General features: G+C 48.0%; 47 protein-coding genes (1 of these 47 cut by a window edge). 24 read left to right on the top strand and 23 right to left on the bottom strand.

Annotation, left to right across the window (positions count from 1 at the left end; genetic code table 11):
• Positions 1-44: 44 nt before the first annotated feature.
• From J0A67_RS11505 to J0A67_RS11495, 3 genes are read left to right on the top strand one after another with little or no spacing between them, the layout of a single operon-like run.
• A complete protein-coding gene (locus J0A67_RS11505; protein WP_206569476.1) occupies positions 45-842 on the top strand; it encodes an MlaE family ABC transporter permease in 798 nt (265 codons plus the stop codon).
• Positions 843-845: 3 nt separating this feature from the next.
• Positions 846-1,604, top strand: coding sequence for an ABC transporter ATP-binding protein (locus tag J0A67_RS11500; RefSeq protein ID WP_206569475.1), 759 nt, complete (start codon positions 846-848; stop codon positions 1,602-1,604).
• A complete protein-coding gene (locus J0A67_RS11495; RefSeq protein WP_206569474.1) occupies positions 1,601-2,581 on the top strand; it encodes an MlaD family protein in 981 nt (326 codons plus the stop codon). Before J0A67_RS11500 ends, J0A67_RS11495 begins: the two co-directional genes overlap by 4 nt.
• 14 nt (positions 2,582-2,595) lie before the next feature.
• Here the strand turns inward: J0A67_RS11495 and J0A67_RS11490 are convergent, their stop codons facing one another.
• The 4 genes from J0A67_RS11490 to J0A67_RS11480 all read right to left on the bottom strand — a co-directional run bounded on the left by J0A67_RS11490 (position 2,596) and on the right by J0A67_RS11480 (position 5,328).
• Positions 2,596-3,648 carry an endonuclease/exonuclease/phosphatase family protein gene (locus J0A67_RS11490; protein WP_241265148.1) on the bottom strand — a complete coding sequence of 351 codons (1,053 nt, stop codon included), beginning with the start codon at positions 3,646-3,648 and terminating at the stop codon, positions 2,596-2,598.
• An 83-nt stretch (positions 3,649-3,731) separates the two neighbouring features.
• Positions 3,732-4,046 carry a hypothetical protein gene (locus J0A67_RS11485; protein ID WP_206569472.1) on the bottom strand — a complete coding sequence of 105 codons (315 nt, stop codon included), beginning with the start codon at positions 4,044-4,046 and terminating at the stop codon, positions 3,732-3,734.
• A gap of 129 nt (positions 4,047-4,175) precedes the next feature.
• On the bottom strand, positions 4,176-4,304 hold the full coding sequence (locus J0A67_RS23160) for a hypothetical protein (RefSeq protein WP_262897493.1): 129 nt from the start codon (positions 4,302-4,304) through the stop codon (positions 4,176-4,178).
• Positions 4,305-4,581: 277 nt separating this feature from the next.
• The gene (locus J0A67_RS11480) at positions 4,582-5,328 is read right to left on the bottom strand and encodes a hypothetical protein (protein WP_206569471.1); all 747 of its coding nucleotides are present in this window, start codon (positions 5,326-5,328) and stop codon (positions 4,582-4,584) included.
• A gap of 750 nt (positions 5,329-6,078) precedes the next feature.
• On the opposite strand from J0A67_RS11480, the gene J0A67_RS11475 reads away from it, so the two are divergent.
• From J0A67_RS11475 to moeB, 3 genes are read left to right on the top strand one after another with little or no spacing between them, the layout of a single operon-like run.
• The gene (locus tag J0A67_RS11475; protein WP_206569470.1) at positions 6,079-7,479 is read left to right on the top strand and encodes a polysaccharide biosynthesis protein; all 1,401 of its coding nucleotides are present in this window, start codon (positions 6,079-6,081) and stop codon (positions 7,477-7,479) included.
• A gap of 13 nt (positions 7,480-7,492) precedes the next feature.
• Positions 7,493-7,909: a M67 family metallopeptidase gene (locus J0A67_RS11470; protein ID WP_206569469.1), complete on the top strand. Its 417-nt coding sequence runs from the start codon at positions 7,493-7,495 to the stop codon at positions 7,907-7,909.
• A 6-nt stretch (positions 7,910-7,915) separates the two neighbouring features.
• Positions 7,916-9,328 (top strand): molybdopterin-synthase adenylyltransferase MoeB, encoded by a 1,413-nt coding sequence (moeB, locus tag J0A67_RS11465; protein WP_206569468.1) that lies wholly within the window; start codon positions 7,916-7,918, stop codon positions 9,326-9,328.
• Between the two features lie 66 nt (positions 9,329-9,394).
• Here moeB and J0A67_RS11460 read toward each other — a convergent pair whose 3' ends face one another.
• Together J0A67_RS11460 and J0A67_RS11455 are read right to left on the bottom strand one after the other, a co-directional pair.
• Positions 9,395-9,544, bottom strand: a complete 150-nt coding sequence (locus tag J0A67_RS11460; protein ID WP_206569467.1) for a hypothetical protein — start codon at positions 9,542-9,544, stop codon at positions 9,395-9,397.
• A gap of 157 nt (positions 9,545-9,701) precedes the next feature.
• Complete coding sequence (locus tag J0A67_RS11455; RefSeq protein WP_206569466.1) at positions 9,702-10,490, bottom strand: hypothetical protein; 789 nt, start codon at positions 10,488-10,490, stop codon at positions 9,702-9,704.
• A gap of 165 nt (positions 10,491-10,655) precedes the next feature.
• Here J0A67_RS11455 and J0A67_RS11450 point away from each other — a divergent pair, with 165 nt between their 5' ends.
• Positions 10,656-12,347 carry a GMC oxidoreductase gene (locus J0A67_RS11450; protein ID WP_206569465.1) on the top strand — a complete coding sequence of 564 codons (1,692 nt, stop codon included), beginning with the start codon at positions 10,656-10,658 and terminating at the stop codon, positions 12,345-12,347.
• A gap of 40 nt (positions 12,348-12,387) precedes the next feature.
• Here the strand turns inward: J0A67_RS11450 and J0A67_RS11445 are convergent, their stop codons facing one another.
• On the bottom strand, positions 12,388-12,912 hold the full coding sequence (locus J0A67_RS11445) for a hypothetical protein (protein ID WP_206569464.1): 525 nt from the start codon (positions 12,910-12,912) through the stop codon (positions 12,388-12,390).
• A gap of 354 nt (positions 12,913-13,266) precedes the next feature.
• Between J0A67_RS11445 and pgi the strand changes: the two genes are divergently transcribed.
• Positions 13,267-14,916, top strand: a complete 1,650-nt coding sequence (gene pgi / locus J0A67_RS11440; protein WP_206569463.1) for a glucose-6-phosphate isomerase — start codon at positions 13,267-13,269, stop codon at positions 14,914-14,916.
• Here the strand turns inward: pgi and J0A67_RS11435 are convergent.
• Together J0A67_RS11435 and J0A67_RS11430 are read right to left on the bottom strand one after the other, a co-directional pair.
• Positions 14,913-16,460 (bottom strand): hypothetical protein, encoded by a 1,548-nt coding sequence (locus J0A67_RS11435; RefSeq protein ID WP_206569462.1) that lies wholly within the window; start codon positions 16,458-16,460, stop codon positions 14,913-14,915. The genes pgi and J0A67_RS11435 overlap by 4 nt on opposite strands.
• A 77-nt stretch (positions 16,461-16,537) precedes the next feature.
• Positions 16,538-17,746: an S-adenosylmethionine:tRNA ribosyltransferase-isomerase gene (locus tag J0A67_RS11430; protein WP_206569461.1), complete on the bottom strand. Its 1,209-nt coding sequence runs from the start codon at positions 17,744-17,746 to the stop codon at positions 16,538-16,540.
• 63 nt (positions 17,747-17,809) lie between these two features.
• Between J0A67_RS11430 and J0A67_RS11425 the strand changes: the two genes are divergently transcribed.
• Entirely contained in the window at positions 17,810-18,892 is a 1,083-nt protein-coding gene (locus tag J0A67_RS11425) for an o-succinylbenzoate synthase (RefSeq protein WP_206569460.1), read from the top strand.
• Here the strand turns inward: J0A67_RS11425 and J0A67_RS11420 are convergent.
• Positions 18,889-20,034 (bottom strand): lactonase family protein, encoded by a 1,146-nt coding sequence (locus J0A67_RS11420; protein WP_206569459.1) that lies wholly within the window; start codon positions 20,032-20,034, stop codon positions 18,889-18,891. The two genes, J0A67_RS11425 and J0A67_RS11420, sit on opposite strands and share 4 nt — an antisense overlap.
• 82 nt (positions 20,035-20,116) lie before the next feature.
• Positions 20,117-20,509, bottom strand: a complete 393-nt coding sequence (locus J0A67_RS11415) for a DoxX family protein (RefSeq protein WP_206569458.1) — start codon at positions 20,507-20,509, stop codon at positions 20,117-20,119.
• Between the two features lie 144 nt (positions 20,510-20,653).
• On the opposite strand from J0A67_RS11415, the gene J0A67_RS11410 reads away from it, so the two are divergent.
• Positions 20,654-20,962, top strand: coding sequence for a winged helix-turn-helix transcriptional regulator (locus J0A67_RS11410; protein ID WP_317195060.1), 309 nt, complete (start codon positions 20,654-20,656; stop codon positions 20,960-20,962).
• A gap of 59 nt (positions 20,963-21,021) precedes the next feature.
• On the opposite strand, the gene J0A67_RS11405 is transcribed toward J0A67_RS11410, so the two are convergent.
• Genes J0A67_RS11405 through J0A67_RS11380 form a run of 6 tightly spaced genes read right to left on the bottom strand, consistent with a single transcriptional unit; the run spans position 21,022 to position 26,666 of the window.
• Entirely contained in the window at positions 21,022-21,219 is a 198-nt protein-coding gene (locus tag J0A67_RS11405) for a glycosyltransferase family 2 protein (protein ID WP_206569456.1), read from the bottom strand.
• Entirely contained in the window at positions 21,216-21,965 is a 750-nt protein-coding gene (locus tag J0A67_RS11400) for a glycosyltransferase family 2 protein (RefSeq protein WP_206569455.1), read from the bottom strand. Before J0A67_RS11400 ends, J0A67_RS11405 begins: the two co-directional genes overlap by 4 nt.
• Entirely contained in the window at positions 21,910-22,908 is a 999-nt protein-coding gene (locus J0A67_RS11395) for a glycosyltransferase family 2 protein (protein ID WP_206569454.1), read from the bottom strand. Before J0A67_RS11395 ends, J0A67_RS11400 begins: the two co-directional genes overlap by 56 nt.
• Positions 22,905-23,852 (bottom strand): glycosyltransferase, encoded by a 948-nt coding sequence (locus J0A67_RS11390; RefSeq protein ID WP_206569453.1) that lies wholly within the window; start codon positions 23,850-23,852, stop codon positions 22,905-22,907. Before J0A67_RS11390 ends, J0A67_RS11395 begins: the two co-directional genes overlap by 4 nt.
• Positions 23,849-25,669, bottom strand: a complete 1,821-nt coding sequence (locus J0A67_RS11385) for an ABC transporter ATP-binding protein (RefSeq protein WP_206569452.1) — start codon at positions 25,667-25,669, stop codon at positions 23,849-23,851. The genes J0A67_RS11390 and J0A67_RS11385 overlap by 4 nt, the downstream gene beginning before the upstream one ends.
• A gap of 10 nt (positions 25,670-25,679) precedes the next feature.
• On the bottom strand, positions 25,680-26,666 hold the full coding sequence (locus tag J0A67_RS11380; RefSeq protein WP_206569451.1) for a glycosyltransferase family 2 protein: 987 nt from the start codon (positions 26,664-26,666) through the stop codon (positions 25,680-25,682).
• Between the two features lie 581 nt (positions 26,667-27,247).
• Between J0A67_RS11380 and J0A67_RS11375 the strand changes: the two genes are divergently transcribed.
• The 8 genes from J0A67_RS11375 (at position 27,248) to J0A67_RS11340 (ending at position 41,011) form a co-directional block, all read left to right on the top strand.
• The gene (locus tag J0A67_RS11375; protein WP_206569450.1) at positions 27,248-27,853 is read left to right on the top strand and encodes an RNA polymerase sigma factor; all 606 of its coding nucleotides are present in this window, start codon (positions 27,248-27,250) and stop codon (positions 27,851-27,853) included.
• Between the two features lie 260 nt (positions 27,854-28,113).
• Positions 28,114-29,205 carry a FecR family protein gene (locus J0A67_RS23220; protein WP_206569449.1) on the top strand — a complete coding sequence of 364 codons (1,092 nt, stop codon included), beginning with the start codon at positions 28,114-28,116 and terminating at the stop codon, positions 29,203-29,205.
• A 180-nt stretch (positions 29,206-29,385) separates the two neighbouring features.
• Positions 29,386-32,850, top strand: coding sequence for a SusC/RagA family TonB-linked outer membrane protein (locus J0A67_RS11365; protein WP_241265147.1), 3,465 nt, complete (start codon positions 29,386-29,388; stop codon positions 32,848-32,850).
• Positions 32,851-32,910: 60 nt separating this feature from the next.
• The gene (locus J0A67_RS11360) at positions 32,911-34,434 is read left to right on the top strand and encodes a RagB/SusD family nutrient uptake outer membrane protein (protein WP_241265174.1); all 1,524 of its coding nucleotides are present in this window, start codon (positions 32,911-32,913) and stop codon (positions 34,432-34,434) included.
• A 107-nt stretch (positions 34,435-34,541) separates the two neighbouring features.
• Positions 34,542-35,903 (top strand): Gfo/Idh/MocA family protein, encoded by a 1,362-nt coding sequence (locus J0A67_RS11355; protein ID WP_241265146.1) that lies wholly within the window; start codon positions 34,542-34,544, stop codon positions 35,901-35,903.
• A gap of 91 nt (positions 35,904-35,994) precedes the next feature.
• Positions 35,995-37,737 (top strand): GMC family oxidoreductase, encoded by a 1,743-nt coding sequence (locus tag J0A67_RS11350; protein ID WP_206569447.1) that lies wholly within the window; start codon positions 35,995-35,997, stop codon positions 37,735-37,737.
• A 5-nt stretch (positions 37,738-37,742) separates the two neighbouring features.
• A complete protein-coding gene (locus tag J0A67_RS11345) occupies positions 37,743-38,447 on the top strand; it encodes a gluconate 2-dehydrogenase subunit 3 family protein (protein WP_206569446.1) in 705 nt (234 codons plus the stop codon).
• Between the two features lie 203 nt (positions 38,448-38,650).
• Entirely contained in the window at positions 38,651-41,011 is a 2,361-nt protein-coding gene (locus J0A67_RS11340; RefSeq protein WP_206569445.1) for a GAF domain-containing protein, read from the top strand.
• Here J0A67_RS11340 and J0A67_RS11335 read toward each other — a convergent pair.
• Both J0A67_RS11335 and J0A67_RS11330 read right to left on the bottom strand, forming a co-directional pair.
• Positions 40,979-44,617: a BamA/TamA family outer membrane protein gene (locus J0A67_RS11335; protein ID WP_206569444.1), complete on the bottom strand. Its 3,639-nt coding sequence runs from the start codon at positions 44,615-44,617 to the stop codon at positions 40,979-40,981. The two genes, J0A67_RS11340 and J0A67_RS11335, sit on opposite strands and share 33 nt — an antisense overlap.
• Positions 44,614-45,462, bottom strand: coding sequence for a hypothetical protein (locus J0A67_RS11330; RefSeq protein ID WP_206569443.1), 849 nt, complete (start codon positions 45,460-45,462; stop codon positions 44,614-44,616). The genes J0A67_RS11335 and J0A67_RS11330 overlap by 4 nt, the downstream gene beginning before the upstream one ends.
• A gap of 59 nt (positions 45,463-45,521) precedes the next feature.
• Between J0A67_RS11330 and J0A67_RS11325 the strand changes: the two genes are divergently transcribed.
• From J0A67_RS11325 to J0A67_RS11305, 5 genes are all read left to right on the top strand, one after another.
• On the top strand, positions 45,522-46,718 hold the full coding sequence (locus tag J0A67_RS11325) for a Pycsar system effector family protein (protein WP_206569442.1): 1,197 nt from the start codon (positions 45,522-45,524) through the stop codon (positions 46,716-46,718).
• Between the two features lie 109 nt (positions 46,719-46,827).
• The gene (locus J0A67_RS11320) at positions 46,828-47,331 is read left to right on the top strand and encodes a hypothetical protein (protein ID WP_206569441.1); all 504 of its coding nucleotides are present in this window, start codon (positions 46,828-46,830) and stop codon (positions 47,329-47,331) included.
• A gap of 27 nt (positions 47,332-47,358) precedes the next feature.
• Complete coding sequence (locus J0A67_RS11315; RefSeq protein ID WP_241265145.1) at positions 47,359-47,907, top strand: RNA polymerase sigma factor; 549 nt, start codon at positions 47,359-47,361, stop codon at positions 47,905-47,907.
• Positions 47,894-49,258 (top strand): hypothetical protein, encoded by a 1,365-nt coding sequence (locus J0A67_RS11310; protein WP_206569440.1) that lies wholly within the window; start codon positions 47,894-47,896, stop codon positions 49,256-49,258. The genes J0A67_RS11315 and J0A67_RS11310 overlap by 14 nt, the downstream gene beginning before the upstream one ends.
• A 232-nt stretch (positions 49,259-49,490) precedes the next feature.
• Positions 49,491-51,035, top strand: coding sequence for a mechanosensitive ion channel family protein (locus J0A67_RS11305; protein ID WP_206569439.1), 1,545 nt, complete (start codon positions 49,491-49,493; stop codon positions 51,033-51,035).
• Between the two features lie 89 nt (positions 51,036-51,124).
• On the opposite strand, the gene J0A67_RS11300 is transcribed toward J0A67_RS11305, so the two are convergent.
• Positions 51,125-51,853 (bottom strand): DUF4397 domain-containing protein, encoded by a 729-nt coding sequence (locus J0A67_RS11300; protein WP_206569438.1) that lies wholly within the window; start codon positions 51,851-51,853, stop codon positions 51,125-51,127.
• A gap of 220 nt (positions 51,854-52,073) precedes the next feature.
• Here J0A67_RS11300 and J0A67_RS11295 point away from each other — a divergent pair, with 220 nt between their 5' ends.
• Positions 52,074-53,531 carry a pyruvate kinase gene (locus J0A67_RS11295; RefSeq protein ID WP_206569437.1) on the top strand — a complete coding sequence of 486 codons (1,458 nt, stop codon included), beginning with the start codon at positions 52,074-52,076 and terminating at the stop codon, positions 53,529-53,531.
• Positions 53,532-53,538: 7 nt separating this feature from the next.
• On the opposite strand, the gene J0A67_RS11290 is transcribed toward J0A67_RS11295, so the two are convergent.
• From J0A67_RS11290 to J0A67_RS11280, 3 genes are all read right to left on the bottom strand, one after another.
• Positions 53,539-55,143 carry a DUF1593 domain-containing protein gene (locus tag J0A67_RS11290; protein WP_206569436.1) on the bottom strand — a complete coding sequence of 535 codons (1,605 nt, stop codon included), beginning with the start codon at positions 55,141-55,143 and terminating at the stop codon, positions 53,539-53,541.
• Positions 55,144-55,281: 138 nt separating this feature from the next.
• Positions 55,282-57,546 carry a xanthine dehydrogenase family protein molybdopterin-binding subunit gene (locus tag J0A67_RS11285; protein ID WP_206569435.1) on the bottom strand — a complete coding sequence of 755 codons (2,265 nt, stop codon included), beginning with the start codon at positions 57,544-57,546 and terminating at the stop codon, positions 55,282-55,284.
• A gap of 11 nt (positions 57,547-57,557) precedes the next feature.
• On the bottom strand, positions 57,558-57,671 hold the 3' end of the coding sequence (locus tag J0A67_RS11280; protein ID WP_206569434.1) for a (2Fe-2S)-binding protein. It continues 345 nt past the right edge of the window; the window shows 114 of its 459 coding nt (coding positions 346-459); the start codon falls outside the window, past its right edge; it ends in the stop codon at positions 57,558-57,560.

The raw sequence follows: 57,671 nt of genomic DNA, 5'->3' as shown, positions 1-57,671 counted from the left end.
CACTTACTAAGTGCAGCATGCTGATCGAATAGATTGAAAGAATTATGGCCGAAGGATCGGGAGATAGAAAGCCTTTGCTTTCAAAAAAGATTGATAAGTTTTTTACGGGATTGGCGGATGCCTGGAATTTTGTCCGGCGCTTTTTTCAGGAAGTGTTTATGCCGCCTTATGAGTTTAGGGAGGTCATCCACCAATGTTATAGGATAGGCGTCGAGTCCCTGCCATTGATATCTCTCACGGGATTCATCGTGGGGATAGTGTTTACGAACCAGTCCAGGCCGTCTTTGAGTGAATTCGGTGCGGCGTCTTGGTTGCCTTCGCTAATCTCCATCGCCGTGGTAAGGGCAATGGGGCCCTTGGTAACGGCGCTAATCGCGGCGGGCAAGGTCGGCTCCAGCATCGGTGCGGAGATCGGCTCTATGAAGGTGACTGAGCAGATCGATGCGATGGAGGTATCGGCCACCAATCCCTTCAAGTTTCTGGTAGTTTCAAGGGTTTTGGCTACAACGCTGATGATTCCATTGCTGGTGATGTACACGGATTTTGTGGCCTTGATGGGCTCCTTTCTCAGCGTCAACGCAAATGAGATGGTCAGTATGACCACTTTCTTTGTGCAGGTGTTTGAAGCCATCACCTTTTTGGATATCATCTCCTCGGTACTCAAGTCGGTTCTGTTTGGATTTACTATCGGAATCGTGGGCTGCTATAAGGGATATAATTCCTCGAAGGGAACCGAAGGTGTAGGCCGGGCTGCCAACGCCGCCGTGGTCATGGCTATGTTCCTGATTTTTATCGAAGAGCTGCTCGTACTACAAATCGTCAACGCAATCCGGGGGATATAAGCTATGGAATCAAGGGAGAAAGTAGTTGAGATTCGGAACTTGGAGAAGTCTTTCGGGGACCTGGATGTGCTGAAGGGAGTGGATTTGGATCTGTTTCGCGAGGAAAACCTCGTCGTGCTCGGCAAGTCGGGCTCTGGTAAGTCTGTCTTGATCAAAATTATGGTGGGCTTGCTCAAGCAGGATTCCGGCAGCATGAAAGTCTTCGGAAAGGAAGTGTCAAAGCTCAACAAGAAAGACCTGAACGAATTGCGTCTGAAAATTGGCTTTTCCTTTCAAAACTCGGCGCTTTACGACAGCATGACCGTAAAGGAAAACATGGAATTTCCGCTGGTGAGAAATGAAAAAAACCTCACCCGCAAAGAGATCAACCTCCGAATCGAAGAGTTGCTGGACAGTGTAGGACTGCCGCAGACCATCAACCAGATGCCCTCGGAGCTTTCTGGCGGGCAGAAGAAACGTATCGGCGTGGCTCGAACCCTCATTCTAAATCCTGAGATCATGCTCTATGACGAGCCTACCGCGGGCTTGGACCCCATCACCTGCCGGGATATCAACAACCTGATCCTAGAAGTGAGGGAGCGCTACAAGACTTCCTCGATTGTCATTACCCATGATCTGGCCTGCGCCAAGCAGACCGGAGATAGGATGGCCGTTTTGCTCGACGGTCAATTTAAGGCCGTGGGTACCTTTGAGGAGGTGTTCCCAGAGGCAACTGATGAGCGAATCAAATCATTCTACGACTATAATTTTATAAACTCATGAGAGGGGAAAATAAGAGATCCGTCATAGTTGGCATATTTGTTTTTATCGGCATCGCCATCTTGGTGGTTGGCGTATTGACTTTAGGCGGCCAGCAGAAGAAGTTTGTCAAGGCTATACAGCTCAAGACCGTTTTCGATGACATCGGAGGTCTTCAGATTGGCAACAACATCTGGTTTTCCGGGGTGAAAATCGGTACCGTGAAAAAGATCAATTTCTACGGCGACGCCCAAGTAGAGGTGGAAATGAACGTGGAAGAAGCCGTGGTCGAATTTATCCGAAAAGACTCCAAAGCCACCATCAGCTCGGACGGTTTGATAGGCAATAAGATCATCGTGATCTACGGCGGCAGCACAGAAGTGCCTCAAGTCGAAGATGGCGATCGACTGGAAGCTGTCATGCCACTGGATACAGACCAAATGATGGAAACCTTGCAGGTCAACAACGAAAACCTGGTTGAAATCACCGAAAACCTCAAAGTGCTGACCGGCAAGATTGCAGAAGGAAAGGGCATAGTTGGTGCTGCGATGACCGATTCGCTACTGGCTGACAACTTCAAAGCCATCATGGCCAATCTAGATCGCGCTGCGGCAAACTCCAACAAAGTAGTGAGCGACCTGAACGCTTTTACTTCCAAACTGAACCAAAAGGGGTACCTCTTTAATGACCTGGTGACCGATACTACGATCGTGAAGGAACTAAAAACGAGCGTGTCCAGTCTAAACGCTACCGCTGCAAATGCTCAACAACTCACGCAGGAGCTGCAGAAGGTGTCCGAGAAATTCAACTCCACCGACAATTCGGTGGGAATGCTGCTGAATGATCCTGAATTTGCTGAGTCGCTGAAGAGCACCTTGGAAAACGCCGATTCAGCCACTTACAACCTCAACAAAGGGATGGAAGCCCTGGAATATACCTGGCCATTCAACAAGGGTTTTAAGCGAAAAGCCAAAGCGGAAGAGAAAGCCGCGGGGAACTAAAAATCGAAAGCCAATCAGTCTTGATCGGCTTTTTGGTTTTCATGGCCTTTGATGATCTTTGCTCTGGCTTCCACTTCCTCCTCTGGCGTGGCCTCTTCGGTATCGGTAGTGTCGTTAGCGGTTAAGGTGGCTTTCAATTCGATGGGGAAATGGTCCGAGCCGATTCCCGGCAGTACTTTGAGTGAGGATAGCCCGAAGTGTCTGCTCAAAAATACATGGTCCAAAGGCCAGCGGAACAATGGGATTTTTGCATGGAATGTGTTGTAAAATCCACGTCCACGCCTTGGATCTGCCGTTTCTGACACTTTCAGAAAGAGGGATGTGGTATAGCTCCAGGCGACATCGTTTAGATCACCGATGACCAAAGAGGGCTTCGGATTTGCTTTGGATTTTTTGCCCACGATGAGGATTTCCGCGTCGCGGTCCGTACTGGTTGGGTTTTCGTTGGGAACAGGCGGTGTGGGGTGGATCGCGTAAATCGTAATGATTTGGCCACTTCTCAGTCTAACGTCAAGTTCCAAAGAGGGAATGTCCTCGTCGATGAGATGGTTGATGCTTTGCTTGACGATTGTCAGTTTGGAATAGAGCACCAGTCCATAGGTGTTTTCCAGCGGGACCAAAATCCTATTCGGGTAGGTATCATGAAGCGGTTCCATGGCATCTGCCCAAGCTTGATCTGTTTCCACCAAAAAGATAAAATCAGGGTCCCGCTGTCGGATCAGATTCAATGCTTTCTCAAACTTGCGATTATACTGGTAGACATTTCCGATCATTAGGTGGATTCCCTTTTGGGGATCGTAGGGCACTCGGTCGATCATCCTTTTGCCCAAAAAGGTATAGGGCCATACTTGGAAAAAGAGGTAAATCGAACCGATTCCCAAGAGCGACGTCCAGATGAGGTTTTCTGTTCGGTCATCGCCAAAAAGCCACCAGCCACCGATCAGCAGGAGGTGGATGATTAGTTTTTGGAATCGAGGGTAGTCAAAAATCCTAATCCACCAAAAGTCCAGCTTGATCAGGGGGATGTAGGAGGAGAGAAAAAAGAAGGCACTCAGTCCGGTCAGCAAAATTCTTGAAGTTGAATGGTGTTGAAAATTAAGCCATTTCCGGCAAGGATGGTGCTGTTTGTTTACCCATTCCTGCATTTTTTTTAGTGCCGAATGAAACTATTGACGGTGCCTTTGATCATCATGCCTATGCCCCCACCGAACACAAAGGGAATCATCATCCATTTGGAAACAGGCTGTCCAAAGGAATCGAGAGCGGGATGGAAGTTGTTGCCCCAGCGCTGGACTACGCGGACAAACTGAGCCGCCGCCTTGCGATTTTCCTCGCTGGGATTGGCCCATTCCACCTTTTCCACCATTCCATGGGAGTTGACCAAGCGGCTACACAGAATAGGATGGGTTCTTCGGGATAAAGCTTGTTGCTCAAGAGGAAGTTTTTGTTGATGAACTGCTTCCATTCCTCCGGGTCGCCAGAGACTCTGGGTTCGAAGTCGTTGAAGCCTTGCACAATGGGGTCGTCATTGCCATTTCTGGCGATTTGGAAGCTGTAGTCGGAGTCTGCCGGTACTTGCCCCACGGGCTTACCGTCAAAGTAATAGACGGTCAAAAAACTTCCCGTTGTGCAGGTTTTCGGTTTTTCTCCATTCCAGCTCCTGGTATTCATTGTATTGGTCGGTGATCCGCTCGTGATATTCTTCCTTGGGCGGCTGGGTCATCAATACACGGTGAACACCCCCATCTCGAGTGAATATCCGCTCCAGCTTCGTCCCATCCTCCGAGTAGGAGACGAGCTTGTCGTAAAAGTGGCTGGCAGTGTCCCCAGGAGCAATCTCAAAATAGTGTCGGTTGAGGAGGATCTGAACGACTTTTCAGGATTTTCTTGGGAAAAGGCGCTGGGGATAACTAGGGCAAAAAAGAGGAAAAAGAAAGGCCAATAACTAGATGATAATCGAGGGGAATGTTCCAGGTTTACTGAAAAGCTGCTTTTTCTCATTAAATAAAGTCATTATAGACCCGAATGGGTTTGGAAGTGCCTTTCATGGTTCTGTCTATTCGAAAGGGAATCATCAACCATTTGGCGACCGGCTGCTCAAAGGAATCCAAGGCGGGAAGGAAGTTGTTGCCCCAGCGTTCGACCGCCCGCATGTATGCAGCAGCGATTTTGGGATTTCCTTCCAGGAGGTTGGCCCATTCGATTCGATCGACCATTCCATGCTCGTTGACGAGAATGGCGATCCAAAAAGTCTCTACCGTTTCTGTACGGATTTTGGCGCTCAGGTGGAAGTTGTTGAAGATAAACTCGTGCCACTCGACTAAAGGGCCTACGATCTGTGGTTCAAAATCGTTGAAGTTTTGTTGGGTAGGCTCGGTTTCTCCATTTCTTGCCACGTGATACAACGCGCTCGAATCCGACAGTACCTGCCCGACGACCTTATTGTCAAAATAGTATAGGGTCAAAAACTTTTTGTTGTTGAGGTTTTCGGTCTTTCTCCATTCCAGCTCGTTGTATTCATTGTACTGGTCGGTGACTCGTTCGTGGTATTCTTCTTTTGGGGGCTTGGTGATCACCACCCGATGGACTTTCCCATCCCTGGCAAATATCCGCTCAAGCATGGTTGAATCGCTTGAATAGGATACCAGTTTGTCGAAAAAATGATTCGTGGAATCTTCGGCGGCAATCTCAAAATAGTGCTGGTTGAGGCGGATGGGCCCGGTTTGTTGGGCAAAGGCTGAGGTCAATAGGCAGAAAAATAGGGTGCATAGAATCCAGGGCACATCATACTATCTGGGATATTTCCCTTGTAATATAGTTTTCGTTTTGTATTAATGCCATTCCATACGTGGAATTCCTTCGCGGCCTTTCGGGAAAATCGTGTATGTCCGGCTTTCCCTTTCTATTTTTCCACCCATGGAATCAAAGCAGTTTGACGCCATCGAGACGGGCTATGTAGTGACTGTGTAAGCTTCCTTTAATTTCCTGTTCGAAAATTCGGAAAAATACTTGAAGTGTCTTCTCTAACCTAAATCGGTCGGATAGGACTGGAATTTTTTTGTTTGACCATTCCCTAGTCACTGAATTTGCCTAACAAAAAAATATATACACAAATATGTTTTTTGAATTCATAAAAAGGTATCTTTATGGGAATCGAATTGCATTGTATTAGTTAATCCATGATCACGGTAATGAGCGACTTGTTTGTAAGAGGTTGAAATTGCAATCAAACAAGATTTGACGATTACTTCTGGGAATCGTACGAAAGCCGATGGTTGAATGGAGTACGGTATGGGGGCTAAATTGATGTTGGATGAGTTGCTTTGAGGAACAAAATTGTAGAGAACTTATCAATTTTTATTTGAATGAATCGTCAAGGTCACTATTGGTCCACACGATGAGAAATGATGGGAGAATAAGCTTACATTGATGATGGACGATAAATTCAAAAAATCGAGAAAATTAGTTATTTTATTGACCGTATTGTTTAATTGTTTATGAAGGAAAGGGCCTTTAGTGAGATTTGGAAGCTTTCTCCTAATGTTGGAGATGCCAACTGCTACCAAGAATTAGTCAAGTACACTCGGCAGATCATCGAGATTTACAAAGATCAAGGTAGACTGGATGTAGATCCACTGGAGTCTGCAAGGAAGCGAGTACTGCGATTGCCAAAAGAACAACTGGAAAAGGAATTGAAAGGAGCCATTTGTTTGGTTTCCGGCGGCTTGGGTTGTATCGGCTCCTCGCTAATTAAAGAGCTGTTGGAGTTTGACGTCCAAGAAATCGTGGTCATCGACAAAGTAGAGTTCCAAGGCGTTCCGTGGGACGATAGAATACGATATTACCAATGTGATGTTTTGGACAGAGTATTTGTTGCTGAGATTTTTAGCAAGCATCAGCCACATATTGTTTTTCACACCGCTGCGCAAAGAAATCCAGGACTTGCAGAAAAACAGATTTCCGAAAGCGTAACCACCAATGTGTTTGGTACCTTGAGAATGGTAAGAGCTGCAGAGAATACTGCTAGTGTTCGCAAATTTGTTTTTTGTTCCACTGGGAAGGCTAGCAGGTATTTTACAGAAGAAGTATACGCGGCAACAAAAAAAATGTGTGAATACATTCTTGATGTCCAATCCAGGAACAGCAAGATAGTCTACTCTATGGCGCGGTTTACGCATGTGGTGGACAATAGTTTGATGGATCTGGAGCTCCGGGACAGCGTGATGCAAGGAAAACATGTGAGAATCCACAGTCCAGGAAAATTTGTCACAGCGCAAAACGCAAGGGAGGCTTCCTATTTACTGCTGAATTCGCTTTTGTATGGTAGCAAAGGAAGGTGCAACTTTTTGATAGTCAAAAATCTTGAGTGGCCGGTGGAGAGTCTTGAATTGGCCTTATACCATATTTCAATGTCTGATAAGGAGATACCGATTGTTTTCTCGGGAAATCCAATAGGATATACAGAGAAGTTCTTTAGAGGGCAAATGGACTGGAGTAAGCCAGCAGAACTGAATTTGCTTATCAATGTCTATGAAAACCGTATAAGGAGATTAAATGAGGCGGAGGATATTATTGTTTCCAACATTGTGAAGTGTTCAAAATCCGTTTTGAACTGGGCTTTGGACAACCTTCGTTCAGCAACAACCAAGGAGGAGGTCAAGGCCAATTTGATGGCTGGCTTAAAGGGAATTGTTACCGAGACTTTGTCGGAAGCGGACAAAAGGGATACCGTGAATATTTTGAATTGGGGCTTGGACAAAAAAATACTGGCGGCTGAAAAGGCCACAGCTTCAGACTATGGAGCTATTATTCCAATGTTGTTCCAGTCACTCGAAAACACCAGTTATTATCCTCAGGTAGAACATTTGTTGGAGATGTCCCATTACCAGAAGCATTAATCCCTCAATTGTCGTGTTATTTGTTGAAAAATCTGTTTTCGAGCAGCTGATTGCGGCGGTGGAGATGGTTCCGGAGGAATCTTGCGGATTTTTGTTTGGACAATCGGGAGACAGCTCTACCCAAATCTGCAAGTTCATGCCGGTGTCCAATGTTTCTCCAGACTGCAAGGAAGTCAGATTTGAAATTGCCAGTAGGGATTTTTTGGTTGCTGAGAGATTGGCCGAGAAAGACAATCTCGAACTCACCGGAATTTATCATACGCATCTGATTGACTCAGCCTATCCGTCGGAAACTGATAGGATGTCAGCGTTCCCAAATTTTTCATATTTGATTATTTCACTACCAAATCTTAGATTTTCGGAGATGAGGTTTTGGAGACTTAATAGCAACAACCAATTTGAAGAAGAAGTATTTGAAATTTTAAACTAACTCTATATGGCATCAGTTTACATTCCGACCCCTCTGCGGAAGTTCACCAACAATACCGCAAAAGTGGAGATTCAAGCATCAAATGTTGACGAGGTTCTGAGCAATCTTGTTTCGCAGTTTCCAGACATGAAAAAGCATCTCTACACTTCTGATGGGAAGATTCCTTCCTTTATCAATATTTTTGTAGACGATGAGGACATCCGCAACCTTCAAGAAGGTGCGACGGATCTATCCGACAGAAGTGTGGTGAGCATAGTGCCTGCCATTGCTGGAGGGGTTGACTTCAGCAAGGAAGAATTGGCACGATATAATAGGCACATCATCATCCCCGAATTTGGAATGGAGGCTCAAAGAAAGCTGAAAGCGTCCAAGGTATTGGTGATCGGTTCCGGTGGTCTCGGCAGTCCAATGCTCTTATACCTAGCGGCCGCCGGAATCGGTACAATCGGGATCGTGGATTTTGATGTGGTAGACGACAGCAATCTACAGCGGCAAGTCCTCTATGGGGTAAAAGAGGTAGGAACTCCCAAGGTAGAATCGGCCAAGAAAAGGTTGACGGAGCTTAATCCCCATATCACGATCAAGACCTACAACGAGATGTTTACCTCAGCAAATGCTCTGGATATTGTCAAGGAATATGACATCGTAGCTGACGGAACCGATAATTTTCAGACACGATATTTGGTGAACGATGCCTGTGTATTATTGGGTAAGCCAAATGTTTATGCCTCCATTTTTCAGTTTGAAGGGCAAGTGTCAGTTTTTAACTACTTGGATGAAAATGGCGAAAGAGGACCGAATTACCGAGATTTGTATGCGTACCCCCCTCCTCCGGGATTGGTGCCGAGCTGTGCTGAGGGGGGAGTGCTTGGTGTCTTGCCCGGTATCATAGGAAGTATTCAGGCACTTGAGGTAATCAAAGTAGCCTCAGGCGTTGGGGATGTACTCAGCGGGCGTTTTTTCACTTTTGACGCTCTGACCTTTCAGACGCGGACTTTGAATTTTAGGAAAAATCCGAATAATCCAATCAGTGGGGAAAAGCCAACCATTACCGGGCTGATCGACTATGAGGAATTCTGTGGGCTTAAAGCTGAAAAGCAGGTCAAGGAAATTACCGCTGATGAATTACACCAATGGATGATCGAGGGAAGGGATTTCCAACTGATAGACGTAAGGGAGCCGTACGAATACGACATCGTGAATATTGGAGCAGAGTTAATTCCGCTGTCAGATTTGCCCTATGAAACCGATAAAATCTCCAAAGACAAGAAGGTGGTGGTTCATTGCAAGATGGGGGGTAGAAGCAAAAAAGGAATTATGGAATTGGAGGCTAAGTTTGGCTTTGACAACCTCTACAATCTGAAAGGTGGCGTGATAGAGTATGTTTCCAATTACGATCCGGAGGCATCAATCTACTAGGAAGAGAAGATAACTAGACTTTTTCCACCATGCCATGCTCATCGACAAGAATGGCACTTCAGAAAGTCAAGCGATGTTCTTTCCGTCCCGTACAAATGTCCGCTCCAGAAAGATCGGGTCTTTGGAATAGGACACAAATCTGTCGTATGCATCATTTTCTGAAACTTCGGCGGCAATGTCAAAAATAATGCTGGTTGAGGCTGATTCGAATTTCATGATTGGAGAGTAGCTACGCAAAAGCAAGGTAGGCAGTGTAACAGAATAGAAAAGATAGAATCAGTCCCACGGGGGATTTCAAACTAATTTTATAAAAATATACATTTCACGTTCATGAAACTCAAGTTCTAGCAGGGAAAGACTATTGGCTGGGGATTTAATGATAAATGAACTCGGGGTCAAAGACATGGATTGGATATCTGACTTTTGCCTCCACCGTAAACGGAATCAACAACCACTTGGGGACGGGATGGCCATAGGGGTCTAAGGCTGGGGAAAAGTTGTTGTCCCAAAGTTTGACCACGCGCACGTACTCCGCGGCGATCTTTGGATTTCCTTCCAGGGGATTTGCCCACTCGATCTTTTCCACCAAGCCGTGTTCACTGACCAATACCGCAATCCAATAGTCCTCTGGCTTTTCCGGGTAGAGCTTCATGCTTAGCCTGAAGTTTTTGGCTACAAACTCGTACCATTCTTTTCTAAGGCCGTTGAATTGAGGTTCAAAGTCGTTGTAAGGCTTCGGTGCTGCTCCGTTTTCCCCGTTTCTGGTGATATGAAAGATGTACCTGTTTCCAGAAAGTACCTTTCCGACCACTTGGTCATCGAAGAAGTATTGAATGGAGATTTTTGGGATGACGAGGCTTTCGACCCTTCTCCATTGCAAGTGGCCGTATTCATCGAACTGCTCGGTCACCCGGTCTAGGTCTTGGTATCTCGTATGCTTGGTCAGGACGACCCGACTTAGACGTTGGTCGAGTGTGAAAATCCGCTCCACCCTCGCCGAATTGCCTAGAGGCGACACCAGTTTGTTATAGACATGATTGATGGTGTCCTCGGGAGTGATCTCGAAATAGTGGCGGTTGAGACGGATAAGCGTTTCGGATGCTTCCTGGGCGAAGCTTTGGCCTAGTAAAAAGGTGAATATTACGGTCAGAATCCAGCGCATCTAGAAATTTAATCGGATTTGGGGTAAGATAGTTTTGATTCTGGCTTTTCTCCGAGCTGGTTTCCGAGAAATAGGTCTTGGTTCAAAAAAAGCCGCTTATAGAAATTGTCAGGTGATTTGGCTAAAAGCTGTGCAAGTCCGGTTTTCGCTTTCTATTTTCCTCCCATGAAATCAAACCAATTTGACGCCATCGTAGTGGGCTCGGGGATCTCGGGAGGCTGGGCTGCCAAGGAACTTTGTGAAAAAGGCCTCAAAACCTTGGTCTTGGAGCGGGGAAGGCAAGTGGAGCACCTAAAGGACTATCCGACCATGACCAAGCCGGCTTGGGAGATGCCCCACCGTAATCAGCGCACCATGGCCGACCGCCAAGCCAATCCCATCGCAAACCGATGCTATGCCTACCAGGAGGATACTGCCCATTTTTTTGTCAAGGACTCGGAGCATCCCTACATCCAGTCCAAGCCTTTCGACTGGATCAGGGGCTATCAGGTAGGAGGTAAGTCCCTGATCTGGGCTCGGCAGACGCAGCGATGGTCGAAGTATGACTTCGAAGGTCCCGCAAGGGATGGATTTGCGGTGGACTGGCCGATACGCTACGAGGATCTGGCTCCTTGGTACAGCCATGTCGAGCGCTTCGTTGGGATATCCGGCAGCTACGAGGGCTTGGATACTCTGCCCGATGGGGAGTTCTTGCCTGCATGGGAGATGAACTGTGTGGAAAAGGAAATCCAAAAGCGAATCCTCGAGGCCTACGGAGATCGCCGCTTCATCATCGGGCGCTGTGCGCACCTCACCGAGCCCCAAGCCCAGCATCTTGCGCAGGGCCGAGGCAGGTGCATGGCCAGAAACCAGTGCTATCGCGGCTGCCCGTTTGGGGGATACTTCAGCTCCAACTCATCCACGCTGCCCACTGCCGCCCTCACCGGCAATCTCACGCTCCGTCCCAACTCGGTCGTCCATTCCTTGATTTGGGACGAGGAGAAGGGAAAAGCCACAGGCGTTCGCGTGGTAGATCGATTGACGAAAGAAGCTAAAGAATACTTTGCGCCGTTGATTTTCCTCAACGCAGCCTGCTTGAACACCAACCTTGTCTTGCTCAATTCCACCTCGAATCGATTCCCGGAGGGCTTGGGAAACGAGCATGGCATTTTGGGTAAGTACATCGCTTTTCACAACTATCGGGGTTCTCTCAGCGCCGGATTCGAAGGATTCGAGGACAAGACCTATTTCGGGCGTCGCCCAACGGCCGTGATGCTTCCCAACTTTCGGAATGTGAAAAGTCAGGAGACGGATTTTCTCAGAGGATATATGTCCTTTTATACCGCGGGAAGGGCAGGCTGGGGAAGTCAACGTGATATGCCCTTTGGCGCGGACTTCAAGGAAGCCAACAGCGAGCTTGGGCCTTGGTCGGTGTATATGATGATGCAGGGAGAGACCATACCCAAGGAGACAAATCGGGTTTCCTTGAGCCCCGACAGGAAAGACGAGTGGGGGATACCTCTTCTCGATATCGAGGTGGATTATGATGACAATGATGAAAAGCTGCTCCAGGACTTCCTCCAGCAAGGGGAGGAGATGCTTTCGAAGGCAGGCTGCATTCATATACGCAAGTCGGACAGCGGCCAATCCCCTGGGCTAGACATCCATGAGATGGGTGGCGTTCGGATGGGCCGGGATCCAAAGTCTTCCCTGCTCAATGGCTTCAACCAGATGCACTATGCGCCCAATGTCTTTGTGACCGACGGAGCTGCTATGACCTCTACCGGTACACAAAACCCCTCCATTACCTACATGGCCCTAACGGCCCGGGCGGTGGACTATGCGGTAAAGGAGCTGAAGAAGGGGAATATCCGATGAAAACCTTGCGAGCTGTTTGGGAGAAGGGGAAAAAATGCGGTTAGCGACTGAACCGGAGCACCGTGTACATATCGATAAAGCGTTCCGATCCATTTCGGACGATTTCCTGGAGGTTGTCGATCCTGCCCCAGCATTCCGTCTCCTGTTGGGAGAAAAATGCCTGCAACGTGTCCAACTTCCCATCCGGATGCTCCAGATAAAGGCTTCCGTGGAGACCGCGGACATCCGCCCAGATCGCTTGATGTCCGGGGTAGATTTCTTCGGGATAGGCATAGAGTTCGTGTAGGATGCGGTCGCTGCCCCGCATGCTGTAAAGCTGAAACCCCTCTAGATCCAGCGTTGCCCCTTCCCCAAAAATTAGATCCTCACCAGTTTCGACACTCACCACAGTAAACTCAAAATCGTACTTGGAGACGGGGATATCCGCATTGCCGCAGGTGTTGCAGGACAAGAAGGCAAGGGCAAAGCCTAACGCAATAAAGGGAATGGAGAAAAAGCGCTTGGTCATGGAAAAAAGGTAGGGAATACGGTGTACAAGACGGAAGAAAATCAATTTTCTCTTCATGGAATTACTTCGTTTTTGGTGAGGTGCCTTGGATTATCGTGGAAATCCAAGGCATCTAGGCAAAATTTGGTCGTTGTTTGGGCGGTGTTTCAAAACTACGGTACTATTCATTTCAATTTGCAACTATTGGGAAACACCGTCGGAATGGCGAACCCTGAGCCATTGCAAGTTTAAACGGTTTTTTTTGGGAGATTTGCTACTTCCATAAATGCCAGAATACATTTTTGCTGCTGAGCTGTCCTTTCGGGTCTCCGACCAATTCACTGAGGTCTGACCATATTCCCCCCAGATTTTCCTTCATTCCCTTGGGAATACTCTTATTTTTGTTCCTTTCTCATACTACCTATTACCAATATGAACGCAGTCAACCCTACCACTACACCTGCTTGGACAAGACTTTTGGAGCTGGTCGAAAAGCACAAAAACCACAGCATCGCCTCCCATTTTCAGTATCCCGGACGCTTCGACGAGTTCAGCGTCAAGTTTGAGGATATCCTTGTCGATTTTTCCAAAAATCGCGTCTCTGACGGTATATTGGCTGCTTTAATGGATTTGGCGAGGGAGACCGGCGTGCACGAAGCCATCGAGGAGATGTTTAGTGGATTACCGATCAACCAGACCGAAAACCGTGCGGTACTTCATACCGCACTTAGAAATAGAAGAAGCCATCCCGTCTATGTAGACGGCAAGGATGTGATGCCCGAGGTCAATGCTGTGTTGGCGCAGATGAAAGGTTTTGCAGACCAAATCCACGGCGGCAAGTGGCTTGGCTATACCGGCAAGCCCATCAAGTCTCTGGTGAATATAGGAATCGGCGGCTCCGACCTCGGTCCGGTGATGGTGACAGAGGCATTGAAGCCGTATCAAAGTCCCGACTTGGAGATCTTCTTTGTATCCAATGTGGACGGAACCCATATCGCGGAGACTTTGAAGAAGGTCGAACCGGAGACCACACTTTTCTTTATCGCTTCCAAGACTTTCACTACACAAGAGACCATGACCAATGCCCATACGGCGCGGGACTGGTTTTTGGCGACGGCAAAAGATGAGGCCGCGGTGGCCAAGCACTTCGTGGCCCTCTCCACCAACGCCAAGGCAGTCTCGGCCTTCGGGATCGACACGGCCAACATGTTTGCCTTTTGGGATTGGGTAGGGGGCAGGTATTCCCTCTGGTCTGCCATCGGCCTGCCCATCGCCTGCGTGATCGGCTTTGACAACTTCGAAAAACTCCTTTCCGGTGCCCACTCTATGGATGAGCACTTCCGCCACACGGCTTTTGAGCGAAACATTCCGATGGTGCTGGCGATGATTGGAATTTGGAATACCAATTTCCAGGGTGCTACCTCAGAGGCTATTCTTCCTTACGACCAATACATGCACCGTTTTGCGGCCTATTTCCAGCAGGGGAATATGGAGAGCAACGGAAAATATGTGACTCGATCCGGCGGAAAAGTCGATTACACCACAGGCCCAATCATCTGGGGTGAGCCGGGTACCAATGGACAGCATGCCTTTTACCAGTTAATCCACCAAGGTACGCGCTTGATACCCTGTGACTTTATCGCCCCGGCTATTTCCCACAATCCGATAGGCGACCATCACCAAAAGCTGCTATCCAACTTCTTTGCTCAAACCGAAGCATTGATGAACGGGAAATCTTTGGAAGCCGTGAAAGCCGAGATGGAAAAAGCTGGAAAATCAGCGGAGGAAATCGAAAAAATCGCTCCGCATCGCGTGTTTGAAGGCAATCGCCCAACCAACTCGATTCTCGTCAAGGAAATCAATCCCTACACCCTCGGCCAGCTGATCGCAATGTATGAGCACAAGATTTTTGTGCAGGGTGTGGTCTGGAATATTTTCAGCTTTGACCAATGGGGAGTGGAGCTGGGTAAAGTTCTGGCCAACGGAATTCTGCCTGAGTTGGCTGGTGAGGAGGAAGTGACATCCCACGACAGCTCCACCAATGGCCTGATCAATGCCTACAAAGCAATGCGAAAAGGCTAATTGGCCAAGATTCCTTTCAGATCCAATTCTGACAAACGTTGGGGAACAGTGAGACCGCCTTGGTTGAGCTGTTCCCCAGCTATTTTTACCCGATAGTCTGCATCTATTGCGATGCCCTCGGTCTGGCTGTTAAATACGACGGCTCCCAATCGAATTGTTTTCATCGGATTTCCGGAAATAGCTGGAAGTTGTGGGTTTTTGATTACACCAATAAAGGCCTGCGAGGTGGCTCCCGCATTTTCATATCCGATGAATACAAGGTTTTTGCCATTTCGAGTCACTTCTGCACCCGTGATCCAGCCTTCTGTTTCAAATGTTCCCGCATATCTCGCAACTTGTGTTCCGGGTTTTGGGTCCAGTATATAAACATCGCTGCCTTGGGCATTGGTAGGTTTGGTGAAAAGTAGCAGTTGACCCCCATGATAGACCATCGCTTCGCAGTCAAATCTATGGTCTTCCCCGGCACTTGGACTTCCCGATTGTCGATCATAGCTGAAGTGGATCACTTCGGCTTGTACATCGTTTTTGGTTTCTAACTCATTTAGAGAAATCCTTAGCACCCGAAGGTCGGTTCGGTTACCCAGGTTGTTTCCGAAGTCGCCGATATACAGGAATTGACTGTCGCTGGCAAGATCTTCCCAGTCAATGTTGGAAGCGTTGGTTACCCGGATGCGACGGATCACCTGGCCGTGGTATTGGTCTATTTCATAGATCTCTGCGGCATTGCCTCCGTCATTGATGGTATATAAATGTTGACCGACAAATTGTAGGCCTGAAGCCTCCGTTAAATCGGCATCTAGCTCGACTTGATAAAAAGGCGGCATGCGATCCGGTGCTGATTCCGTGTCCAGATTGACTCTCACCTCCGAGAAAACGAGGTGGGGATCGCTTAGAGGCGGAGTTGAGCTTGAACTTGTGGATGTCCTAAAGGAAAAGGAACTATGGGTGAAGGCTTGGGTATCAACACCCCAGTGGATCCTGTTTCCGTTTTTGAGCACCAGTTCGGTTTTGAAAAGTAGGGCTGGAATTACATAGGCATAGTAGTAGCCGTCTTTGTGAAAAAGAGGTGTTTCTTGGGGATGGGTGATATGGCTTTCTTCGCTTAGGTTTTCATCCGAAAAACTTACCAATTGGTAAGCTGTTTTGCCCTGAAGAAGAGCTGAAGTAGGGGCTGTGATTTCCAGGAAGCCCTCGATCTGAACAGGCAAATAAGACGTGATTTGCGAGGCATCGGAGCTTCCGTAATAGAAATAGCTCCCTGGAGGAAGAAATACCTCGGGCAATACACCACTAAAATCCGGCACAAAAGTAAAAGGGTAATTAGTCTGGGTAGATTGGGATACGAAGACTAGACTGATTTTTTCTCCGAAGCTGTGTTCCCATTCTCCATCGGCAAGCAATCTGCCTCCTGGTACATTTGCCGATGTAAGAGAAAAGCCATCTATCGTCAGAGGTATTCTCCCGTCAGGTTTTTCGTCCTCTTTGCAGGAGATTAGCGAGAAGGCTAAAACAAAAGCAAAAAAGAGTTCTGTTAATCGGTGCATGGTTAGATTCTCTAATTGTCTGTCTGCCGCTTTTTTATGAAAAACTAATTTCCTTGTGCTAGATACTAGATGTCAACCTAAAGCCAAAGCAAACTACTATCACCATAGCTGAGAAAGCGATAATTTTTGTCCAAGGCCTCTTGATAGACTTTTTTCCAATCCTCGCCCAAGATGGTGGCAATCAGCAACACCAAGGTTGAGCCTGGTTGATGGAAATTGGTGATCAAGCCCTCGATCATGCGGAAGACGTAACCCGGGAAGATGAAGATTTCGGTTTGGCCAAGAATGGAATCCTGCTGATTTGCTTCCATCCAGTTGAGGATTGCTTGTAGTGCGTCGGTTTTGGAGGGAATCCGCTCCCTTTTTTCGTAGGCAAAGAGCTTTGAAATAAAGAAATCCTCGCCTTTTCCTTCGATGAGTTTGACCCCGTACCAAAACAAGCTTTCCAGCGTACGGACCGATGTGGTGCCTACAGCGACGGTTTTGCCCTGGTTCTTTAAAAGGGATTTGATGGTCGCTCGATTGATCTGGATCTGCTCGCTGTGCATGGGATGCTCCAGTACATTGTCCACTTTGATCGGCTGAAAGGTGCCCGCGCTCACATGAAGGGTAACTTCTGCTTCGCGGATTCCTTTTTTGCGGAGCTTCTCAAAAACTGCCGCCGTGAAGTGCAGCCCCGCAGTCGGCGCGGCTACGGCTCCTTCTTTTTTGGAATAGACGGTTTGATAGCGATCCCGATCCTCTACTTCCGGCTTGCGGTTGAGGTAGGGAGGGAGGGGAATTTCTCCACTGGCTTCCACCAAATCCACAAAAGCAATCTCAGGATCATTCCAGGTGAATTCAACGAGTTTAGATTCCCTGTTTTTTAGGCTTGCGTTGAGGACTACTTCCTTGCCCGATACGTTGACTTTTCCCTGTAGGACTTCTCCGTCCTTCCATTTTTTGGCGTTGCCGATCATGGTTTCCCAAGTCACGGGATGCTTGGCCAGCATAATCTCGGGGATAACCGTGGTGGGTGCTGTAGGGGCAAGAAGGAAGATTTCGATCTTGGCTCCGGTCTCGCGCTGGAAGATAAGGCGTGCCGGAATTACCTTGGTGTCGTTGTACACCAACAGCGTTTCTACCGGTAGCAGCTCGGGGATATCGCAAAAATGGAAATGCTGGATCTCTCCCTTTTGATAATGCAAGACCTGAGAACTGTCCCGCTTTTCCAGCGGAAACTTGGCAATGCGTTCGTCGGGGAGTGTATATTCGTAGTCTCTAAGGTCGATCTGAGGGATATCCATCGGATGGGCTGATTTGGGTGCAAATATAGGCATCCATTTTTACCTGAAATCCCCCAATCCCGAATGACTTCGCCGACGACACTTTGCTTTTCCTACACTAAAAGAACGCTCAATTTCCGATTTGAAGCGGGCACCTCACGAGGCGTGCTCAAGACGCGGGAGGTGTATTGGATCAAAGCATTAGATTCCGCAAACCGGGATATCGTCGGCTGGGGTGAGGCGGCGCCGCTGGTCAAGCTAAGTCCAGACCATCGTGAGGATTTTGAGGAGATCCTGAAGAAAACTCTCGTTTCACTCAATGAGGTTACTTTTGAATTGGAGGAAAAAGCAATTCTAAACCAATTGGAAGATCTTGTTCCCTTTGATTTGCCTTCAATCCGCTTCGGCTTGGAAACAGCGTTGTTGGACTTGGCGTGTGGAGGAAAGAAAAGATTGTTTTCCAATCGTTTTTTCGATGCTCAAGAAGGTATTCCGATCAATGGACTAATTTGGATGGGAGACAGGGACTTTATGCTGGAGCAGATCGACCAAAAGTTGAGTGAAGGATTCGACTGTATCAAGATGAAGATCGGAGCAATTGACTTTGAGCAGGAGATCGCACTTTTGCAGTACATCCGAAGCCGATTTACCAAAGATCAGATCGTGCTCCGTGTAGATGCGAATGGAGCTTTTTCTCCAAAAGATGCTTTGAAAAAGCTCGGTAGACTCGCCGAATTGGACATCCAGAGCATCGAGCAACCCATTCGGGCTGGGCAATTTCAAGAAATGAAGGCGCTATGCGAAGCCACTCCACTCCCCATCGCCTTGGATGAAGAGCTGATCGGGGTCGCCGAAAAGAAAACACTTTTGGATACGGTAAGACCCCAGCACATCATTCTCAAACCGACGTTACTTGGTGGGATTCTGGAAACCCGAGAATGGGTGAAGTTGGCTGAAGAAAGAAGTATCGGCTGGTGGATGACCTCCGCATTGGAGAGTAACATCGGCCTGAACGCAATCTCCCAGCTTGCCTCAGCCTTGGCAACCAAAATTCCGCAGGGTCTGGGCACAGGCAAACTCTATCACAACAACCTGGCTTCACCTCTGGAAATCGAGTCTGGAAAGATTTTCTACAAAACCGAAAAGTCTTGGGGAGAACCAGTTTAATCTAGTCGATGGAGGTACACCGGCTTGTGAACGGTGGCTTTCCAAGGTGTTTGGGTTAGGCTACCATTCTCTGGGCTTCGCTCAAAAATCACAATGTCGTTGCTGGCTTGATGTGCCGCGAGCAAGTATTTACCATCCAAAGTGAGGTTAAAGTTTCGGGGCATCAAGCCACCGGAAGCAATGTTTTGTACGCGCTCGTATTCACCAGCATTGTTTTTTGCGAATACGGAGATCGTATTGGCGTCGCCCCGGTTGGAGACATATACGTTTTTTCCATCTGGGGATACCCGGATCTCTGCCGCTCCGACATTTCCATTAAATCCCTCATTCAAAAGCGTAAGCCTTTGCTTGGGAGCTAGCTGTCCATTGTCGTAAGAAAAAACGTCCAGCATAGCCGACATTTCCTCCACTACCAACACTTCTTTGCCATCCCCGGAAAAAGCCAGATGGCGGGGCCCGTCACCTGGGGTCATGGGAAATTCTGCAAACAACGTCAGAGGCTGGGTTTGGCTGGGATCAAAGTCATAGACGTACACCTTGTCCGTACCCAAGTCGGCGACGAGTACGCGCTTTCCCTCAGGGTCAAAGGTTGTGGAGTGGACGTGTGGCTTTTCCTGGCGGTCTGGATTCACGCTTTTGCCGCTGTGCTGGACGAGCTGCACAAAGTCCAATTTACCTTCCGGGGAAACCTTGAAAACGGAGAGATTGCCGCCTGAGTAATTGCCCAGGATGACAAAATCCTCATTTGGTGACATGGAAATATGACAGGGGTGGTCTCCCATAGAATCATCCTGATCAAGGAGACCCAGTGAATTGTCCGCTGGATTTCTTGAGAAAGTGAGCACTTTCCCTCCTTTAACACCCGCTTCTTCTTCCAAGGAATAGACGGTCTTCCCATCCTTGCTTGCAATCACAAAGGAAGGATTGGCTATGCCAGCGGCCACCGTTTCGACAGTCATCAAGTTTTCCGAAGGGGAAAAAGAAAGGAAATTGATCCCGTGATTGAGGGAGTCGGTGTAGGTTCCGATCAGAAAATTATAAGTCACGGCGGGTTCGGGATTTGGATTCACTTGGATTTCTTGTTTGGGAGAGGAGCAGGCGATGAGCGCCACTGCCGTTGTCAGGATCGAGAGGGATTTCATAGCCTTAAATTACGCGACAATCCTGGTTCTTGGAAATGGTTTTTTGCCAATTGATGAAGATGCGTTGTACACAATTCGCAGGTTAGGAGCGCCTTTGTAGCCGCGCTCTTCCCCAGATGACATAGAGGGCGAGAAATGCCATGAAGATGTTAAACCCGATATCGGCCGCTTCTCCTCTAGATACATGGAAAATGGCGGCTGTAAGCATTAGCGCTACAATCCCATAGGAGGCGAGGATAGAAATCCAGGGGAAAATCCGAAGTGAAGATGGAACAAGTATTCCGACTGCCGCTGCCAGGTCAATGATCCCAGTCAGAGTGACGAGGCCAGGATTTTCTTTTCCCCAGAGAAAGGGGAAGTCGTCATGCTGGATCAGTTTCATATATCCAGCCCACAAAAAGATGATGGCCAGAATTCCCTGCGCAGTCCAAAGCGCGATGATTAGAATTTTTGAAGGTTTTTGCTTGGCATGCATTTCGTTATTTGTTAGATGAAGCTGCAAGCTTAGTTACCTTTGCTTTCAAAATGATATTACTTCCCAAGTGGAAAGCGCTATCCAACTGGAAAGTAATGTGAAAAACTATAGTCTATGCTGTCACAAGCCGGTTGTCCGAAAACTATGCTTTCTATCCGAGATGCTTTGGAAGCGGTCGAGGGGAGATGGAAGCTTCTTATTTTGTTTGCCTTGTCAGAGAAGCCAAAACGGTTTAAGCAGCTTGCGAAAGATGTTCCGGGAATCACCGACAAGATGCTTTCCAAAGAGTTGAAGAGCCTCGAAGCCAATCAACTTGTAGTACGGGAGGTGCTTGATACCTTCCCGCCTACAGTCCAATATTCCATCACACCACATGGTTTGTCTTTGGAAAAGGTCTTGGATGAGCTGCATTTTTGGGGACTAGTCCATAGGAAAAGAATCATGGGTAGCTAAAGGAGGACGGCACGAACTCCGTTTCCTTTATTGTCCATGCCGGTTTTGAGGCTGATTTTTTAAAATGCGAAAGGAACAGGGAATGGACGAACCAGAGTTCTTTTGAAAAGTTGTTTAGTTGCATTTGATCCGTCGTCCACTACTATGATTTCCAGGTTTGGGTAAAAGGACTCCATTGCGGATTGGAGTGTTTCGGACAAAAATTGGGCTGAGTTGTAATTGGGGATTACAATGGATACCCTGGAAGAAATTCTCATGCGGTTTGTGGTTTGAGGTTTTTGAAAAATTGTTTGCGTTTGAAATTTAGATAGGAGAAGTAGCTTCTTTTGCCCCACTTGCATTCGTACAAAAATCGCTCGTCGGTAGTCAGAAGGAGCTGTTCCTTTTGCGTTTTCGTTTTAAGGGTCTGGCTTTCCAGGTGATCTACCTGCGAATCGGAGACCAGCCCGTGGAGGATTTGGTGCTTTTCGAGGGTTTTGGCGTAGTCATTGTCTGCGAACCAAAACTTAAAGCGCTCGTCCAAAAGCCCCGTTTTCTCCAGCATACTTCTTTTGAAAAATAAACACCAGCCAGCCACGTGCTTTCTGACCTCGTAGCCTATGTGGATTCCCGTATTTGTCAGAATGCCCCGTTCTCTATGGTTGATTTCACAGAGGGGAGATGCGCTTTCCAAGTCGGTGTATTTCCGAAATGCCTCCAAGATTTTACTTGCCCATCCGGGATGAAAAATTAGATCATTGTTGCAAAGACAAACAAAAGGGGCTTTTCCTTTTTTGATCCCCGCATTCATCAGACGGTTATAGTTGAAGGGGCGGTTGGTGAAAATCGTTTCGCAATAAGGATAGTGGTAGCTTTCGGTCTTAGCAGATTCATATACCTGAATCATAAATCGAATTTGGTTACCGTCCTCCGAGGCCAGGAGTGATTCGATTGCCTTGCAAGTCAGCTCACGCAATTCTGGCGTCTTTGCGTTGGATAGGATGATGAGATCGATTAGCTGCATGGACTTTGTTAATTGTTTTTCTCCTAAAATTGATCGCTTTGAAGTAGAACGAAATGACCGTAGGCCAATCGTAAAGTGAGGCCATCTTGATCAGGTGAGAGATGCTGGTCAAAGGGCCGTGGTACATGATGTATTTGAACAGCTGGCGCTTCTTATTTCCGTTCAGAACGCGCAGTGAACTCTTTTCGGACTCGTTTAAAAAGTATGCCTCTTGAAGTTGATGGTTGAGCCAAGTCCGGAGATTTAGCTCTCCATATCGCATAGTCTGGGTTTGCTGGCTCACACTTCCGCGATGTACACGGATAAGTGTAAAGGCCTCCGGGTTTCGGAGGTAGTGGATCGTCGCCCCGGCGAAAACACACTGTATCCAATATTGCCAGTCTTCAGTATGGGAGATATCCTCAGGGAAAAATCCGGCAATTCCTGCCAAGCTTTTCCGCAGTACTGGGCTGCTGACCACGGCCAGGTTGTTTCTGATGAGTTGCTCGACAGCAAACGCATGTTTGCCCGAAAATCGGATCATCCAATCCCTGCCGAGAAACTCTTGGTCCGGATAGTGGACTTCCGGAATGCCATCTTCGAAATAATGGTTTTCGGTATAACAAAGATCAACTTCTGGATGCGCTGCAAGGTACTCGACTTGAAGACGGATTTTGTCCCTGCTGAGGAGATCATCTGCATCCAAAAACTGAATCAGTTCTCCATTGGCTTTGGTTAAGCCCAGATTCCTCGCCGTTGAGACCCCGGAATTGGGCTGGTAAAAATACTGGATCCTAGGCTCATGGGCTTGCCATGACCTGACGGTCTCCATCGTATGATCCGTAGAGCCATCGTCTACCAAGATGGCCTCCCAGTTTTCATAAGATTGTGCCTGAAGGTTGGAGAAACATTCGTCCAGATACTTTCCATAGTTGTAGCAGGGGATGATGACAGACACCTTCATTTGATTGCGTAAAAGAGTTTTTTGGCCTTTAGGCCTAAGCTATAGCGAAGTGAAAAGGCTAGCTTATCAAAGGTGGATGAGGGAGATATAGTTAGAAGATGCTCTCGTTCCTTCCAGATTTTCCATCCTAGCCTAAATGAGAAATATGAATTTTCACGTGCTTTGGCCAGCTCGCTAAAATCTATGATCGGATGGTGAATTTTGTTTTTCCCCACAGCATTTGAACAGGCATCTAGCCAAGTATTTTCACGGGAAAATCTATTTTGAACCCGCGCGATGCCAGTGAGCCTCTTTTTCCGGCCAAGAATGTCTGTTTGGTTGTCTGCATGTTGTCGGTACTTCACCAGTGTGTGGGGGCAATATCCGATAGTTCCAAATTCCAGCGCGATCAAGGCAAGCCAATGGTCATAGCAACCCACCATTGGAATAGGAATTGCCAACTCCAAGATTTTTCTTTGGAAAAGCATTCCGTGTCCAGACACACAATTGAAAAACAGGAAAGGCTCTTGACGATCAAAGTCTCTCATGCGAAACTTGTCTGAGATCCGATAGTCCATGCTCTTGCCTTTGTCATCGATCAGCTCCGAATCATGGTAGACCATAACGTGAGATCCCATGGATTTTTGCAGGTTCTCGAGCTTCTGAGGCGCCCAGACATCGTCTTGGTCGCAGGGGGCTATAAGATCGCCCTTGCAGTCGCCGAATACCGCCTCGAAATTCTTCTGAAGCCCGAGTCTTTCCTCGTTTTGTGTGACATGGATAAAGGAATGGCGATGCTGATACTCGCGGATGATCTCCATAGTCTGATCCGTCGACTGGTCGTCCCTGATCCGAATCTCCATGGGATGATAGGATTGACTCACGAGGGATTCCAGCTGCTCCCTCAGAAACTTTTCCCCGTTGTAGGTGCAGAGTCCGACTGATATTAGAGGCCGCTCGTTCATGCTTTTTCAAGGCTTTGTTTCTCGATCAGTTTGCTGTAAGCTCCTTCCATAAATAGGAGTTCGAAATGGGTACCCCGCTCGATGATGTGACCGTCTTCTATGACGAGAATCTGATCCGCTTTTTGGATGGTACTCAGTCTATGGGCGATCACCAATGTGGTACGGTTGACCATCAGCTTTTGCAGGGCGTCTTGCACCAGAAATTCGGACTCCGTATCCAAAGCAGAGGTCGCCTCGTCCAAGAGCAAGATGGGCGGGTTTTGTAGGACGGCTCTGGCAATGCAAATGCGCTGCCTTTGTCCTCCGGAAAGCCGCGAGCCACGATCCCCGATTTGCGTTTGATAGCCTTGATCGGTTTCCATGATGAAATCGTGGGCATTCGCGATCCTTGCTGCGGCCTCAACCTCCGCATCTGTTGCATCGGGTTTGCTGAAAGCGATGTTATTTCGGATGGAGTCGTGGAAAAGAATGCTTTCCTGGTTGACCATGCCAATCAATGATCTGAGGGAGTTTGCGGATATTTCTTTGAGATCTATCCCATCTATGCTGATTCGACCCCATGTCGGCCGGTGAAACAAGGGGATAAAATCCATCAAGGTGGATTTTCCTCCTCCAGAAGGCCCCACTAAAGCAATGGTCTTGCCTTTGGGTATCGTAAAGCTTATTTGCTTTAAAATAGGTTTTGCGTCGTACGCAAACGTGACCTCTTCAAAGCGGATCTCTTTTTTAAAGTCTTCGATTCGGTGGAGGTTGCCAGATTCCGCCAGTTCGGCTTTTTCGTCCAACACTTCCAGCACCCTCTCACCCGCAGCCAGTCCCGAATTCAGCGTACTGAAAGATTCCGTCATGGCCTTGGCAGGTCTCATGATCTGCGAAAAGATGGCGATATAGGTGATGAAGGATGCAGCGGAAAGCCCGGCATCGCCCAATAGGACAAGGTTGCCCCCGTAGAGGACGAGGATCGTGACCATCACGACGCCAAGAAACTCACTGGTCGGGGAGGCGAGCTGCTGTCTGTAAGCCATTCGGCGACCCAAGTCGGAAAAAGCCCGATTTTCGCCGGCAAATTTGTCTTTGATCCGGTCAGCTGCATTGAAGGCTTTGATCACCCGGATACCGGCCAAAGACTCGTCCAGGTAGCTGATCATCATGCCGAAACGCTCCTGCGCTTCCTTTGCCTGAGCTTTGAGCTTCTGTACAATCCTGGCGATGATCCAAGCGGAGACCGGGATGACCAAAACCGCGAACAGGGTCAGTTTGACAGAGATAGAGAACAGCACCACCAGGTAGGCGATGAGTTGCATAGGTTCCTTGAACAAAACCTGAAGCGTGCTCGTGACCGAATACTGCACCACCTGTACATCAGAAGCGATCTTGGAAATGATATTGCCTTTTCGCTGAGCTGTAAAATAGGCAAGGTCCATGTCTATGACATGGTTGAAAAGAGAGTTGCGGAGATTTAAGAGGGTGTGAATTCTAAAATTCTCCATCGTGCGGAACGATAGGTATTTAAAGAGATTGCTAAGGAGGACTGAAACGAGGATTGCTCCGCAGATCCATTGAAGTGCCTGCATTTGCCCAAACTCCCCTTGGATCTTGTAGGTGGAATATTCCATCCAAGCCATAAAGTCCGTCATGGACTCAGGTGGCGTTTTTTGAATTCCGTCAGAATCCTTAAACAGAGCTGCTAAAAGCGGAGCAAGCAGAGCCAAGTTCATGGTATTAAACACAGTGGCTAGCACCGTGAGCAAAAAGTAGGGGATAGCGTATTTTTCGATGGGCTTTGCAAAGCCCAAAAGTCTAAAATAGGTATTCATGGCGCGGTAGTTAAAATTTCAAGACGGCCTTTTGGGAATCGAGCAGGAGTTGAAATTCACGCTCTATGTCCCGAAGCGATTTGGCGTCTGGATTTTTCTGTAGTTGGTTGTTAAGTTTTCGTCTGGATTCGGAGATTTTGCTTTCCAGTTGCCTGAAGGCCTGGAAGCTTTTCCAAATCCATGTTTTTCCGATCAGTAGTTTTGGAAGTACATCGAAAAGAATCGTCTGAGCCTTCCATTGGAACAGCTCATCTTTTTCTAAATGGACCGCATGAAAAAGCATCCTGTTTCGGAAATACACGGTCTTTACCCAGCTTTTTTGAATCTGTGATTTCATCGTAGCTGAGCCCATGTGAAAGCAGGTAGACTGTTCATGGAAATAGCATTTCCATCCCATCCTCCAAGCCCGGACTCCCAAGTCCAGATCTTCGGCATAAAATGGACTATAGAGCTCATCAAAACCGCCAAGCTCCAGAAGTTTTTGGCGATCAATCAGCGCGTTTGCCCCGGAGAGAAATAGAGTAGGCGCGGAATTGGAATTGGTATCAGGAAGGTAAAATCGATCTGTTTTCAACACCTTTCCCCTTCTTCTTGCGATTTTTGCCCCGATCTCCAGTTTGGAGCCGTCCCCGTTGAGGATTTTCCCCATGACCCCGAAGGTCTTGGGGTCGTTGAAGTATTCTAGTTGACCTTTAAAATAATCTGGGCTGAGCCGGATATCAGAGTTCACCAAAAAGATCAGCTGATTTTTTGCTTCATAGATGCCTCGGTTGCAGGAGTATGAAAACCCTCCGTTTGCGCCGTTTTCGAGAACTTTGATTTGGGGATAGTTGGATGCGATGAATTCCATGGAACCGTCATCCGATCCGTCATCTACGATGATGAATTCGTAGCTAAGCCCCGAGTCATCAAGGGCTTGAAAAGTGCACGGCAAAAAAGCTTCCAAAAGGGCTCTTCCGTTGTAGTTCGGAAGAACCACGCTCAGGCTTAGGTTCAAAATAATAGTGGTTTAGTCTTATAGAAACGTCTCAAGCCCGGCGATATGCTACAATAGAGGAAGTTTATTGCTTGAAAAAATATTTAACTACTTAAAAATCAAGTGATAGTATGGTTTTTTGAATATTGGTACATCAAGATGAAGCAGGCGACCTCACGATTTTCGGTAAACCATCACCGGCTCAGGGCCAAGAGTTCAAAGCCAGGTAGCCTTTTTTGAAAAACTGGAGTAGTAGAAAAAGAGGGCGGAGGAGAGGCATTCTTTACGCTTGGGGAATCACGCTTGTTGTCTCAGAGATAATTCTCGGTTAGCTTTTTCTTATCCTCTTTAAGAAAATATTATTTTATTTTATCTCTCGTACTTATAAAAAAATAATGAATAAATTGGATTTGTGATTATAATATTCAGTTTTTGCCTTATCTTTTACTAATAAATTTCTTTGATGAATACTATTTAATCCAAATTTTCTAGCTTGGCCTTTTTAAAAGCTTTTGTGAATAAAAGGATTAGAGCGGACTTTCTTGATGATGATATACGACCTTGATTGGGAGAGTTGTTAGTCTTATTACACCGATCTCCACATGCAAACCCAAAATACGACGTCTCTATCCTCCTTTCTCTATGATGAGGACCTGCTTTGGAGCCAGTTGAAGGCTGGCGACAAGGATGCTTTGGAGAAAATCTATCTTAGTTATTCCCAAGAACTTTTTAGGTATGGTATGGCCATCAAGCCCAATCGCAGTTTCATCAAGGACTGCATACAGGAGCTGTTTGTCGACCTTTGGAAGTACCGTTGCGGCCTGAAACAAACCGACAACATCAAACATTATCTTTTTAGGTCGCTTTCCAACCGGATCTTGAAGGAAGTGTCTCATGACAAGCGTTTTTTTATGGACTATGAGCTTTGTGAAATAGAGACTGTAAACCTGGAGGAATCGGAGGAGGAAAAGCTAATCGGGCGCCAAGTCAACGAATCCCTTCAGAAAAAACTTTCGTGTGCCCTTGATGGGCTTCCAGTCCGACAGCGGCAGGTTATTCAATTGTTGTTTTTTGAAAAACTCACCTACGAAGCGGTTTCGGGAATTTTAGGTATTACTGTCGACTCATGCTACACCCTAGCTTGGAAGGCAATTAGCAGGATGAAGAAGAGCATACTGATCATCTCTTACTTTTTTTTATTGTACTAGCAGCTTTCATGCCACAGGACGAGAAAGCTTCCTGTCACCATCGGACTTCTAGGATTCTACGGGAATAAGTTTTGGATTTTGAACCGTCGATAGAATGATGTCGTTTTGATGATTTCAAAATCGAAATAATCTCTTTTGTTTTTTGCTGATTCTGCAGTTTGGCTTCCTTGTCGCTGAAGATTCTGTAAAAGTGAAAAAATAAATCAAAATCTGAGGATAGAAAAGACGATCCGCCGCCTTTCATCTGTAAAGATAATGGCGTGGATATTTCCGGATTTTCAGTAGAAGATTTTGTATTGAATCGTGAGTTTAGAATATGGGTGTTGTTTCCAGGGAAAAGTACGAATATCCATTGGGACAAATTGCTGAAGGAAAACCCAGGCCAGATTTCCAAAGCCAAGGTGGCCAGGGAGATCGTCCTTAACCTAAGCTACAGGAAGGAAAGTCTAACTGAGAACGAATCGACGCGCCTGTGGGAATTGATAGATGCTGAGCTCGATGATCTGGCGTCGGAGTCGGAAGGATGTGAGATCGTACCCATTAGTCCTGTATCTATCCTGAATCGTCACGAAATCCCGGAGAGGAGATTTTTCAGGTACTCTCAGTGGATTGGAGTTGCCGCGATTTTGGTTTTGGCTTTCACGATAAGTTTGGGAGTCAATTTGGTTTATTATCAGGAAATGCCGGTTGCCCCAGTTCAGCTGCTCGTCTATGAGGAGCATCTTACTCCTCCGGGAGTCAAGTCGACCATGACGCTGCAAGATGGCTCTAAGGTGATGTTGAATTCGGGCAGTTCACTTAGGTATATCAAGAATTTCGAGACGGATAGAAGAGTTGTCCACCTCAGCGGTGAGGCATATTTTGAAGTGGCGAAGGATAGTTTAAGGCCTTTTACGGTAATCGCCGAAGGCGTGAAGACCACGGCACTAGGGACCGCATTCAACGTCTCTGCATATGAAAAGGAGAATATCAATGTTTCCTTGGTGGAAGGCAGAGTAGAGGTGGAGAGTGAGAAGGACCATACTTTGTCGGCAAAATTGTCGGTAGGGGAAGAGCTTTCGGTGAACTTGGAGACGGGTAAATCCCAGAAGGGGAATTTTGATCCAGATATGGTTTTAGCTTGGACCAACAAGAAGATAATTTTTCAAAAAGCGAAAATGGATGAGGCAATCCGAGTACTTGAAAACTGGTATGGAGTCAAATTCAAACTAAAAAACAGGCCAGCTCCTGGCCTATTGGTATACGGAGAATATGAGGATGAAATCTTGGAAAATATACTGGAAGGGTTGAGCTATTCAGCAAGGTTTGAGTATAAAATACAACAAGATGAAGTAGAAATATCCTTTAGATAAGTCAATGATAAACCCCAAAACATATATGCCTATGATGAAATAAATCAACAAAAAACGAAGAACCGGAGATGCGCCAACATCCCCGGTTCAGGTATTGTCGGATGGGTTAACTGCAAATAACCCGATCCGAGAAGTTTAAATCAACCATTGTGCAATAGCTAAAATAAACCATGCAAAGATATGAAAAACCGTTTATTGTTATTTGTAATTAGAATGACGAAGCTTTTTACCTATGCGTTTTTGATCCAGTTTCTCACGATGACCATGCTCTATTCGAGGGATGGTGTGTCGCAAATCAAAACTATAGAAGAAGTAAATGTTAAATTAAACTCTAAAGAGACCTCCTTGTTGAATGTCTTTTCAGAGATCGAGAAAGCGACAAATTTTAAGTTTGTGTATACCAACAAGGAGATCCAAAATTTGGGTAAAGTAACCTTGAGTGGAGGAGAGCAGACTTTGTATGATGTATTGGTTTCTATCTCCAAGCAAACTCAATTGGAGTTTAAACAAGTCAATCAAAACATCAACGTCAAGAAATCCGACAATATCAATCCCAATGCAGACCGGGTCAGCGTGTCCGAAGCAATGGACAAAACCGTGACGGGTAAAGTGCTGGACGAAAACAACCAACCCCTTCCTGGAGCGACGGTTTTGGTCGAGGGTACCACCTTGGGAACAGTGACCGATATTGAGGGCAATTACACCCTGACGGTACCTGATGATGCTACTCTGTCCTTTTCCTACATCGGATACACTCCCAAGAGCGTAGTCGTGGGACAGCAGTCAGTGATCAACGTGACGTTGGACGTCGACTCCACCTCTCTCGAGGAGATCCTTGTTATTGGATATGGTACGGTGAAAAAGTCTGATTTGACAGGTTCAGTTGGCCAAGTCGGTGCAGAATCCCTTGCCGAGAGACCATCCCCATCACTAAATCAGGCATTGTCCGGAAGAGTATCCGGCGTTCAGGTCAATACCAACTCAGGACGACCTGGAGGAAGAACTACCGTGAGAATCAGGGGTTTTAGCTCGATCAACTCTTCCAACAACCCGCTCTATGTAGTGGACGGGGTCATGCTCCCCATGGGTAACCAGGAACAGGCCAGCAACGCCATCGACTACATCAATCCAAACGATATCGTTTCCGTCGAAGTACTGAAAGACGCCTCATCGACTGCGATTTATGGTTCCCGGGGTGCAAACGGGGTGATCTTGGTAACGACCAAAAAAGGCAAATCCGGCGAAGGCACAGTGACCTACAATGTAGATGTGAGCGTGCCCGTAATCGGCCCCAACAGACCTGAAGTACTGAATGCAAAAGAATACCTGGCAGTGGAAGACCTCGCTTGGGCAAATATGGAGAAATATGATCCAGTAGGATGGGAGGCCGGAAAATGGGCTTATCTCAACCCTGCTTTGAGAAGAACGGATCCGAGAATCTTCGATGCAAACCAGCAGCCGCTATACGACACCGACTGGCTGAAGGAGACCACCCAAAATAGTCTTTCCCAAAATCATCAGCTGGGATTCCAAGGAGGAAATGAGCGTACCACCTACTCCCTCTCCATGGGTTTCAGAGACGATCAGGGTCTGATCAAGACTTCTTACATGAAGCGCTATTCTGGCCGATTTACCATTGATGATCAGGTCAAAAAATGGCTGAAAGTCGGTGGTACCTTGAACTACAACAACCAGTCCGAAAACCTGGTGGATACCGGTGACGCAGTAGCTAGACAGATCGTGGAGGACTTCCCATTCCTTCCGGTGAAATATGAGGATGGAACTTTCGCAAACAACAGGGATTATCCTTATGCGGAAGGTACCATGAGCTCCATGCACAGACTGTATGGCACTAAGTACATTTTGAATACACAGACCACTGTGGGTAGCGTCTATACCAACATCAAATTTGCGGAAGGGTTGGAAATGCGGAGTGTCTTGGGTGTAAACGTCATGACCCAGGAGAGGAATCAATCCCAAACCCGAACCCTGGCCATTTCCCAAAATGGTACTGCCGCCAAGGGTATGAGAAAAGAGACCTTTTGGTCTTTTGAAAACTACCTAACCTACAACAAGGTCTTTGCCGAACGCCACGGCTTGACTGCCATGCTGGGAATCTCTTGGCAGGAAACAGACTTCGTGTCTATGGCAGCCAGCGTCCAAAACTTCTCCACAGACTACTTTACCTTCAACAATCTCGGAGCGGGTAGCCAGCTTCCTGCAGTGGGCTCCAGTGCCTCCAGCTTCGCTATGAGCTCCTATTTCGCCCGGGTGAATTACATATTGGATGAAAAATACCTCTTCACGTTTACCGGCAGAGCGGATGGATCTTCCAAATTCGGAGAAAACAACAAGTACGCCTTTTTCCCCTCTGCGGCAGTGGCTTGGAAAGTCTCAGAGGAAAATTTCATGAGCTCCAGCTCGACGATTTCCAATTTGAAACTGAGATCCAGCTACGGATTGACAGGCAACTCAGAAATTCCTCCTTATTCCTCGCTTTCCCTGCTTAGTTCTAATTATGCCGCCATCTACAATGAAACCAGAGTTGGCGGAACCGGCCTTAACAGGCTTTCGAACCCAGATCTGAGATGGGAGAAAACGGCGCAATTTGACTTTGGAATCGAACTAGGGTTGTTCCAAAACAGAATTGCGATGGAGTTGGATCTATATTACAGAAAGACCACGGATATGCTGTTGGATGCTCCGGTACCCAGAACAAGTGGATACTCTGTGATCCGAAGCAATGTGGGATCCATGGAGAACAAAGGGATCGAGTTTAACCTGAACACGGTGAACGTGGAGAAGGAACACTTCCTATGGAATACCACCTTCATGGTTTCTGCTAACAGAAATAAGGTGCTGTCCCTTGCAACTCCTGCGGATATCTTTGGAGTCGGTGGTCCCAACTTCACCAACCAAACCAACATCATCCGGGTGGGCGAGCCGGTAGGGTCTTTCTGGGGTTTAGTGAGAGAAGGCACTTGGAGCGAAGCCGAAAGAGCTGAAGCCGCGGAGTTTGTGAGCTATAGAAATGGCTTGACCATGCTTCCTGGGGATATCAAGTATCTTGATGTCAACGGGGACAAAGCGATCAACGATTCGGACAGGATGATCATCGGTAATGGATCCCCCGATTTCTGGGGCTCATTCATCAACAACTTCCGGTTCAAAAACTGGGATATGACCGTTGATCTGGCTTATTCTGTAGGAAATGACATCTTGGATATGACGCTCCACCCAAGCGAAGATCGCCAGGCCCTGGCAAACAGCTACAAATCTGTACTAACTGCCTGGACGCCGGAAAATCAAAATTCTCCTATTGCGGAGATCCGGGATACAAGGGCGGGCTATGTTACCAACGTGGATTCCCATTGGGTGAAGGATGGTTCTTTCCTGAGAGGACGAAACCTCCTGTTGGGTTACACCTTCCCGACTGAAATTGTAAATAGGATCAAGCTTTCAAGATTAAGGGCTTATACTACCGTTCAGAATTTCTTCCTGGTAGTAGGTGATGATGTGGTAGGGGACCCAGAGCAGACGCCTATTCGTGGCGGTGACGGAAACAACGTGTTTTCTCAAGGTATGATCTGGCATGGGTACCCCAAGCCGACTACTTTCTTGCTTGGTCTTCAAGTTACCCTGTAATCCTGTTTTACTTAAAGAGATTTAAAAATGAAATATACCAGATATTATAAAGCATTTACTATGCTCTTTGCGGGAGTGACTATGGCTGGGATGCTAGGCTGTTCCGATTTTCTTGAGGAGCAGGATCCCTCAAACTTGACTCCCGATAGCTATTATACTATCCCTGATCATGCTGAATCGGCCCTAGCGGCTGTTTATGCGGACACTCGCTTCATCGGCGGTGACGGCGGGATATTTTCCTCCACTTGGCAGTTGCTAGAGGCGCCTACGGGTACCTCGACCACTGAGACCGCACAAAACTCAGATCTAAACAACCTGTACGGACTCGTGTATGACGGAAGAACCCAACATGTCATCAACTATTGGAATGGACTCTATCGCGTGATCGCAAATGCCAACTTGGTTTTGGATAAGGTGCCAAGTATCACTCCTATGGATGAAGCCCAAAAGAAAAAGGTATTGGGCGAGGCGAGATTTTTGAGGGCATGGGCCTATTTCTATTTGGTGAGGCTTTGGGGAGATGTTCCTTTGATCACGATGCCACAAACCGCGGCATCGGAGGATTTCCGACCAGCACCTGCGTCCAAAGAGACGGTGTATGACCTCATCGTGGAAGATCTCAAAACTGCCGAGGCAGCTGGCCTTCCCTGGACAGACGTCAGTGGGCGTGCGAGCCTAGCGGCGACCAAATCTCTGCTTTCCCAGGTTTATCTCACAATGGCTGGATTTCCGCTGAGCAAAGGGGCATCCCACTACCAGCTGGCAGCTGAGAAATCTGAGGAGGTAATCAATTACTCTCTTGCTAATCCTTTGGCTATTAATCTGTTTCCGGATTACTTGACGATGCACAATGAAGATTTTGACAACAGAATCGAGCATATCTTCATGCTTCAGTACAATGTCGTAGTTGCCGGAAATCCGATGAATAACATGTTTCCGAACTTCAAGCCGGTAACATTTGCGGGTCCATCCGGTACAGGAAGTACCGTGCCTACCGTCGAGTTTTATGAGTCCTATGAAGACGGGGATCTGAGAGCTAAAAACCAAGAAGGCTTCTTCTATACCAGCTATTATACCAACGGCAGCGGTGCGCCTTTTGACCTCGGAGCTCCTTATATTTTCAAGCACTTCAATCAAACAGCGCTTGGCAAAGAGGGCGTCCCAGGTTCGAGGAACAACAACTTAAACGTTCCGCTGATCCGTTTTGCGGAAGTCTTGCTGATCTATGCCGAAGCACAAAATGAGATCGGAGGACCCAATGCCTTGGCCTACGAAAGCATGAAGAGAATCCGCGACAGGGCCAAATTGTCTACGCCTGCCATGGGTACCTACACCAAGGATACCTTTCGAGAGGCTGTTTGGAGAGAGAGATGGCATGAGCTCTGCTACGAACAGATCACCTGGTTTGATATGCTGCGTTTGCGCAAAGTCTACAACGAGCTGACCAACGGTTTTGACGATTTTGTTGGCCACGTCAATCAGAGTTCCAACGAGACACTTCAGTCCAAGCACCTCCTGATGCCTTATCCGCTGCCAGAGATGCAAAACAATCCCAACCTACAGCCGCAGAATCCCGGCTACTAAATTGGAGATGCCTTTTGGCATAGTTTGAACCTAAACCTAACCCCCGGTTGATTCGATCAATCGGGGAGTTAGGCTTTGTTTTCAATAAACCCACTAACCCTATTCATTTGGAAAACACAATTCAGGGCAGTACCAGAAGGAAATTTCTGGCAACTGCCGCATCCCTGATCGCTGCTCCTCTTTTCTTGGATATGCCCGTTTTGGCTTCCAGACCCTACGCCAAGCTCAGACATGTATCCATCGGCGTCGGGGGAATGGGCCGTCACGATTTGCAACGCTTCATCGCTCACCCTGATGTCGAGATTGTCGCCATATGCGATGTCGATGAAGAGCGGCTGCAAAAGGCTGGGGAACTGGTTCCTAATGCGAGACAATACAAGGATTGGAGAAAGCTGTTGAAAGAGGAAGCCAAAAACTTTGACTCGATCAACGTAAGTGTTCCCGATCACAACCACTTTGCTGTCGCGTTTTCGGCAATCAAAATGGGAAAACATGTCTATTGCCAAAAGCCCATGTGCCATGATGTCGCCGAAATCCGAAAACTAACTGAGGCTGCGGTAGAGGCAGGCATTGTGAGCCAGCTGGGCACCCAGCATGCCTCTGGAAAAGGAGACCGTACTGCTGTGCAGTGGATAAAGGAAGGCCATATCGGAAAAATCAAGAAAGTATATCTCTGTTCCAATAGACCAGGAGCGACCGAGGCTTATCGATTCCTCGGCCCGCGTCCAGATGGAGAGGGAACTCCCCCGCCCACCTTGGACTGGGACCTATGGACTGGCACTGCTCCGCTTCGCCCGTATCATCCTACCATCTATCACCCCTCTAAGTGGAGGGCTTGGCAAGACTTTGGGACAGGTTGGTCCGGCGATATAGGCTGCCATATTTTCGATGCGGTGTGGAAAGGGATGGGGCTCAGTGCACCGGTTTCGGTGCATGCGAGAGTCCAAGAATCTTGGGAAAATTCTCCCGAAAGGAGAGCCGATACCTGGCCGCAAAGCAACCATATCACTTGGGTGTTTCCCGGAAATGAGAAGACGGAAGAAAGCGAGTTTACCGTCGAATGGTTTGACGGTGAATTCTATCCACCGGAGGAAGTTCGGTCTTTGTTTTCGCTGAGTGATTACCCAGCTGAGTCGGCTATGCTAGTCGGCACAGAAGGAGCCTTGCTGATAGCGCATACCAAGATGCCGGTTTTGCTTCCCCAAAGTAAGTTTCAGGGCATAGATTATCCCGAAATAGAGGAAAGGGATCATTACCACCATTTCGTGGACGCATGCTTAGGCAAGACCAAGACAGAAAGCCACTTCGCACAGTCGGGGCCTATGACCGAAGCCATTATTTTGGGTACAGTTGCGATCAGAGAGCCACAAAAGACACTGAAATGGGATCCAGAAAAGATGAAAATCCCCAACCATCCCGAAGCTGAAAAACTTTTGAGCAGAAAATACAGGGGTGGTTGGAAAGTTTAAGAAAATTGAGTTAGCCTGTTTCAGAATTAAGCGAGTATTCTTTTGGGACTCTTCCCAGAGAAACCAACAAAACCTTATAATCTTAAGTAACATGAGTTTTCAGATAAAACCTAGCAAGGATTCTTATGATGTGATCATCGTCGGCTCCGGAGCGGGAGGGGGAATGGCAACCAAGATCCTCTCCGAGGCAGGGCTTTCGGTAGCCGTGGTGGAAGCCGGGGGAGATTGGGATCCTGCCAAAGAGGAAGATAGAACCCAATTGAGATTTCCCTGGGAGTCCCCACGTCGGGGTGCGAGCACCCAGATAAGACCATTCGGTGATTTCGATGCGGCTATCGGTGGCTGGGAAATGCCAGACGAACCTTACACCCGTAAGGACGGAACCCAGTTTGACTGGTTTCGCTCGAGGATGCTGGGAGGCCGTACCAATCACTGGGGGAGAATTTCACTCCGTTTTGGTCCTGATGATTTCAAGCGCAAGGACATCGATGGATTGGGAGACAACTGGCCCATCGGCTACGACGATGTCAAGCCATACTACGACAAAGTGGATAAATTGATCGGGGTGTTTGGCTCCAAAGAAGGAATGAGAAACGAGCCTGACGGCAATTTTCTTCCACCTCCAAAGCCTAGACTCCACGAGATGTTTTTGATGAAGGGAGCCAAGAAGGTCAACATTCCCATCATTCCAGCCCGTCTTTCCATTCTCACCAAGCCCATCAACAAGGATCGCGGCGTATGCTTCTTTTGCAGACAGTGTAATAGAGGCTGCCAAGCCTATGCGGATTTTTCTGCGAGCACTGTCTTGGTAAAGCCTGCGATGAAATCGGGTCAGGTGGACCTCTTCACCCACTGCATGGTCAGAAAGGTGACCTCCGACGAAACCGGGAAAGCCACTGGGGTCTCCTATGTGGACAAGCGGGACATGCAGGAATACAAACTCAAATCTAGGGTGGTCGTCTTGGGTGCTTCGGCTTGTGAGTCTGCCCGGATCATGATGAATTCCAAGTCCAAAATCCACCCGGATGGAATTGGAAATTCCAGCGGGATGCTGGGCCGTTATCTGCACGACTCCACCGGAGCTTCTAGATCTGGTATTATCCCAGATCTGATGAATCGGAAGCGCTATAATGAGGACGGGGTTGGTGGTATGCACGTTTATACTCCTTGGTGGCTGGACAACAAAAAGCTGGACTTCGCCAGAGGGTATCACATCGAGTTTGGTGGGGGATTAGGCATGCCTTCCTATGGCTTTGGCTCCAACATGGACGTGATGAGACAACACATAGTCGACGAGTTTGGTAGCCCAAGCCAAAACGGGGGCTACGGTGAGGGACTGAAAAAGGACATCCGAACACTCTACGGTGCGACGGTAGGCATGTCAGGACGTGGCGAAAGTGTGCCGCAGTACGACAACTATTGCGAAATCGACCCGACAGTGGTGGACAAATATGGCATCCCGGTATTACGGTTCCACTACAAATGGACCGACAATGAGATCAAGCAAGCCAAACACATGCAGGATACCTTTGAGGAGCTGCTTTTGGCGTCCGGCGCAAAACTCCTTGGCAACAAGCCGGGTCCGGAAACCCAGTATGGGTTGGCCGCACCGGGACGGATCATCCACGAAGTGGGCACGACCCGCATGGGAAGTAATGCCGCCACCTCGGTGCTGAACTCCAACTGCCAGGCCCACGACTGCAAAAACCTCTTTGTAGTAGATGCAGGGCCTTTCGTCTCCCAAGCTGACAAGAACCCCACTTGGACCATTTTGGCGCTTTCGTGGAGAACGTCGGACTTTATCATCAACGAAATGAAAAGCAAAAACCTCTAAGCATCATGAACAGAAGAGAAAACCTAAAGCTTTTATTTGCGGGATCCCTAGGGACAGGCTTACTCATGACAGCATGCAGTCCGGAGGAAAAGGCGGCTGAACTTTCCCCAAAGATCGTCGGCACGCCCGGTGGAAGAATCCCCGAAGAGATCGAAAGGGACAATTCCCTACTTTCTGACAAGTTTTTCACGGAGGAGGAGTTAGCCTTGGTGACCGTGTTGGTGGATATTGTGATTCCAAAAGACGCGGTATCCGGCAGCGCCTCGGAGGCCAAAGTCCCCGAGTACATTGAGTTTATGATGAAGGATCAGCCAGGAAATCAGACTGCCTTCAGAGGTGGACTGATGTGGGTCAACCTTCAGGCAAACGAACGCTTTTCCAAGCCTTTTGTGGAGTTGTCGGAGAGTCAGCGCATGGAAATCATCGACGAAATCGCATGGCCTGACAAGGCGGCGAAGGGGTCGGAGCCTGGAGTCAAGTTTTTCAATCTCCTTAGAAACATGACTGTATCAGGGTTCTACACGACCGAGATGGGTTTCAAGGACATTGGCTATGTAGGCAACACGCCCAATGTTTGGGATGGCGTGTCCCAGGAGGTCATGGACCAATACGGACTTGCACTTGATGAGAAATACTTGAACGTTTATCTGACTCCCGAAGGAAGGGGCAGTATTGCGACTTGGGATGATCAGGGAAATCTTATTTCCTGATTCAAAAAAAACTCTGAGGAGAACACTTGACCGGAAGTGATTGAGGCCTTGTTGAAATTTGGTTCAGCAGGGCCTTTTTCTATTTCGATCCAAAGGTTACCCTTTTCCGCTCGTTTCGGTATTTTTTTGTCGAAAACCCGAACTATTTGACTTTTATTCAGGTATCTATATCGCAGCATCACTTCATATTGTCTGCCTTACCTATGACCGATACCCCTCACTCCGCGCATTTGGATTTTCAGCTACTTTTTGATCAATGGGAAAAACGGGCTGATGTGTCCAAGGCAGACACCTGCCTCTATCGAGATCTCATCAACAGGATCAAGGGATTTCCGGATTTGAACCAAAGTCCGGTAGATCCGGAAGCTTTGAAAAAGGAGGGAAATTTCCTTGGCTTCGGTCTCATTCTCGGCTCTCTGTTTCCGATGTCGGGCCAGGAGGAAAAAAGGATTTTGGCACTTTCGGCGCCTTTTGACATGCAGCCGATCTACTCTACGCCTGCCTTCAAAGAGCTTTTTCTAAACGAAGACTGTTCGATTAAAATACCGGAAAACCTGGATGTCAACCGGATCAATTTTGGCAAAATGCTGAATATGTATAGCCGGATAGTGGATCAGGTCTATGGTATCAAGATGAACCAAGGACATCCCTTGGTATTCCAGTACCGTGCACCAAATGGAATCAACAGGCACTTTCAGATTCGGATGAACTTCCAGTATGTGAAGGTGATCGCCAAGGGGCCCTTACCGAATATCCATGACAAAAACCAAATCTGCACCAGCACCAGCCCCGACCACTATGATTTGGAGAATTGGAAAAAGATCCTGCCTTTGAGCCTGTTTGAGTTTCGGGGATTCTTACTACTGGAGGCTGACGAAATCACCGTGTCCCAAAGCGTGGCGACGCTAAACGAAGCTGTACTCAATCAGGAGGAAATATCCCCGAGGGAGTTTGCGGACGTGGTCGAAGACTCGGTAAAGTCACTGATTGGAATCTCCGATATCAAGGTCGGTTTGGCCTCTCTACAACAGGTGAAGGGAAAGTTGGTTTTCTCCAAAAATCGCCTTGCCAATAGCTACATTCTCAAGATGCTTTGTGAGGACAGGAGCGATGTGCCCTACACCGGCGTTATTAATTTCCTCTCCGCAATCCAAAAGCCGGTGCTGCTGAATGAACTTTCAGCCGAAAATCCTGAAAGCAAATTCATGTCTAAGGTCGTAGAATTGGGGGTGAAGGAGGTAATCCTATATCCCTTGAAGTACAAGGGCAATCTGGTTGGCTTGCTGGAGATATGCTCGCTGCGGCAAAACGCCTTTGAGCCCATCATGCTCCATCATCTGGACATGCTGGCGCCATCCCTTTCCATTGCCTTTAACAAGCAGGCGGAGCTGCTGGATTCTAAGATCAAATCCATCATTCGCAAAAAATTTACGGCGATCCATCCGGTGGTGGAGTGGAAGTTTGACGAGATAGCACTGGACTATGTGCTGGACGAAGAGCAGGGCAAAACTCCGGAGATTCCGCCAATCAATTTTCAGGAGGTCTTTCCGCTGTACGCGGCGGTGGATGTGAAAAATTCCTCCCAGGAGCGAAACAACGCGATCCAGCGTGACCTTTTGATCCAGCTCGGCTTGGCCAAAAATGTACTCGAAAAAGCTAGGACTCTGCACTATTTGCCGCTTTTAGACCGGATGCTGGAGAAGATAGGGGAGTTTGAGCGTAGGATTCAGCTTATTCTTGCCAGTGAGGAAGAGGTAAGAATCACCGAGTTTTTCATGCTCGAGTTTGAGCCCACATTTAAACACCTGAGCGAAACTTACCCCGATTTGCAGCCCTCCGTGCAGGAGTATTTTCAGGCCGTGGACCCGCAGATTGGTGTCGTGTATATCCACAGAAAAGCCTTTGAGGAAAGTCTGAAAGAGATCAATCTCCTAGTCGGACAGTATCTGGATCGGGAGGAGACCAAGATCCAGCGGATGTTTCCGCACTATTTCGAAAAATTCAAGACCGATGGCATAGAATATAACATCTATATCGGTCAATCTTTGGTGAAAGACCGGGTTTTTGACCCTATCTATCTCAAAAACCTAAGACTGTGGCAGCTGCAAACTTTGATAGATATTGTGAATTTGGTGCAGGAGAAGTCCCCTTCTTTGGATGTAAGCCTACAAACCACACAGTTGATCTTGGCACACAGCAATCCGCTGACTATTAGCTTCCGTATCGACGAGCGAAAGTTTGACGTCGAGGGAGCTTATAACATCCGCTACGAAATCATCAAAAAGCGCATCGACAAGGCATTGATCAAAGGCACAAATGAGCGCTTGGTACAGCCCGGAAAGATCGCCATCGTCTATTCCCAACCCAAGGATGCCAAAGAATACTTGGACTTTATCCAGTTTTTCCAAAACAGGCAGCTTCTGAAGGAAAGTGTTGAAGAGCTCGAGCTGGACGACATGCAGGGAGTGCATGGACTAAAGGCGATCAGGGTAGCGGTGGTGCCCAAAAGAAACCTAAACCAAGATGGAGCCTCAGAACTGGTATCCGAAAGTGAAGAAAGGTAAGATTTCCTCTTTGGTAAATCCAACGGAAAGAGTCGCTACAATTTGTCTGATTGGCGCGAGCCAAACCCCTCCGCCGAGTGAATTATGCCAGGTGTTGGAGTCTTCCCCTTTCAGCCATACCCGTCCCATGTCATAAAATCCAATAACTCCCACCGTAGCGGGGATTACGGGATTTTGTAGGTTGAAGAGTTGGAGACGGAATTCGAGATTGTTGTAAAAGACCGCGTCTCCGTTGTATCGATATCTGCGAAATCCCCTGAGATTTTCCATCCCGCCCAAGATCTGGCCTTGGAAATATTCATAGCTCCCAAAATTCTTGCCAGCACCAGTTCTAAATGCCCAGACCATTTTCGAAGGGTACTTGAAAGCCCAGTAAAGTCTCAGTTCGGCTTCGGCTGAGGTATAGACTTGTGCATATTTATTCACGCCCTCGAAGTGCTGGATTTGCTGTCGGAAATAAAAGCCCCGAGTCGGCATTTTCAGGTTGTCTCGCTTGTCAAACTCCAAAATGGCGGTGGCGCCAGCATAAAACTTGGCTTGGTCGAGCTGCTCTTGGTTTACGTCGCTGTCCGGAGAGGTGATGAAGTTGTCTTGATTGTCGTCTGCATCAAATCTGTAGACCTGGTAGCTAGGGCCGATGGCGAAGCGGCCCACGTCACCCAGCTGTTTTTGCAGGCCGGTGCTCAGCTCATACCAGCTGAACCGTGAGCGATAGTAGTTGATGCTGTGCTCTTCCCGGTCAAAGACGCTTTCGTTTCCAGCCCCAAAATAGTTGAAGACGTAGTCAGGTGCTTTGACATCTGCCAGCCATACGAGATCCCAATTTCCTACGACATCTACCGCCCTGCCTTTGTATTCCAGATTGAAGGCTCCTGTTCTTACTGCATAGTTTCCAGTCAATGTATGCATGGAAGCATACGGTTTCTTTTTGAATCCATGATTTTCCCAAAGAACTCCAGCCCCGAGAAATATCCCGTCGTCCTTGTTGTATTCCACGGAAGCCAGAGGCATGACTTTGTCGTACTTGAACGCCATACGGTCATAGCTGAGGTAGTCCGGGCTGGGAGCTTGTATGACCCGCAGGTTTTCCCCGGAGTAGGGAGCGGACTTCTTTTTGGACACGTACACCCGGTGTTTTTTTCCGCTGAGGTTGGCGGAGTCTACGAGTTCTTTTTTGCCTTCCCCAGGAATCACCCGGATTAGAATTTCGTTTTTGCCCTCGCCTTCCCAGATAAACCGGTCGTCGCCCTTTAGGCCATAAAGCCGGATTTCGTCTGTTTCACTTGGGTTGAAAGTCCGATTGTAGATCCTTTGTTCGAGCTTTCCGTCTTTGTTGATCTTGCGGACTTCCACGTCTATTTTTCCGTCAGGCAGATGCCGGATTTGAAACTCCTCATTCTTGTTGGAGCCGACCACATCCACCCCCTCTGCCAAGAAATCATAATATTCAAGGGCTTTATCCCTCAACCAGTTTTTTCTGGCCAAAAGCTTCGCCTCGATCACCGGGCCATCTTTTTCCGCAATTGCCTGCGGCCAGTCTTCAAAAGCTCCTCTGATGGTTTCCTCGTTCAGTAGGGGAAGCAACTCGTCAATCTCTTGCTCCCAGTCCTCCCGGTCCAAGTCAGTCATGAAGCTACGGTCAAAATACCGCCCGTTGAACATAAAGCCGTTGACGTTTTTCAGCTCGTATCCGAATCCCTGGAATTTTGGGTTGGCCCACTTGCGGCTTGCTATTTTTGGGAAAAAGCCTTCGTTTACAAAGAATGCCTGATCCCGATCTCTCGGCATTGGACTGAATTCAAGGCCGTTTTTTCCCTTGACTCCCACCCATCTCCATTGGTCGTCGTGCCTGTCCCAGTCTGCAATCCACAGGTCAAAAAGCCTCGCCCTCAAGACATCCTTTTGCTTGACTTCATGATCGTTGTCCTTCTGGAGCTCTTTCAGCATCTTGTCGGTACTATAGAACTCCACCTTTTCGGAGATGTCTGGGGGGGCGACCTCTCTTTCTTCAAAAAGATAGAGTGCATTCCCAAAATCCTCTCTGAAAACTCCCAAAAGCGGGTCGTCGGGTAGATGGACTATACGTGGATTGGTATGTGGAATTCCCGCGTCTTCTGCCAATCGTGCCACGGCCAGCGCCGAATAAGGGTGGGAGGCGGAGATCTGGTCTTGGACTATATCTTTGGCGATCGTCTGCCGGATAGGTGCAGGAATTGCATTTTCCGGGTATTTGTTGATGGACCTGAGTACAAATTCATTTTCGTTAGGATTCTCCGTCCGGAGAGATTTGGTCTGCATCCCACCACCTCGCTGGGTGATGTTTAGTCCGCCTTTTTCCTTGGTGAGGTCAAGTGTGGGAAAAGTAGCCGGAATAGCCCAGGTGTCGCGGTAATTAGTGCCGAAGAATGCCCGGTGGAGTTTCCCTTTTTGGTATTGGAGAGAAATCGGCTCGGTGACGCTAGCTGGTATGTTTCTCTCAAATAGCCGCAGTTCTTCCTTCGCGAGAGCAAAAGGTCTGATGAGCTCCGATTGAAAGAGCGGTTTATCTTTGTTGGGGGCAAGGAAGCCCAGTTCAACCCGGTGGTTTTCGTAGAAATCCAAGTAAGCGTAGCCTGGATTATTGTAGGTGAACTCGGCTGGGTTATTCTTTTTGATGAAGGTGTCTTTTGCTCCGGAGCCCGATACGATGTAGTGCTTGCTCCCTTCTTGGGTGTAGAAAAGTCCATGCTCATGTCCAGCCACTTGGATCACGTGTGGATGGATGGCAAAGATCCGCTCCAAGGCGCCAATGAATGCTTGGTATTTGGGATGAGGGACATCTTGTATATCGCCGAAGAGGGTTCTGTACAAGGGGTAGATCGAACCGAGAATAGGAAGGGGGAGATAGAGGTTTTTTTTCGCTGCGGTAAGCGGAAATAGGTGGTCTTTCCAGCTATAGGCACCATTGTGGGGGCCATAGGTCCGCATCGGGTGGTGCATCGCAAAAAGAACAATTTTGTCTTGGTTTTCTTCCAGCAAGTAAGAGATCGCCGCGACTATTTCTTCCTCGGTTTTGTACTCACAGTCAGAGTCCGTTCCCGGCTTGTCGTTGGAGTGAAACCACCATTGACTGTCCAGGGTAATCAAAAGCATATGGTCATCCAGCTCAATTGCCTGGGGGCCGGGGCAGGCGCTTTCTGGCACCCAGTGGACTTTGTCTTTGGGGAAGTTTTCCGACACAAATTCCTCTGCTCTGAGAATAGCGTTCCATCCATCGGATTTCCCCTTTTCCCAGTCATGATTGCCGGGTACCATCCAGATTTCGCCTGGAAGTTTCTCCCAAAGGCCTAGCTGGGCCTGAAGGATTTTTTCGGCTTCGACCCTGTTGGAAGCATCTTTGGGAGGCAGTCCCAGCGGGTAGACGTTATCGCCGAGGTAGATCAGGTGAGTTTTGACCTTGGGCGCTTGGCCAAGCCTGGATCTAAGGTCTTCCACGACCGGGTGATGTCCGTTTTCCATCTCTCCGGCGTCACCGATGAGATAGATTCGCATCTTCAGCAGGGAGTCCTGGGCATGCGCCGAAAAATAGGTGAGCAAAAAGATGGCCAGTAAAAGAATGGGCCTCATGGCTGGTAGTTGAATATGAGAAGATTTGCTCGGCCGTCCCTAGCCTCATTGGAGATGTAAAGCGTCCCGTCAGGCGAGAAGGTGATCCCCTCCGGCTGCTTGAAGAGCGAAGGGTGGAGCAGATGGATTGTTTTTGGTTTCAGTGCTTTGTCCAAGGTCATGAGCCACTTTCCGGTTGAAGAAATCAAATAGTACTCTTGGGTTAGGGGATGCACTGCCGCTGCAGAGGGTTGAATTTTCAGTTTATCCAGTGCACTATTAGCTAGCAAGCCTTTGAGCTGGCTCTTTTCTATTTTACCGGCAGGCAGTGAATCAAATTTCATCGTTCCCAGGTCAAACTTGAAAAATGAGGATCTGCTTGGATCCTCGTCCCATTCACAGACTTTACAAAAAACCCAAATAAATGGTTCGTCAATATCCGCGACTATCGCCTCCAAATCGCGGCTTTCCGCGATTGGAAAGTCAAAAATCACGGTATGACTATCTTTTTCCCTAAAATCGACAACTCGGTAAAGATTGCCGTTGCTTCTCAATACCCAGGCTGTGTCGTTTCTGACGAGGATGTCTTCTATATCCCGATTTTTTTCAAACTTCTTTTTCTTAAGAATCTTACCTGTCTCAGGATCTGTCCTGTAGATGATTGAGGATTCGTCTTCGATTGCCAGGAGTTCATTTTCATGCCAAGCAATTCCGGAGATTTCCTCTAGATCTTCCGACAGTAGTACCCGCGTCACTCGTTCGGTGGAATATCCTTCTGGCAGCGTAAACTCCGGTCTTGTGCTCCCGGAGCTATTGTCGCAGGATTCAAAAAGTGCCAGCAGAAAAATGAGGAGTGAATATCGCATCGTTTTTAAATCAGAACTAATTATCTTCCTAGCTGCATGTAAAAGTTAAACCAAGCGAAGTGAATATCCTATCAGAAAAATTCGAGGGCTGGATTCGTCAGATGTTTGCGAAGAAACAAAGGCCGGAGATGTGCTATCATAACCTAGACCATACTACCTATATGGTCAAGAAAGTTAGGGAAATCGGAGAGTTCTACAAATTTAATGAGGAAGAGCAGGAAGACCTGTTTTATGCAGCTTGGCTTCATGACGTGGGATACTGGGATGGGGATGCCGCGGGACATGAGGCCCGTGGCGCAGAGATTGCTCAGGCAACGCTTACTGAATTTGGGCTGTCTCAGCCCCGTATCGATCGCATCAAAAAGGCAATCCTTGCCACACGGATGCCTCAGACTCCGACAGATCTTTTTGAATCCATTATTTGCGATGCAGACCTTTATCATTTGGGGTCGGATTCCCTTTATGAGCAGACATTGCTGCTGAAATGCGAGAAGGAAAAGAATGGATCGGGCCCCGTCGAACTGAAAGACTGGCTGATCGAGTCTAGGGAATTTACCAAAAATCATCGCTACCACACCGACTATGCCCAGCGCTACCTCGAACCTGCAAAGAAGGTCAACCTGAAATATCTCGACCTGAAAATCGCGCAACTTGAATCCGAACAGTCCCACGGCAAAGACAACAAGAAGGATAAAAAGGAGAAAAAAGACAAGTCTAAACCGGAACGTGGCGTGGAAACACTTTTTCGGGTAACCTCAGCCAACCACATGGAACTTTCGGCCATGGCAGATACCAAGGCCAATATCATGATTTCGGTCAATTCTATCATCATCTCGATCGTGGTCACGATCCTGATCCGCAAGCTCGAGGAGTTTCCAAACTATACCATTCCTGCGATTTTGCTGATCAGCACTTGCTTGGTTGCCATGGTTTTCGCAATCCTTGCTACCCGTCCCAAGGTGACCAAAGGAGTGGTGACTAAAGAAGACATCCAGAACAAGGAGGGAAACCTCCTCTATTTCGGGAATTTTTATCAGATGTCACTTCAGGACTACGCCAGTGGGATGAACAGGATGCTGGGCGATGCGGACTACCTCTATGGTACCATGACCCGCGACATTTACTATTTGGGCAAGGTCTTGGGAAAGAAGTACATGATGCTGCGAAAGAGCTACAACGTGTTCATGTTTGGATTTATCATCTCTGTCTTGGCCTTTCTGATTGCCAGTTTGTTTTTCGAACCCCAGCAGTATTGAGTGGTTGGAAAATCAGAACGCCGATCTCCATGGTCAGCCGATCCAAAGTTTTTTTTGAGCACCTGTAGCGTAAACAGTAACAGTATGCGTCTTGGGAGAAAATTAAGCGATGACCTCTGTTTTCAGGTTTTTCCTTCTGCTGTTTCTCTTCAGTTGCTCGACAGGCGACTCCGACGTGAATCCAGGTTTGGAGAACTCTTATCAGTTTATGGGCCAGGGATATCGGTTTACTGTGGATGCCGGCAAGTATCAGCGTCTGGATTTCAACCGCAAGGATCCCTCTCTCTGTCAGGTAAATTTCGAGATTACGAGCATTGCCAGAGTGGGAAATGAACTATCTCTCGAAGTTGAACGTCCTAAAGGCTGCACCGGAACCTACGAGCTGGTGTGGGATGGACTGTGGCAGGAATCTTCCCCACGCAGGATGCAGCTCTATCTCACCGGGCTGTTTGCTACTTGTGGAGGGGGCTCTGAGACAGAAGTGGACGTGATCAAGGTGGACTTGGAAAAGGCGCTTTTGGGCAAGTCCAATGAGCTGTTTACCATATACCTCAGAGAGCATTGCAGTTTTCGCGATTTCAATTGTGTGGGAAACTGTGAACTGAAAATTTGAAAATACAGCATATAGCGTAAAGTTGATTTGAACTGGTCTGACCAAGAATTGATCGACGGTTGCAAACGTCGGTCGAGGAAACACGAGGAATTTTTTTTCAAAAAGTACTATGGCTATGTCATGGGGATCAGTCTGTCCTATTCCAAAAGCAGGGATTTGGCATTGGAGATCACCAATGATGCCTTTATGAAATGCTTTGATTCTCTGAAAAAGATGAATGAAGCTCCCGCCCTCAAACCCTGGCTGAGACGGATCACAGTCAACACCGCAATAGATTACTACCGGAAGGACAAACGCTTTCAAAACCATCTGGAAGCGGATGGAGAGACTCCGGTATTTGATGAAGTGTACGCCCCGGACCAGTTGGCATTTGAGGACATCATCCGACTGCTCAAGCAGCTGCCCGAGGACCAACAACTGGTATTCAACCTCTACGAGGTCGAAGGATATAGTCATAGGGAGGTCGCCGAACGGCTCGAAATCACCGAAAGCTCCTCCCGGGTTTATCTGACGCGCGCAAAAACCAAGCTCCGTCAGTTGATTCAACAACACATGAAAGAATATGCAGGAAGATAAAATATCAAAATGGTTGGCTGCCGAGCTGCGAAAGCAGCAGGAAGAAAACCCTCTTCCTTACGAACTCGGCGCTTGGGAGTCATTTACGGCGAAGCGTGACGCAATCGCCAGAAAAAAGAGAACCTACTGGATGTCGGGAATAGCGGCTGCCGTGACCGTACTCTTGGTCGCCGGAGGATTATGGCTGGCCCAGGAGACAAACGATTCAGGACTCCCCCAGCTTTCCGATCAAATCACCTTGCAGGATAGTCATTCGGAAAGCATTTCCTCGGATGCCGAGCCGAGCAAACAGGAGCCAGAAACGGCCGTTGCAAGCGAATCGCCAGCGTCTGCCCCAGTCCAAGAAATCGCGCCAGATCGTGAGTCAAATTTGACTCCCCAATCAAACCGGCAATCGATCTCCAATCGAAGGGCCCAAGCTGATGCGAGGGTAGACGAGCAGCCCGTAGTAGAGCCTGGCATAGCGCTCGCCGAGCCCAAAAGAACCGAGGCCTTGGCAACAGTTGAAAATTCCAAGATCGGGGAAGAGCTGATCCAATCCTCTGGGCTGGAAATGATGATTGCGACGGATGAAAAGGCTGAAGGTAATACCATCACCCCAGCTGAGAAGAATGGGGAGACGCAAGCTCTGGCGACGCTGCCGAAAGATCCCGAGCTAAGTGAGGAAGAGATCAAGGAAATTCTGGAGAGAAAGTCGTTTGCGAAAGTGGCCATGGGACTTTCTCCAGGTTTTGGCGCTTCTCAGGGTTCTGATCAGGCAACCGTAGGAACCAGTCTCGGACTAGGCGTGATGGTCGATATGGAAGTCACGAGCAAACTTGTAATGGGTTCGGGCCTTGCGGTCAATTACCTAAATCAGAGTAGCGAAAGCCAAAGCTATAACAGTCAGGCGGGAGCGTTCAACGCGGCTTCTGCTGTGACCGAAACCAATGAAATCACCCAGGTGCAGGTGGACATTCCGCTCTACGTTAAGTATCCGATCACCCGCAATCGGGCAATTTCGCTTCAGGCGGGATTTTCCAATCTCATTACCTTTAACCAAGCGGCAGTGCAAGAATCCTCTTACACTCGACAGGTAGCTGTCTTGGACGTCAATAGTGCCAATTCCTTCACGCTCAGGTCAGAGGCTGTCAGCCAGTCACAGGACCTTTCGGTTCCAAACCAAAAGTTTTACCCCCTCGCCACAGCCAATCTAGGAGTCAACATCCGGCTATTTGAGTCCAAAAAGACCAGCTACGAAGTAATGCCTTTTTACAACTATCCCTTGCAGGAGTTTTCAGGCTATGGGGAAAAACTCGGCATGTTCGGAGCATCATTCAAAGTGAACTTTGGGGTGATCCAAAAGAAATAAACTGAAATCCTAAACCAACATGTAGCCAGCCAAGAGAGATCTTGGTTGGTTTTTTTTTGACAAATAAATACCAAACCTTCATTTTCGAGCTGGACTGGGTGATTTTCTCGGTTTCAAAGATTTGAGTTATCTTGATGCTTTACGTGTATTCGACATGAAGCGAATTCTTTTACCCATTTTGATTTTCCTCGCAGCGCTAACTTTTACAAGCGAGACACAAGCCCTTGATTTTTTGAATTGGCAATCTGTCAATCAAGGAGGCGAAAAAAAGACTCCCGATCCGGTAGGATATCCGGTTTTTGGCAGCAGTGGGGACACACTTTTTCTGGTCTACTCCAGATTGGGATCGCTCACCCCGGAGGATAGGGCAAAGCGGATTAGCCAAAGAATCCAAGGCCTAGTCGAAAATGATCTGTATTCTTCGGATTCGCTTACGATAGAAGAAGTGGAGGGTGGCTTGGATGTCGTCTATAGCGATCAGATTATCATTACCATTTCTCCCAGTGATACAGTATACTACCAGGCGCAACCTCGTGAATTGGCTGAGCGCTGCCGGGCTACCATAGACAGCTATGTGCGGGTATACCAGGATGAGCACAGACTCGGGACGTTGGCGATGCGCGTAGGGCTTGCCTTGGCGGCTCTGCTTACCGCTGTGGGCATTTTCTTTTTGGTGCAAGCTGGCTTTCGGAGGCTTGCGGCTTGGGTGTCGAGACAGGATCGGGTTTTCCGAAATCTGTCTTATCGCAACTATACCTACCTGACCAAAGAGCGGGAGCTGAGTTTGGTACTCCAGTTACTGGGCTTTTTCAAGTGGTTTTTGATCCTCCTTACGCTTTACCTGTTGCTTCCGGTCCTATTCAGTATTTTTCCAGAGTCGAGAGATTGGTCCGAGGTGATCTTGGGATGGGTGCTTCAGCCGGTTAGAAAAGTACTTCGCTCGATTTGGGAGTACTTGCCCAATCTCTTCAGCATTTTGGTCATCATTCTCTTTATGCGGTATCTGATCCGTTTTGTCAGATATGTGTTCAAGGAGATTGAGGATGAAAAGCTGGAAATCAATGGATTCCACGCAGACTGGGCTATGCCGACTTACAACATTGTCAGGTTTCTGCTTTTTGCCTTTACTCTGGTGCTGATCTTTCCTTATCTGCCCGGCTCGGATTCGCCGATTTTCAAGGGGGTTACGGTGTTTGTCGGAGTTCTTTTTTCCCTAGGCTCCTCCTCAGCTGTAACCAATATGATCGCGGGTTTGGTGATCACCTACATGCGGCCATTCAAACCAGGCGACCGGATCAAAATCGCGGACGTAGCTGGTGATGTGATTGAAAAAACTTTGCTGGTTACCAGGATCAAGACCATAAAAAACGAGATCATTACTATTCCAAACGCCTCAGTTCTCACCGGCAATACCGTGAACTATTCCCTGCAGGCTGAGCAACAGGGACTGATCTTGCATACTACTATTACACTTGGCTACGATATTCCCTGGAGGAAAGTCCACCAAACGCTAGTGGACGCGGCACTTGCCACGGATTCTGTCGAAAAGGAACCTAAGCCCTTTGTGCTACAGACGAGCTTGGACGATTTTTATGTTTCCTACCAGCTCAATGCCTACACTAGGCAAGCGAGCAAGCAAGCCTTGGTATATTCTGAATTGCATAAAAATATCCAGGATTTCTGCCGTGATCGGGATATAGAGATCATGTCGCCGCATTACCGAGCCAGCCGGGATGGCTCGGAGATCACGATTCCAAAACGCGAGCTGGGGGATTGATATTGAGGGAAGAAGGTGGACAGCACTATAAAAAAATCCGGAACTCGCTGGGAGTTCCGGAATCAAAAGCTAAAAAAATTGAGGCGTCTTTAATAGTTGATGAAGTTGGTGACGAGCTGGATGTCCAGCTTTTTGTCTCCCGTGGTTTCGGCTTGAAGTCCTCTGAGGATCAGCGTGTACACTCGGTTTCCTTTCATTTCCAATGTCCCGGTTTGGATCAGCACCTCGTCGGTCTCAGTTGATTTTACTTTCAGGGTGACGTTTCCTGGAGTGATTTCTTCGAATTCTGAAACAGATTTAAATGTGGATTCAGCCACGAGCGGAGTCGTGCTGCCGGAGATTTCCAAATAGACGTTTTCAGAATCCGGTGAAAGGTGGACGAATCTCAATTGGGCTTTCTCAGCAGTTGGCTCTTCCCAAATGTCCTCGGAGATGATTGCGTCTATACCTTCTGCTTTCGTGGCTACGAAAATGGAATAAACTGAGTCAGCCTTCAGTTGAAAGGTTTTCTCAAGCAAGGAAGTCGCAGAGTTAGAAGCAGAGAAGCGGAAATCACGATTCCCAGTGTAGTAGGCGCTGTATGGCAAAACCTGCGTATAGCCCAGGGGTTGCTGGTTGACCTGGTTTTGGTTGGCGTAGATGTTCATTACCGGAGCCGCACTTGCCCCTTGATAGATGGAAACATAGGCGGCAGGGGGAAGCTCAGGAGACTCGATGTCGTCCATGCAGCTACTCAATGCCAAGGAACTTGCGAGAATGCCCGCTGCGATTGCAAAACCTCTGCTGAATTTGAATTTGCTTTTGGAAATGATACTCATAAAGGGTTGGATTTAGATTTCAAACTTTCCCCCTAGACGGAGAGCAGATTTGATTCGCTTCAAGTTGAACCCAGGTTTTTATGCCTTTTTTGGACAAAAAGAGCACAGAAAGCTGGCTTTCAGCGGGATTGTTTTTTGAATTCAGGCGTTATTCATCCGAATTCTAGTCCGAATCCGAAACCTCAAGCCCAGCCAATCCGATATTAAGCCAAAAGACACCATGCCAGCCAACCTTTCTCTGATCCAGTCAAGACTCACAGCCCTTCATAAGGAGATGTCCGAGGTAAAAAATGTTTTTTCCCAGAGACTAGAACGGATTCATCCCGAAAACAAAAAGTCCTCGCTGAATTTTTTGAAATACCTGATCCTGCGTAAAAATGACATTCGAAAGCTGCAGGAACATCTGCATGCCACCGGTCTTTCCTCACTGGCAAGTGGAGAGAGTCATATTCACCGACAGATTCAGGTAACGCTGCAGCATTTGGGGACAAAGTTCAAAAGACTCGATTCCTGCACGCTGGAGTTTGGCAACAGGAAGATCGCGAAGAGTAGTGTCAGGCTCTTTGGCGACGTGCAGGCGGAATGGCCCTCTTCGGTCATGGTGACTTTTGATGCGTCTTTTTTGGAAGAAAAAAAACTCGTCGACGAACTGCTGAAGAGCGGGATGGGTGTCGCACGTATCAACTGTGCCCACGATGATGAGGCTGTCTGGCTGAAGATGGTCGAAAAGATCCAAGCCGCAAGCAAGCAGACGGGAATCCCCTGCAAAATCCATTTTGACCTAGCTGGGCCAAAGATTAGGACGGTGCTTCTGGGAAAAGGGAAAAAGAAAGGCAAAGTAAAAGTCCATCCGGATTCGCTGGTATGGCTGAGCGAGACGGGCAAGGGTTTTGATCGAAAGGATACAGTCATCAGTCCCAATGAGCCCGGAGTGATAGAGAGCCTTCGAGCAGGAGACCGGGTGTTTATCGACGATGGGATGATTTATGGCAAAGTGGAGCAGGTCGATTCGGGGAAGGCATCCGTCAGAATCGAGCGGATTTCTTCCAGAAAGTCCGTCATCAAAGCCGAAAAAGGTTTGAATTTCCCGGATACTACGCTAGACATTCCTTCCTTGACGGAGTTTGATCGTGCCTGCCTTCCTTTTGTATGTACCTATGCAGATACGGTGGGATTTTCTTTCGTCCGCACGGCCCAAGATATCGCGGATCTCAGGGCTGCGATGCGGGAGTTTCGTGAGGATACCCCACCGGTGATTTTGAAAATAGAGACCCATGAAGCGGTGGTGAATTTTCCTGAACTCGTGCTCGAGGGAATGGTCGAGCAGGATTTTGGTGTAATGATCGCCAGGGGAGACTTGGCAGTGGAGATTGGTTTTGAGCGCTTGGTAGAGATTCAGGAGGAGATTTCATGGCTATGTGAGGCCGCTCACGTGCCCGTGATTTGGGCTACGCAGGTTTTGGAAAACCTACACAAGTCGGGGTTGCCTTCAAGGGCAGAAATCACCGATGCAGGACGAGCTGCCACCGCCGAATGCATTATGCTCAACAAAGGCCCTCATACGCTGGAGTTGCTCAAAACGCTGGAGAGTATCGCCAAGCGGGTAGCCGCTCTACGCATCAAAAACCGTCTTTCTCTCCGTCCTTTGAAGATCGTTGCTGATTTTTTGGCGAAGTAGCTCCTATTCAATTTGCCTTCACTCGAATGATCACGCGCTGGTAGCTTGTCAAGGCTGGACTGCCTCGGTCTGTAGCGGCGGCTATGACATGAATCTCCTGACCGGAGCCGCTGTCCTTTGGAATCGTCACTTCCACGTTAGCACTGTCTTTTTGGGTAAACTCTGCTTTTGTCTCAAATCCGCTGACAGGAGTCTGGAACCAACGGACGGATACTTCATCCCCATCTGGATCAGTAACGGACGAATGGAGTTTGATTTTCTGTCCAGGAGCCACCATGAGGGTTAATGGGCCTTCAATTCTTAAAACAGGGGCATGGTTGGCATCCTTGAAGTTGGGAATTACGGCCCATTTCATGCGAGCAGCTAAATCCCGCTGTGCTTCTGGAAAGTAATTCGGAAATGGCTCCAAATCGGTCTGGGCTCGATTTTGATTCGCGATCGAGGCCGCCATGTCGTCCGCCGAGCCCGAAGAACTCATTCCGGCAATAGGGGTTGGCTGGATGGTAAGAATTTTTCTGCCTCCCCATCCACCAAAGGTTCCGTCTTCGAATGCTCGAAGTCCGTTGCCGAGCATATTCATGACAGTATGGTTATCACCTTCACCTAGCCAAGAACCTTTTTCCTGCACAGGCATCCAGACGAAATAACCCATTTCTTTCAGCTCTTCACCGGTTTTTCCCGCGATTCCAAAATAGTCCAATTTGTCTCCTTCGACCATTTGCTTGCCATCACCCCAAACTCGATAGAGTTCGCCCAAAGGTCCTCGGTCGGAGATATATTCCTTCATCCATTCCGGGGTTAAAAATGGCGCATTTTCAGCGCTTGCCCGGATCTGAGCCCCATACCCGTAGTTGGGACCCTGGCGAAATTGGCGGTATTCGATTTCCGGCCAGTTGGGACGGATGTAGCTGGCAAAAGTGTCGTCTTGGTCTCCGGAGGGTAGGAGCACGACTTTTCGGTTGATTTTGTCCCGGATTTCTAACCAGTCTTCCCTGAACTCAAAATCCCTTTGAATGGTGAACAAGGCTCTGGCAATGGTGCTGGCTCCACCCCATGCGGTAATAAACAGTTTGCCAGGCTTATCATCCAGTATCAATTCCCGAATCAGTTCCGATCCAGGTGTGTCCTCGCTAAAATCCCCGTCAAATTTGATGTTTCCGTACCGGATGACAGACTTCAGTTTTTCCGGACTGGGATATTCGGGATTATGGGTCCTGAGATTTGGGTATGATTTTTCATAGGCCTCGACTATGTCGTGGATAAATCGCTCGCCCTCTGCCCACCGCCAAGAGCTGCAGGGACATTCGTTCATTCCAAATCGATCGTATTCCCTTCCCGGGACAAACCATTTGGTGTCTTTGCCATCTCCGGTCCAGTGAAACTGACTGCTGGCGTAGATCAGTCCCTCGATCTGAAGGTCCGAACTGTACAGAATCAATCGGATGAGGGAGTTATTGTCGTCCAACTCAGGATCTGCTGTTATAATAATTCTTGGTTTCTCGGAATAAAAATTTGATTGAGCTATGAGTTCTGGGGAAAAAAGAAGGACAATGGAAAAAGTTAGCAAATGAAAATAGCTCACGGAGGAAGTAAAAGAAGGGATTTTGACCATGGGTTCGATTGTTAATGGCCTTAAGATAAGGAAAGTTGCCATTAACTCCCTTTGAGACAATAGGATAAAAAATCGCCCGAAGATTTCTCCTCGGGCGAATTCAATTTTCATCTTAATTGGAAGGTAAGCTTGTCAAACCTACATCTTCAAGTTCTGCATCTCCAGCTGTGGAGCAAAGGGCTGCTCGTAGTAGCGCTTGCCTGTTGCTTTGTATAGAGAATTGGCGACTGCTGCAAAAACAGGAGGGAAAAGCGGTTCACCCAATCCGGTTGGATCTTCTTTATTATCCACAAAGTGCACCTCAATCTTTTTCGGAGCTTCTTTGTGTCGGATCATGCGGTATTTGTCGAAATTGGTTTTCGTAGGTACTCCATTTTCGAAAGCCATTTCTCCAAAGAAAGCATTTCCGATTCCATCTACTATCGCGCCTTCACCCATGTTGGCTGCAGCATCTGGATTGATGACTACGCCGCAGTCCACTGCCGCATAAACCGCTTCCACGACCGGCTGATTGTCTTTGATTACCAGATCAACGACTTCGGCTACGTATGAATTGTGGCAGAAGTAAGCTGACACGCCCCGACTGACATTAGGCTGCGGGGAATTCCAGCTGGATTTTTCGCGGACCAATTCCAATACACTCGCATAGCGCTTAGGGACATAGTCATTGTCTTTGCCGACTGGGTTGGTTTCTGCTTTTTTAAGCAGTTCCAGACGGAACTCAATTGGATCTTTACCCATTTCCTCAGCCAATTCATCCAAGAAGCTTTGCTCTGCACCAGCGATAAAGTTGGATCGAGGAGCTCTGAATGCTCCGATGGTAATGTTGGAAGGGATATCCCAGCCCTCTGCCAAGTAATTGTCAATCGCTCCAGCAGGGAAACGATTGGCGTGGAGTGGAGTCTCAGGGATCCCGCCAGCTTTCACATGGAAGGCTAGGAGGTTGTTATTTTCATCCAAAGCAGCTCGATAAGTTGCAGAATACGTTGGTCGATAAACACCAGCGGTCATGTCGTCTTCCCGGGTGTAAACCATCTTCACAGGCGCTTGGATTTTCTGCGAAATCAGGGCAGCCTCTACCATGTGATGGCTATAGGCTCTTCTTCCAAAACCTCCACCCATGCGGGCAAGATTGATCTGGATGTTTTCTTTAGGGATTCCCAGTGCCTGAACGAGCGTCCCCATAATGGATTCGGGCGCTTGAGTAGGTCCATAGACAACTGCATTGTCACCCCTGACATCCGCGAAACTGTTCATTGGCTCCATGGTATTGTGTGCCAAAAAGGGTGCGGAATAGGTCCTTTCGATCACTCTCGCTGCCTTTTTGAAAGCTCCTTCGGGATCGCCGTCTCGGCGAAGTACGCTACCGGATTTCTGAACGTACTCGGCCATCCGCTCCTTGTGCCGGGAGGAGTTTTCCAATCCTGACGGGACAGTCACCGTGGAGGTATTGCCGCCCCATCCTGCCATTTCGAACTTGGATTCCGGTGCGTTTTCCCATTCTGCAACCAAGGTCTTTTTCGCCTGCATCACTTCCCAAGTCGAATTGCCGACGATAGCTACGATCTCTGGGTAGGTGGTGGTGTCAAAGAAATTGCGCTGATAGTCGTCTTTGAAGAGGGAGATGGAAAAGACTTCCTGAATGCCCGGCATGCCACTGACCGAGCTTTTGTCAAAAGACTTGAGCTTCATCCCAAAAGCCGGCGGGTGTACGATGGCGGCATATTTCATGCCTTCCACTTTATGATCGAGTGCGAAAAGCGGCTTGCCAGTCACGATTTTCTGACTGTCCACATTCTTTTTGGAATTGCCGATGATCTTGAAGTCTTTGATTTCCTTCAAGGTCACTTCTTCGGGCACTTCCATCGTGGCGGCCAATGAGGCCATCTCTCCGTATCCGGCTTTTTTTCCGCTGGCTTTGTGCTCCAGTGTGCCGGCACTGGTGGTGATTTCTGAGGCTGGTACATTCCAGGTTTGTGCGGCAGCTGCCACGAGCATGGCCCGGGCCGTCGCTCCGGCGGTTCTTAGCGGTTTCCAGCCTTGGCGTATGCCTTGACTACCCCCGGTAAACTGTCGGTTGTAGCGCTCAGGATAGAAATCCGCCTGCTCGACCATGACCATCTTCCAGTCGGTATCCAGTTCCTCGGCGAGCATCATCGGCATGGAGGTCTTGACATTGGAGCCAAATTCAGGATTAGCGGAATATAGTGTCACGGCTCCGTTTTCGCCTATTTTGACGTAGCTGTTTAGCTCAAACCATTCCTTTGGCATCGCCAGAAGTTCTTCCTTGGCAGTTGGCTTACATCCTGCCAGCCAGCTAAAGCTCAGCACCATGCCTCCGCCCGCGAGCGCAGAAACCTTCAAAAACGATCTTCTGTCCAATTTTGTATTTACAGTTGTCATAGTTTCGGGGCTTAGAGGTTTTGGGAAGCGGTGTGGATGGCAGCTTTGATGCGGGTATAGGTGCCGCAGCGGCAGATATTTCCATTCATTGCATTGTCGATGTCCGTGTCAGAAGGGCTTGGGTT

The organism is Algoriphagus aestuariicola (assembly GCF_017254835.1).
Taxonomy (GTDB): Bacteria; Bacteroidota; Bacteroidia; order Cytophagales; family Cyclobacteriaceae; genus Algoriphagus; species Algoriphagus aestuariicola.
Note: the sequence above shows the minus strand (reverse complement) of the source record. Positions and strands in the feature narration are given on the sequence as shown.

Coding starts and splice junctions, on each gene's coding strand:
- J0A67_RS11505 (WP_206569476.1), top strand. CDS start 45: ATGGCCGAAGGATCGGGAGATAGAAAGCCTTTGCTTTCAAAAAAGATT.
- J0A67_RS11500 (WP_206569475.1), top strand. CDS start 846: ATGGAATCAAGGGAGAAAGTAGTTGAGATTCGGAACTTGGAGAAGTCT.
- J0A67_RS11495 (WP_206569474.1), top strand. CDS start 1,601: ATGAGAGGGGAAAATAAGAGATCCGTCATAGTTGGCATATTTGTTTTT.
- J0A67_RS11485 (WP_206569472.1), bottom strand. CDS start 4,046: ATGGAAGCAGTTCATCAACAAAAACTTCCTCTTGAGCAACAAGCTTTA.
- J0A67_RS23160 (WP_262897493.1), bottom strand. CDS start 4,304: ATGACCCAGCCGCCCAAGGAAGAATATCACGAGCGGATCACCGACCAA.
- J0A67_RS11475 (WP_206569470.1), top strand. CDS start 6,079: ATGAAGGAAAGGGCCTTTAGTGAGATTTGGAAGCTTTCTCCTAATGTT.
- moeB (WP_206569468.1), top strand. CDS start 7,916: ATGGCATCAGTTTACATTCCGACCCCTCTGCGGAAGTTCACCAACAAT.
- J0A67_RS11460 (WP_206569467.1), bottom strand. CDS start 9,544: ATGAAATTCGAATCAGCCTCAACCAGCATTATTTTTGACATTGCCGCC.
- J0A67_RS11455 (WP_206569466.1), bottom strand. CDS start 10,490: ATGCGCTGGATTCTGACCGTAATATTCACCTTTTTACTAGGCCAAAGC.
- J0A67_RS11450 (WP_206569465.1), top strand. CDS start 10,656: ATGAAATCAAACCAATTTGACGCCATCGTAGTGGGCTCGGGGATCTCG.
- J0A67_RS11445 (WP_206569464.1), bottom strand. CDS start 12,912: ATGAAGAGAAAATTGATTTTCTTCCGTCTTGTACACCGTATTCCCTAC.
- pgi (WP_206569463.1), top strand. CDS start 13,267: ATGAACGCAGTCAACCCTACCACTACACCTGCTTGGACAAGACTTTTG.
- J0A67_RS11435 (WP_206569462.1), bottom strand. CDS start 16,460: ATGCACCGATTAACAGAACTCTTTTTTGCTTTTGTTTTAGCCTTCTCG.
- J0A67_RS11430 (WP_206569461.1), bottom strand. CDS start 17,746: ATGGATATCCCTCAGATCGACCTTAGAGACTACGAATATACACTCCCC.
- J0A67_RS11425 (WP_206569460.1), top strand. CDS start 17,810: ATGACTTCGCCGACGACACTTTGCTTTTCCTACACTAAAAGAACGCTC.
- J0A67_RS11420 (WP_206569459.1), bottom strand. CDS start 20,034: ATGAAATCCCTCTCGATCCTGACAACGGCAGTGGCGCTCATCGCCTGC.
- J0A67_RS11415 (WP_206569458.1), bottom strand. CDS start 20,509: ATGCATGCCAAGCAAAAACCTTCAAAAATTCTAATCATCGCGCTTTGG.
- J0A67_RS11410 (WP_317195060.1), top strand. CDS start 20,654: ATGCTTTCTATCCGAGATGCTTTGGAAGCGGTCGAGGGGAGATGGAAG.
- J0A67_RS11405 (WP_206569456.1), bottom strand. CDS start 21,219: ATGAGAATTTCTTCCAGGGTATCCATTGTAATCCCCAATTACAACTCA.
- J0A67_RS11400 (WP_206569455.1), bottom strand. CDS start 21,965: ATGCAGCTAATCGATCTCATCATCCTATCCAACGCAAAGACGCCAGAA.
- J0A67_RS11395 (WP_206569454.1), bottom strand. CDS start 22,908: ATGAAGGTGTCTGTCATCATCCCCTGCTACAACTATGGAAAGTATCTG.
- J0A67_RS11390 (WP_206569453.1), bottom strand. CDS start 23,852: ATGAACGAGCGGCCTCTAATATCAGTCGGACTCTGCACCTACAACGGG.
- J0A67_RS11385 (WP_206569452.1), bottom strand. CDS start 25,669: ATGAATACCTATTTTAGACTTTTGGGCTTTGCAAAGCCCATCGAAAAA.
- J0A67_RS11375 (WP_206569450.1), top strand. CDS start 27,248: ATGCAAACCCAAAATACGACGTCTCTATCCTCCTTTCTCTATGATGAG.
- J0A67_RS11365 (WP_241265147.1), top strand. CDS start 29,386: ATGAAAAACCGTTTATTGTTATTTGTAATTAGAATGACGAAGCTTTTT.
- J0A67_RS11360 (WP_241265174.1), top strand. CDS start 32,911: ATGCTCTTTGCGGGAGTGACTATGGCTGGGATGCTAGGCTGTTCCGAT.
- J0A67_RS11350 (WP_206569447.1), top strand. CDS start 35,995: ATGAGTTTTCAGATAAAACCTAGCAAGGATTCTTATGATGTGATCATC.
- J0A67_RS11345 (WP_206569446.1), top strand. CDS start 37,743: ATGAACAGAAGAGAAAACCTAAAGCTTTTATTTGCGGGATCCCTAGGG.
- J0A67_RS11340 (WP_206569445.1), top strand. CDS start 38,651: ATGACCGATACCCCTCACTCCGCGCATTTGGATTTTCAGCTACTTTTT.
- J0A67_RS11335 (WP_206569444.1), bottom strand. CDS start 44,617: ATGAGGCCCATTCTTTTACTGGCCATCTTTTTGCTCACCTATTTTTCG.
- J0A67_RS11330 (WP_206569443.1), bottom strand. CDS start 45,462: ATGCGATATTCACTCCTCATTTTTCTGCTGGCACTTTTTGAATCCTGC.
- J0A67_RS11320 (WP_206569441.1), top strand. CDS start 46,828: ATGACCTCTGTTTTCAGGTTTTTCCTTCTGCTGTTTCTCTTCAGTTGC.
- J0A67_RS11310 (WP_206569440.1), top strand. CDS start 47,894: ATGCAGGAAGATAAAATATCAAAATGGTTGGCTGCCGAGCTGCGAAAG.
- J0A67_RS11300 (WP_206569438.1), bottom strand. CDS start 51,853: ATGAGTATCATTTCCAAAAGCAAATTCAAATTCAGCAGAGGTTTTGCA.
- J0A67_RS11295 (WP_206569437.1), top strand. CDS start 52,074: ATGCCAGCCAACCTTTCTCTGATCCAGTCAAGACTCACAGCCCTTCAT.
- J0A67_RS11290 (WP_206569436.1), bottom strand. CDS start 55,143: ATGGTCAAAATCCCTTCTTTTACTTCCTCCGTGAGCTATTTTCATTTG.
- J0A67_RS11285 (WP_206569435.1), bottom strand. CDS start 57,546: ATGACAACTGTAAATACAAAATTGGACAGAAGATCGTTTTTGAAGGTT.